Raw genomic sequence first — 44,021 nt, 5'->3', positions numbered from 1 at the left:
GAACACCTGACCGGTCCGGCGCACTCCGCGGAGGGCCGGACCACGGTCCGGCCCCGGACGCGGGGCCGGGGAGGACACGGCCGCGGCACCCCGGCGGGGGCCGCGGCGCACAGGCGGCGCGGTGCCGGTCGGTGCCGCGCCGACGTGGGAGATCACGGCCTCGCTCCGCCCCGGAGCAGGCCGCCATCGTCTAGGGTGACCGGACGTGAGTACACCTAAGTTCCTCGATCTGCCGCCGGGTGTGCGGCGGGTCGACCTCGACCTGTCCTACGGGCCGGTGGCGGCCCTGCGGGCGCTGCCCGTCTCCGGGGGTGCCGAGCTGGCTCCCGCCGTGCTCGTGCACGGCTTCACCGGCAGCAAGGAGGACTTCATCGCGCTCCTCCAGACCCTGGCCCAGGGCGGTCGGGAGGTGGTCGCGGTCGACCTGCCCGGGACCTACGGGTCCCCGGGCCCGGAGACCCTCACCCCGCCGCCCGGGGTGCAGGCCCCCGACTACCGGCTGGCCTCGCTGGGCGAGGTCGTCGCCGAGGTCGTCGAGCAGGTCGGCGGGCGGATGCCCGTCCACCTGGTGGGCCACTCCTTCGGCGGCCTGGTGGTGCGCGAGACCGCGCTGAGCGGCATGGTCGACCTGGCCTCGCTGACGCTGCTGTGCAGCGGCCCCGCCGCCCTCCCCGGCCAGGCGGCGATGCGCGTCCGCACCCTGATCGCCGCGCTGTCCGTGGACCCCTCCCCGGAACGCCTGGAGGAGCTGTGGGAGGAGCGGTTCGACGCCGAGGCGCGCCAGCGCACCCCTGACGAGGGTGTGCGCTCCTTCCTGCACGACCGGCTGGTGCGCAGCAGTGCCCTGGCCCTGCTGCGCTGCGCCGAGGACCTGCTGGGAGCCCGTGACCGGGTGGAGGAGCTGGCCGGGCTGCGGCTGCCCACCCTGGTGATGTACGGCGAGAACGACGACGCGTGGGAGCCCTCCCTCCAGGAGGACATGGCCAAGCGGCTGGACGCCAAGCGGATCGTGGTGCCCGGCGCGGGCCACTCCCCCAACGTGGAGGCCCCCGAGACCACGGCCAGCGCGTTCACCGCGTTCTGGAACGAGGTGGAGTCGGTCGGCCGCCGCTGACCACGCACGACGCGCCCCGGTCCCGTGAGGGGGCCGGGGCGCGTCGGCGTTCGGGCGGGTTCGGACCCCGGGCGGGGTCAGACCCAGGAGTCGAAGTTCTTGCCCTCGGCGACCACGTTGGTGGCCGGGCCGCGGTCGGGCAGGATACGGGTGTCCGGGGGCAGCGACAGCAGCGATTCGCCGATGGAGGCGAGCTGGGTCGTGTAGTCGATGTAGGTGTTGCCGACCATGCCGGGCTCGCCCTTGCGCAGGGTGTCGCCGGAGAAGACGACGCCGAGCTGGCTGATGGAGTAGCCGACGGTGCCGGGAGAGGTGCCGGGCAGGGCCACGACGTCGATCTGGAGGTCGCCGATGGTCATGGAACCACCGCCCTCGACCTCGTAGTCCGGGCGGTGCTCGGCGCCGTGCAGGCGGCGCCACAGGCGCATCTCGCGGGGGTGCAGGGCGACCGGGGCCTCGGTCTCCTCGACGATCTTCACCGCGGACTCGATGTGCGGGGCGTAGGCGTTGGTGCAGGCCACGAGGTAGACATCGCGCTCGCCCACGGCCTCCAGGATGGCCTCGGCGTCGGGACCCGGGTCGATGACGATGACGCCGTCGTCGTCGGCCCGGACGATCCAGGTGTTGCCGATGTACTCGAACTTCTCGTCGTCGAACTCGAAGGTGCCCGCGGCGCGGACCCGGGTGATGCCCTCGGAGTCGGGGCCGGTGACACCGGCCTCCTCGGTGTCGTCGGCGAAGATGTCGCCGGAGGCCCCGGCCTCCTCTTCCTCGGAGTCCTCGTCCTTGGAGTCCTCGTCCTCGGAGTCGGAGTCGGTGTCCTCGTCGGCCTCGGCCTCCGCGTCGTCGGAGCCGGTGTCCCTGTCGGCGTCCTCGGCCGCGTCGGCCTCCTCCGCCTTCGCGTCCTTCTCCGCCTTCTCCTTCTCGGAGGTCTTCTCGGCCTGGGCCGTCTCCTCGGTCTCCCCGACCTCTTCGGCGTCGTCCGCCGTGTCGTCCACCGCGACCTCCGCAGCGGAATCGGTGGCCTCCGGGCCGTCCTGCTTCTTCGACTTCCGCTTCCAGAACACGGCGTCAGACCTCTCACTTAGTCCGATATGGGTGATTGCGCTGCGACCATTGTCGCGCTCGCGCACGGTGGTCCGTACCGTACCGAACCCACAGGGTGAACCGACACCCTCAGCCCCTGATCAGCGGGACCCCCGTGGCCGGGGCCACCAGTTCCTCGAACGCCTCCGGTGCGGTGGTCCGGACGCCCAGCCGGTGCCCGGTGAGGGAACCGTGGTCGTCGCTGGAGCCGGTGACCACCACCCCCAGGTCGGCGGCGACACCGCGCCAGTGGCGGGTCTGCGCGCTGTTGTGCGAGGGGTGGTCGGCCTCGATGCCGCCCAGTCCGGCGGCGGCCATGCGCTCGACCAGTTCCAGGGGCACCGACCCGTTGAGGGCGCCCTCGGCCCGGCCCGGGTGGGCCAGGGAGCACACCCCGCCCGCGGCCCGCACCAGTTCGACGGCGCGCACCGGGTCGATGGCGTAGCGGGAGGCGTAGGCGGGACCGCCGGAGCCGATCCACCGGTCGAAGGCGTCCTGCACGTCGCGGGCGGCCCCGGCCTCCACGATCGCGCGGGCCAGATGGGGGCGGCCGATGGTGTTGGCGTCGGCGTACTCGGCGTGTCCGGTGCCGGCGATCTCCAGCACCCGTTCCCAGGTGACGTCCACCCCGTTCGCCTGGAGCTTGTGGACCATCTCCTCGGCGCGCGAGGCGCGGTCGGAGCGGACCCGGAGCAGCTCCTCGGTGAGGTCGGCGTCTCCCGGGTCGAACAGGTACGACACCAGGTGGACGCTGGAGCCCCGGTAGGCGCAGGACAGCTCCATGCCCGGGACCAGCGTGAAGCCGGGAGGCAGGACCGCGGCCGCCGCCTCGACTCCGCCGACCGTGTCGTGGTCGGTGAGGGCGAGGACGTCCAGGCCCGCGGCGACGGCGTACCCGATGACCTCCTCCGGAGCATCGCCGCCGTCGGAGACGGAACTGTGGGAGTGCAGGTCGATACGTGTCACCGGCTGATCGTACTAAGGCGCCGCCCTGCTCCGGGCACCGCACCGGGTCGCCGGGCACCTGGCCGGCTTGACGGTAACGGGCCCGGTCAGGCGGGAACGGGCCCGGCCAAGCGGGAACGGGCCCGGCCAAGCGGGAACGGGCCCGGTCAGGCAGGGCGGGCCCGGTCAGGCGGGGCGGGGCGCCAGTTCCGCCGCCAGGAACGGGCTGGGCGCGCCGAAGGGCGGTTCCAGGGCGACCCCGCCGTCCTTGATGTCGCGCAGGTCCCGCAGGGCGTTGATCTCGCACATCAGCAGGGCGGTGTCGGCGGCGGCGAACACCACCCACAGCCACTGGGAGAGCGCCTCACCGGTGTAGCCGGCACGTTCGCGGCCCAGGTCGAGGTTCCACAGCGGGATCTCGTGGCCGTCGAAGCGCACCTTGGCGTCGGGTGCCCGGGTGTCGAACCCGTCACCGGCGTCGGGGCCCTCCAGCCCGGCCAGGCGGGCGCCCAGGCCGACCCCGGGGGCCTCCGCGACGATGACGACCTCGCCGACACCGCCCAGCGGGTCGGGACCGGACAGGGCCACGGCGGTCGCGAGCACTCCGCTGCGGTCGTCGCCCGCCTCGGCGAACCCGGTGACCACCCACCCGGTGGGCAGCGGCCACGGGATCCACACCGGGACACGGGCCTGGGGCAGGAGGGCCTCCAGAGCGGCGGCGCCGGGTTGGCGGACCGGTTGCAGTGGTGTGACCGGGCCGTGTGCGTCACACTGCCACGCGCTGGTCCACAACCCCGGGGGCCGGACCGCGCGCCCGCACCGGGGACACGAGGGATCGGTCTTCATGTTGTAGCGGTCTACCCGTGTGACCTGGCCGGAAAACGCCGGTGGGCGAGCCGCGACGCGACCCGCCCACCTGTGGGAGAGGACTCCCCTACCGCTGCTGGCGCTTCTTGTTGGCGGCGATGCGCCCGCGCTCCTTCTGGTCCAGGATGACCTTGCGGATGCGCACGTGGTCGGGGGTGACTTCCACGCACTCGTCCTCGCGGCAGAACTCCAGGGCCTGCTCCAGGGACAGCTTGCGCGGCGGCACCAGGCGCACCAGCTCGTCGCCCGTGGCCGAGCGCATGTTGGTGAGCTTCTTCTCCTTGGTGATGTTGACGTCCATGTCGTCGGCGCGGGCGTTCTCGCCGACGATCATGCCCTCGTACACCTCGGTGCCCGGCTCCACGAACAGCGTGCCGCGCTCCTGGATGTTGAACATCGCGAAGGCGACGGCGGCACCGGAGCGGTCGGCCACCAGGGAGCCGTTGGGGCGGGTGCGCAGCTCACCGAACCACGGCTCGAACTTCTCGAACACGTGGTGGGCGATACCGGTGCCGCGGGTCTCGGTGAGGAACTCGGTGCGGAAGCCGATGAGGCCGCGGGAGGGCACCAGCCAGTCCATGCGCACCCAGCCGGTGCCGTGGTTGACCATGTTCTCCATACGGCCCTTGCGGACGCTGAGCAGCTGGGTGATGGCGCCCATGTACTCCTCGGGGGCGTCCACGGTGAGGCGCTCGACCGGCTCGTGGACCTTGCCGTCGATGACCTTGGTGACCACCTGCGGCTTGCCGACGGTCAGCTCGTAGCCCTCCCGGCGCATCTGCTCGACGAGGATGGCCAGCGCCAGCTCGCCGCGGCCCTGCACCTCCCAGGCGTCGGGGCGCTCGGTGGGCAGCACGCGCAGCGAGACGTTGCCGACCAGCTCCTTCTCCAGGCGGTCCTTGACCAGGCGGGCGGTGACCTTGGCGCCCTTGACCTTGCCGACCAGCGGCGAGGTGTTGGTGCCGATGGTCATGGAGATGGCGGGCTCGTCCACCGTGATGAGCGGCAGCGGGATCGGGTTCTCCAGGTCGGCGAGGGTCTCGCCGATCATGATGTCCTCGATGCCGGCGATGGCGACGATGTCGCCGGGGCCCGCCTTCTCGGCGGGCTTGCGCTCCAGGCCGTCGGTCATGAGCAGCTCGGTGATCTTGACCTGCTGGGTGCTGCCGTCGGTGCGGATCCACGCGACCTGCTGGCCCTTGCGCAGCTCGCCCTGCTGGACGCGGCACAGCGCCAGGCGGCCCAGGAACGGGGAGGCGTCGAGGTTGGTGACGTGGGCCTGGAGCGGCGCGTCCGGGACGTACTCGGGCGCCGGGATGGTGTCCAGGATGGTGGAGAACAGCGGCACCAGGTTGTCGTTCTCCGGAACGGTGCCGTTGGCCGGGCGCTCCAGGGAGGCCTTGCCGTCGCGGGCGCAGGCGTAGACGATCGGGAACTCGATCTGGGACTCGTCGGCCTCCAGGTCCATGAACAGCTCGTAGGTGTCGTCCACGACCTCGGCGATACGGCTGTCGGGCCGGTCCACCTTGTTGATGACGAGGATGACGGGGAGCTTGGCCTTGAGGGCCTTGCGGAGCACGAAGCGGGTCTGCGGGAGCGGGCCCTCGCTGGCGTCCACGAGCAGGACCACGCCGTCGACCATCGACAGGCCGCGCTCGACCTCGCCGCCGAAGTCGGCGTGGCCCGGGGTGTCGATGATGTTGATGACCACGTCCTCGCCCTCGGGCGTGGTGTAGTGGACGGCCGTGTTCTTGGCGAGAATGGTGATGCCCTTCTCGCGCTCCAGGTCGTTGGAGTCCATCACGCGGTCGTCCACGTCCTGGTTCTCGCGGAAGACGCCGGACTGCCAGAGCATGGCGTCCACGAGGGTCGTCTTACCGTGGTCGACGTGGGCCACGATGGCGACGTTGCGAAGGTCGCTACGGCGTGCGGAGCCCTGGACGGGCGTGACGGTGGACATGGAAAAGTCTCGATCTCCTGATACCGGGGTAGAGACCGCAGGATGCCACGGCCCGTTGCCAGTTTATGCGGTCATGGGGGGCTGGTCGGGAAACGCACAGGTCATCCTGACCACGCCCACAGGGTCAACGGCGCCACAGGGGTGAATCATCCCGGTGGGCGCCGAGAGTTCATTCGACTGATGCGGACGGTTCGCCCCGGGGGCCGTCGCGCCGGGGAGCGTCGAACCGGGGGTCGTCGCCCCGGGCGAGCAGGTCCCCGATCGGCCCGAGGAACGGCACGTCCGCCGGGAGCCAGTCGAGTCCGCCCAGGTCGGCGGGGGCGAGCCAGCGCAGGGACAGGTGTTCCAGGGCGCGGGGCTCGCCGTCGACGAGGTCGGCGCGCAGCAGCCGCAGCACGGCGGGCCGGGTGCGCCCCGGGGTCGCCGGGAAGGGGACGTCGGCGCCGACCGCCTCCCGGGCGCGGACCGTGACCCCCAGCTCCTCGCGGCACTCGCGCACCAGGGCGTCGGCCGGGCTCTCACCGGGGTCGACCTTGCCGCCGGGGAACTCCCAGCGGCCGCGCAGGGCGGCGGGTTCGGCGCGCTGAGCGGCCAGAATGCGGCCATCGCGGATGATGGCGGCGCCCACGACGATCAGGGTGTCTCGGCCCAGGGTGTCTCGGTCCACGATCCCTGAGCGTAGCCGCGCAGCCGGTGCGCGAGTGCGGTGTGGCGGCGCCCGGAGGAGGCGTTGCGGACCGCCTGCGCCAGGGCGCGGCGCGAGCCGACCAGCACGACCAGGCGTTTGGCGCGGGTGACGGCGGTGTAGAGCAGGTTGCGCTGGAGCATCATCCACGAGCTGGTGGTGACGGGGATCACCACGGCCGGGTACTCGCTGCCCTGGGAGCGGTGCACGGTGATGGCGTAGGCGTGGGCGAGCTCGTCGAGTTCGGCGAAGTCGTAGGTGATGTCCTCGTCCTCGTCGGTGCGCACGGTCAGCTCCTGGGCGACCGCGTCCAGGCCGGTGACGACGCCGAGGGTGCCGTTGAAGACGCCGTTGGCGCCCTTGTCGTAGTTGTTGCGGATCTGGGTGACCTTGTCGCCGACCCGGAAGATGCGGCCGCCGAAGCGGCGTTCGGGGACACCGTCTCCGGCGGGGGTGAGGGCCTCCTGGAGCGCGGTGTTGAGGTTGCCCGCCCCGGCCGGGCCGCCCTTCATGGGGGTGAGGACCTGCACGTCGCGGCGCGGGTCCAGGCCGAAGGTGCGCGGGATGCGGCGGGCGACCACGTCGACGGCCATGGTCGCGGCGTCCTCGGACTCCTCGCAGGGGAAGAGGAAGAAGTCGCGCAGGCCCTCGAAGAGCAGGGGCTCGCCGCGGTTGATCCGGTGGGCGTTGGTGACCACCCCCGACTGCTGGGCCTGGCGGAACACCCGGGTGAGGCGGACGCTGGGGATCGGCGAGTCCTCGGCGAGCAGGTCGCGCAGCACCTGCCCGGCGCCGACGGAGGGCAGCTGGTCGACGTCGCCGACCAGGACGAGGTGGGCGCCGGGCGGGACGGCCTTGATGAGCTTGTTGGCGAGGATGAGGTCCAGCATGGACGCCTCGTCCACCACGAGCAGGTCGCAGTCCAGGGGGTTGTCGCGGTCGTAGGAGGCGTCGCCGCCCGGGCGCAGCTCCAGCAGGCGGTGGACGGTGGCGGCCTCGTGGCCGGTCAGCTCGGTGAGGCGTTTGGCGGCCCGGCCGGTGGGGGCGGCCAGCACCACCTTGGCGCCCTTGACGGCGGCGAGGGTGACGATGGAGGCGACGGTGAAGGACTTGCCGCAGCCGGGGCCGCCGGTGAGGACGCCGACCTTGCGGGTGAGCGCCTGGATCACGGCGGCGCGCTGCTCCTCGGCGAGTTCGGTGCCGGTGCGCTTGTGCAGCCAGTCCAGGGCGACGTCCCAGTCGACGTCGGCGAAGGCGGGCATGCGGTCGTTCGGGTGGTTGAGGAGGGTGAGCAGGCCGGCGGCGGCGCCGACCTCGGCGCGGTGGAAGGGGACGAGGTGGATCGCCCGGACCGGGGCGCCGTCGGGGCCGGGGACCTCCTCCCGGACCACGCCCTCCTCCTCGATGAGCCGGGCCAGGCACTCGATGACCAGGCCGGAGTCCACGGCCAGGATCTTGACGGCGGCGGAGATGAGCTTCTCCTCCGGGAGGTGGCAGTGGCCGTCGCCGGTGGACTCCGAGAGGGTGAACTGGATGCCGGCCATGACGCGCTGGGGGCTGTCGTGGGGGATGCCGACGGCCTGGGCGATGGTGTCGGCGGTCTTGAAGCCGATGCCCCAGACGTCGGTGGCCAGGCGGTAGGGCTCCTTCTGGACGATCTCGATGGAGGCGTCGCCGTACTTCTTGAAGATGCGGACGGCGAGGGAGGTGCTGACCTGGACGCCCTGGAGGAAGACCATGACCTCCTTGATGGCCTTCTGCTCCTCCCAGGCGTCGGCGATCGACTTCGTCCGTTTCGGCCCCAGTCCGGGAACTTCGATGAGACGCGCGGGCTCCTGCTCGATCACGTCGAGGGCGTCGGTGCCGAAGTGCCCGACGATGCGCTCGGCCATCTTGGGGCCGATGCCCTTGATCAGACCCGAGCCGAGGTAGCGGCGGATGCCCTGGACGGTGGCGGGGAGCACGGTGGTGTAGTCGTCCACGTGGAACTGGCGGCCGTACTGGGGGTGGGAGCCCCAGCGGCCGTGCATGCGCAGGGCCTCGCCGGGCTGGACGCCCAGGAGGGAGCCGACGACGGTTAGGAGGTCGGCGGAGCCGCGGCCGGTGTCGACGCGGGCGACGGTGTAGCCGGTCTCCTCGTTGGCGTAGGTGATGCGCTCCAGGACGCCCTGGACGACGGCGGGGGCTGGGGCGCGGTCGCGCTTCTCGTCGGGCACCGGGCTCCTTTCCGTCGGTTCTCCGTCAGTCTGCCGCGGGATCGGGGAGGTCGTCACCGATCTCGGGAAGGTCGTCGCCCAGCACGGCCAGCACGCGCTCCCGGTCGGCCTTGCGCAGACCGCGGGCGACGAGGACGTAGGAGTCGCGCAGCATCTCCAGGATCTCGTCCTCGGGGACGGTGCCGTCGAGGGTGACGGTGTTCCAGTGGTCCTTGTTCATGTGATAGCCGGGGGTGACGCCGGGGAAGCGGTCGCGCAGCTCCAGGGCGTGCAGGGGGTCGCACTTGAGGTTGACGCTTGGTTTCTCCCCCTCCCACAACAGGGTGAACATTCGGTCGCACACCTTGTGGACGAGGATGCCGGGGCCGAAGGGCTCGGTCTCCACGGCCTCGGGGAACCACAGGGCGGCGTCGATGAAACGGGTGGGTTTCACGGCGGGTGCCTCCTCTTCCTCTCCTCCGAGCCTGCCAGAGAGCGGCGACGTTCGGGGGTGGGGGCCGTTCCCGGTGAATCCGGCACCCGTCTCGGGTCATGCCCCCTGGAGTGGTGCGACTTTCGCGCGGGTGCGCCCTCGCAGGTCATTGCGATGGTCGGCCGGTGTTGGACGGTCTCGCGCCCTGTCGGCGCGGTGACCCGGGTGGAAGCGTGGCCGAAGGCGACGGCGCACCGGTCCGGCCTGCACCGCCGCCGCGTATCCGTGGGAACGGGACCGGAAGAGTCACACCACCCGGCGGGACACCATCCCGTCTCGCGCCCTTGTGGGGTAGAAGCATGAGCACGAGTCCGCGGGGCGTGCTGCGCAGGCGCCCGGTCGACCGCCGCGCGGTGTACGGGCATACGCGGGAGATGTTGAAAGCGGTCCTCGGCCACCGGTTGCCGGAACCACAGGAAGAGATCGAGGTCGGGGGCGAGGGTCCGGCTCTGTGACCGCCTGGGGGTGAAGGTCGCGGTTCCGTGCACCCACCCCCTGTGTCCGGGGCCGGAGGGCGTGTGCGGCCGTCACCCCCGGTGGCGCAGGTCGCGGTTCTTCCTCCGGTGGTGTCCGGGGAGGGAGGGTACGCACGGCTTTCACCCCCTGACCGTCGGGAGGGCATGGGTGTGTGCACGTACGGGCCGCAGATCGGAGCAACGGTCTCTTTTCAGGGGGCAACGTTACGTGGACATGTGTGGCCGGGCGGGGAGCGCTGGTCGCGCACCCGGCTCCGGCGATATACACCCCCGCCACCCACCACGCGCGTCCAACGATGCCGCCCGGTGCTCTGCCCAACGCCGACTGCGGCCGGGGCCGGGCCCACGCCCAGACGGACCGCCGTTTCCAAGCGGCTGAGCTCTTGGAAACCTTCGGCTCTGTCGGCGAAGACCCCCTATGGTCAGGGTCCGCACTGGAGTGGCAGGGCTATGGCCGAGCACCCCGGTCGGGTGAACAACCCCCTGTGGCAAAGGCCGGGGGAGAGTGACGGACTGCCCCCGCCGCTGGGTGTTCACGCGGCCCTGCGGGCGACCACCCGCAGCAGCGCCGACCACTCCCCCGCTGGAATCGCCAGGTGCCCGGCCTCCCGGTTCTGGGTATCGCGCACGGCGGCCCCGCCGGTGGACAGGTCGGCGACCTCAACGCAGTCACGGTCAGTGCTGCTGTAGGACGACTTCCGGAAGTTCGGAGGAAGGTCGCTGTCACCATGCACCGGGGGTTCCTCCAGGATTTTCATGGACTGCCGGCGGTCGTTCCTCTGGTTGGTGCCCCTTCGCCCGTCTTTCCATGCCGTCCTGGCGCACAATGGCCACCCCGAGCGCTCCTGCGAATCCGGGGGTCACCTCTGAGGCTGAGTTGTAGACTGGGCCTCGGATGAATGCGGGAGGCCCCGACCACTGGTCGGGGCCTCTTTCTGTTGCGTCCTATGCCTGGCGGATCGCGGCCAGCACTGCACGCCACTCAGCGGGCTCGGTGAAGGCGAGGTGCCCGGCCTCCCGGTTCTGGGTGTCGCGCACGGCGACTCCGCCGGTGGACAAGTCGGCGACCTCGACGCAGTTCTGCGTGGTCGAGCCGCTGTAGCTGGACTTGCGGAAGTTCAAGGGAAGGGCGCTGTCACCGTGCATCGTCATCCTTACGTCGTCCCCCGCCACCAGCCGCCCACACTCACCCTGTCCTCATGAGGCCACCGGGCCATGGCGCTCTTCCCTCAGGGATACAGTGAGCGCGGGATAATGCTTCTGGCAAGCATGGGCAAGGCCCCGGTCGATGACCGGGGCCTTCGTCTTGCGCGAGGTCATCCGCGCATGGTGGCCTTCAGCAGAGCTGTCCACTCGACGGTTTCGAAGGTCAGGTGACCGGCCTCGGGGTGCTTGGAATCGCGCAGGGCAGCAGCAGACGGGAGGTCGGCGACTTCAACGCAGTCCTGAGTCTGACCGCCGCTGTAGCTGCTCTTGCGGAACGTCATGGGGTGGGATGTTTCAGGCATGGTTGCTTTCTCAGAGGGCTGACAGTCGGGCGCGGATCAGCTCACGTGACTCTTCCACGGACAAGGCGGATGCCTGCACGAAGTCGAACCGGCGCTTGTACTGGCGAACTTGCTCGTCGGACTCCAAGTAGAGCTCTTCGGACACGGCCTCCAAATACACGAGCGGCGGGTCCGGCATCGGGAACTCCATGATGACGAAGTGGCCCGTCATAGCGGCGTGTGGACCGTGCGCAACCGGGAGGACCTGGATGCCGACATTCGGACGGTGGCCGACCTCAACAAGGTACTCCAACTGGTCCCGCAGCTCCGGTGTGATGTGGAGGAGTGCGGCCTCGTCGATGACGGTCCAGAACGCGGGTGGGTTGGCTCGGCTGAAAACGGCTTTGCGGAGCATGCGCGCCTCCACCCGACGGTCCACATCGTCTGTTTCACCCATGGCGCTCGCGAGTGCCATGGCTCGCGCGTAGGACTCGGTCTGCAAGAGGCCGGGGACGGTCATCGACTGGTAGGAGCGGATGGAGGACGCCTCTGCCTCCAAGCCGATGAGCTGGCCGGTGCCCAAAACGTTCTCGTAGGTGGCCCACCAGCCCTTCTGACTGGCCTCCTTGACCAGTCCCGCATAGGCCAGACGCTCCGACGAGCTCGTCACGCCGTAGATGTCGAGGAGCAGGTAGACGTCATCAACGGAGAGCCGCTTCCAGTCGCCGGTCTCCAAGCGGTTGATCTTGGACTCTGACCACCCTCGCGCCTTACCGCTGCGCCGCTTGGCTTCTGCCGCGACGGCTTTTGCGGTGAGCCCGGATTGCTCGCGCTGCTGGAACAGGAGGCGGCTGAGGCGACGCCGACGCAGAGTCGGGCTGACCACGGCGAAGTCCTTCCTCGGAGGTCCCGAATCGTGCCCTGATCCTATGCCGAACTTGCCAGAGTCAGACATTTAACGCACCTCGCATCATTATCTGGACACCAACAGAAAACTTACAGACCAAGACTAAAACTTGGGGCTTGCAAATTTCTATGGCTGCGACGAACATGGAGGAAAGCCAGAAGCAGCCGGGCTTCCCACCCGGCACCCTGACCGGAGGTGTGCGCATGGCGCGATACCGCTACCTGAACTGCTCCGAACTCGTGGCCGCCCGTTGGCTGGCCAGCGAGGCACTGCGATGGCGTCGGCCCCGCCGAGCGGCCCGGGCCCGTATGTACGTCACCCACCCGGGACGCGACCTCGCCCCGCTGACCCTGGTGGTGCGCCAGTGGCTCGACCGGATCACCCCGCACCCGGAGCCGACGCCGATCACCCCGGAGCTCCCGCTCCCTCTTCCGGGCAGGACCGACGGCACTGCCCACCACCGGCCCCGGGTCCCGGAGCCCCGCACCAGCCCGACCGCAACTGCGGCCCAGACCGATGCTCCGGTCTCGGCCCCGGCCTCGGTCCCGGCGCCCTCCCCGTTCGCGGACCTGGCACCGGAACCGGTTGCCGGTCCGGGGTTCGCCGCCGCTCTGGCGTCCCGGCCCCGTATCCAGGCCCTACGCGAAGGAGGCCGCTCCCGCGCCGACACCCGCACCCGGCCGGGGTCCCCCACCGCCAAGCAGAGGGCGGCCGCACGACTGCGGGCCCGCACGGCCGCGTTCCGCACCACCACCCACCTCACCGCCGACCGCGACGGCCTGTGGAAGGACGCCATGGCCGCCGCCCGCATGGCCAAGGGGCACCTGAGGAGGGCCGCCTGATGCGCCGGGTCTGCGACATCCGCGAGTTCTCCTCGGTCCAGACCCTCGGCTTCTGGGCCCACACCCACCAGGTGCCGCTGCGCTACCTCGGACCCACCCTGGAGGGCCGCGCGGTCTACGCCGCCACCCACGGCCACACGACCCGGGTCGCGGTCACCTCCGGACGCGACCCCCACCCGCTGCCCCTGGTGTGGCGCAGCCCCCTGGAGGACCTGTGACCACCGGCTCTGCGGACCCGGACCCGCTGCTGGGAACGCTGGACGACCTCATCCACGGCCGCTGGGTCCTGACCTTGGAGCCGACCCCCGGCGGCGGCACGGAGGTGGTCGCTTACCGGCCCCTGGGCTGGACCGGTCCCGGTGACCCGCACGAGCGCCTGGCCGCTCCTGACCACGCCGCCCTGCGGGACCTGCTGGTCCTCCGCCACACCACCACGGATACGAGCACGGAGCAGACCATGACCGACGAACCCGGCCGCACCGACCCGGCCGAGGACCCGATTCCGGACGACCTCACCGAGGAGGAGAAGAACGCCGTCCGCCGCCAGGGCGAGTTCCTCGCCTGGCAGCGCTCGGTCTTGGGTGATCAGACCACCGGAGACTGACCACCGCCGCCACCAAGCTCCCGCGTGCCCGGAAGACCCCACCAGTCCTCCCGGGCACGCGGGACCCGACCGGCCGCCCCGCACACCAGTACACGCACATCCACAAGGGCTTGACCGGACAAGTGCATCCGTTGGAGCGGCGGCGAAGGGCTGTCGCGGCGAAGGATCCCCGCCATAGGGTCGAGCGGCCGACCGCCGTGTTCCTTCGCCGAGAGGATCAGCCGCCATTTTCACCATGCGACCCGCCACCGTGGATGACGTGTCCGGTGTGGCGGCGATGATCACCGCGCGCTGCGCGTGGATGGAGCAGCAAGGATTGGAGTCCTGGCGCGAGGACGTCGACGACCTCGCCGGGCAGGCCGGACGTGGCTTCATGTGGGTGCTCGAAACCGAGGGCCGCATCGTCGGGTGCACGACGGTGATGACGCAGGCGCTGCCGCAGGACTGGACGCCCGAGGAGGCCGAGGAGCCGAGCCTGTACCTGTTCACGACCGCGACCGATCCCGCGTACCGGGAGCACCGGCCCGGAAGCCTGATCGGCCTGTGGACGGTCGACCGGGCCGCACGGCAGGGCCGCCGGTGGGTGCGGCAGGGCTGCTACTCCCCGGAACTGGTCAAGTACTACAAGACCCAGGGGTTCACCCTGGTCAAGGAGCAGGACCGCAACGCCGGGCGTCTGTACCTCCTCGCGCGCCGCGCCGAGCGCCTCGACCTCGCCCGGCTCGGCCTGACGGACCGCCCCCACAAGCCCGAAACCCACCTCCAGGGCTGAATCGGTTCCCAGGGGCGTGGCTTCACCAGTTGCTCGGCCCCGCCGAGGAGGCCTTTCTCATGCCTCGTCTCCATGGGATACTGAAAACCGCACATGCTGCGGCACTTTCTGCGGCGCTCTGGGAGGCATGACCATGACGCAGACCAGACGCCCTTCGGTACCCATCGACCCCGACACCGACCGGGTCGTGCGGGCCGCCCGCACCCCCGGCACCCAGGAGCACACTGCCCTGACCATGCTGGCGTCCCAGGGCCGCATCCACCTGCCCGGCGGAGAACAGCCGTCCGAGGCGGCCACACTCGCCGCCCTGATCGAGATGGGCCGTCAGGAGCTCCAGGAACAGATCCTGGAGGCCGAGTACCAGGCCATCGCCGCCGAACAGAACGATGAAGACCGGGCGGTACGCGCCGCGATGCGTCGTCGCCGCCGACTGTCGCCCCGGGCCGCCGAGTGACCCCCGTGCGAGGCCGCGTCTACTGGGCCTACCTGGACACCGGGGGTCAGGAGGAACGCAAGCCTTTCCTCGTGGTCTCCAACAACCACCGCAACCGCAATCTCGGCGACTGCCTGGCTGTGCGCCTGACCACCACCCGCAAGGAACCGCGCACCACCATCGTGCCGTTGAACCCAGACGACCCGCTGCACGGGTACGTACTGTGCGACGAGATCACCTTCCTGTACGAAGACGAGCTGCTGGAGGACATCGGGGCTCTGAGCCTCGCGACGATGACCTCGGTCGCCAACGGCCTCAAGGCCGCGCTCGACCTCCGCTGAGGAGCTTGTACTTCCCAACGCCCGGTGTTAGGACAAACGACCAACGGGTGCAGCGAAGAAAATCACCACAGGTTCACCGACAGCCCCGCCGGAGGCCACCCGGGATCACGGCCGTCCCCGCGCGACATCACGTCACGCGGGGACGTTCGTCGAAGTCGAGGTCATCAGCGACGACCCGGGGAAGGCCGGGCAGGTCCTGGCCCGGGTGGAAGAGGACCTCGGCCTGAGTGTCCACCCGATGGTGACGCTGCCCTACCGCGACCTCGTACGGGCCGCGCAGCCGAGCCAGGCTCCCGGCCGCTGACCGGCAGCAGCACAGGGACTACCGGGTCTTTGGACCATCCCCGCAGGTGCAGGGCTCAGCGTTGACGAACCGGGCGAACGCGAGGTGTCGACTTCCCAGGGCCTTACTCCGGTGTCGGCGATCGCAGGAGCGGGTGCGCGGGTCAAAGCTCAACGGGATGGTCCCAGTGTCGGCCGATCTCCGTGGAGGTGACACGGCAGAAGTCGCCGTCTTGGGCCGCTTCCAGCGAGAAGGTGTCCAGTGCGGGCAGGCCGGCGTCCAGCAGGCTTCGGTAGGCGGCGGCCAGGTCGCGGGCGAGGGAGCTCTCCCCGTCTCCGGTGACCGTGCCGTCCGGCCACACATATGCCCACGCCTCGCCGTCGCCCATCCACACGATCCGGCCGTGCCCGCCCTGGAAGGGCCGCACGCCGGTGCCCAGTCGCCGCCCCGGCGTCATGAGCAGAAGCTGGGTCATCATCCCCGATCCGATCAGCTCGACGGAGCCGACGGGAAAACGGCCCATCGGCACCGGGCGTTCGCCGAGGCCGGGAAAACGGAGTCCCCCGGGGCGCTGGGTGCGGTCGCGCATGAAGGCCGCCTCTCGCACGAACGGCCCGGACGCGCTCTTGCCGGAACGGGTCAGCGCGACGATCGGGGTGCTGTGCGCGGCCGGGTGAGGGCTCCACGGAAGCACGAGCCGTCCGCCCTCGGCGACCGCCTCCAGCCACGGGCCCGGGACACGGGTCACCGCGCAGGTGGCGATGACCGCGTCGAAGACCTCCCCCGAAGGGGGATCGGCGGCGGTGCGGACGGTGACGCCGGCGCCGGTGAGCCGTTCCCGGGCCAGGGCGGCGATACGGGGGTCGATCTCCACGGAAGTGACGTGACCGGTGGGACCGACGAGGCTCGCGAGGATGGCCGCGTTCCATCCGGTGCCGGTGCCGATCTCCAGGACCCGCATCCCGGGACCCACTCCGGCCGCGTTGATCATGTCCGCCATGACCTGCGGAGCGGATGAGGATGAGGACGGCTCGTTGCGCGGCCCCGCGCCGCCGTCGTTGGCCTGCGTGGTGACCGCGTCGCCGCCGTAGACCAGGCGCGTCCAGCGTTCCGGGTCGGATGTGCGGTGCAGGGGCGGGCTGAGAGCGTCCGGCCACACCAGGTCGGGGATGAAACGGTGCCGGGGATGGGCGGCGAACGCGGCACGGATCGCGTCGGTGGTGTCGAGGCGATCCACCAGGGCGGCGTGGAGGGTCTCCAGGTCGTCCGTCACTTCTCCCCTGTCCCGTTGCAACCGGAGCAGGTGACGACCTCCTGATGCGTCCAGCCGCCACCGCTGCTGTCACCGTCGTGGTCGATGACGACGGTACCTTCACCGTTGCACATGGAACAGGCGGCCGTGGGGGCTCCTCGCTGCATATCGGAACACCGGGTTTCTACCCCGGTGCAGAGTCACCCGATGAACATGACCGAATACGGCCACACTTCCTGCGGGTGGTTACGCAGGGTCGCGCCCAGCGCTCAATCTCCTGAAACCCGGGCACGGGGCCTGGTGCGGTCTTCGGGTCGTCGACGCGCTCCACGCCGAGCAGCGCCGGGACCTTCAGAGGCTCCGAGAGAGTGCGTGGCCGGAGGGGCGGCGTCGGCCTCATCAGCCCTCGGTGAGTTCGGCCAGGCGCAGGGCGGCCTCCTGGGCGCTCACCAGGGAGCGCAGCTCCGCCTCCTGGTGCTCGTTGGCCGCCCCCGCCTCTGTGATCCGGTCGGCGATCGACTCCAGCTCGCGCGCCGAGACGGCGTCGATGCGCTCCTCCTCGGCCGCACGTACTCGGTTCGCGTACTCCTCCAGCAGGCGGATGCGGGTCTCCAGCCGCCCGCGCTCCTCCGCCAGGGCCACGAGGGCCCGCTGCGCGGCCGCCCTGGAGCGCTCGCCGGTGACCGGCGTGGACTCGATCTCCTCCAGGGACCGGGCGAGGTCGGCCAGCCCGCGGGCCACGGTCCACTCGGTCTCGGCCAGCACCACCTCGTTGCGCACCGTGTCCAGCAGCAGCCCCTCCCGGTGCAGCCCGGACCCCAGCACCGCGTCCACCGCGCGCTGGGTGCGCTCCAGCAGGGCGCGGCCGTGGCCGTCGAGCGTGCTCGGCCTGACGAGGTACTCCTCGTAGGCCGCGACCACAGTGGACGGCGCCCCGTCGACCGCGCGTCGGCGGCGGAGCCTCGCGTAGCCGTACACGAGACCGGCCAGGACGCCCATGACGGCGGTCTCGGGCAGCGGTGACCACGGATTCTCGGCCAGGGTGCCGAGCGGGAAGAAGACACCCACCGGCAGGAGGTACAGGAGCCCGCGCCAGCCGGTCATCGCCCCCTTCTCCGGACCCCCGGCCTCGCCCGCGGCGAGGCGGTGCAGGGCCGAGGTCAGCCGCTCGGCCTCGTCGGGCGGCAGAGCCGGGTCCAGGGTGGGCCGGACGCCCGGCGGTTCCGCGAGGGGCTCCCCCGAGGCCGAGCGCCCCAGGGCGCCGCGGGCCTCCCTCCCCCGGGCCGTCAGCACCAGCAGCCCCCGGGGATCGCGCTCCGCCAGCCCCTGGGCGATGAGCGCGGCCGCGGTCCGCGCGTCGCCAGCGGGTGGGCACCACAGGTCGTCGCGCCCCGGGAACGGCCGGGACTCGCGCAGCACCGCCACCATGTGCGCTTGGAGGGCGACGACGTAGCCGTCGGAGAGTGTCAGTTCCACGGTCCCCCTTCGGCTGTGAGGTCGGACAGCTCCAGGGCGAGTTCCTGGGCGCGCACGAGGGAGGCCAGGGACTCGTCGTGGAGGTCGTGGGCGGCTCCCGACTCGATGACGCGGTCGGCGATCGCGTCGAACTCGCGCGCCGAGGCCGCGTCCGCGCGTTCGGCCTCGAAGGCGCGCACGAGGGCCGCGTACTCCTCCAGGAGTTCGATCCGCCGCTGGAGGCGGCCGCGTTCCTCTGCCAGGGCGGCGCGGGCGCGTTCGGCAGCCGCTCTGGAGCGTTCGCCGGTGACGGGGGTGCGGTCGGCTCGGGCGGCCTCGTCGGAGAGGCGGGCCAGCCCACGGGCGATGGCCCACTCGGTCTCGGCCAGGACGACCCGGTTGCGAACGGTGTCCAGGAGGAGCCCCTCGCGGTGCGGGCCGGAGTCCAGGACGGTGTCCACCGCCCGGCGGGCGCGTTCCAGCAGCGTCCGGTACTTTCCTTCGACCCGGTCCGGGCGGACGTAGTGGTCGGCCAGGGATTCCAGGACACGGCGCGGATCGGGGCGCCCCAGTTCACGTTCTCGGCGGTTCGACAGGACGCCCACCAGGGCCGCCGTGCACAGGACCAGGGGGATCGACCACACCGGCGGCAGCCGCAGGACGATCGCCCCGGCCGCGTAGGCGAGGAGGCCCGCGTAGGACATCCGCAGGGCGGTCGCGGCCCGTCCCACGGGCCGTTCCGGCGGGGTGTCCCGACCGGCCAGGGCCGCCGACAGCGCCCGTCTGCGGTCGTCCGGGAGCTGGGGGTCCAGGATGATCCGGGCCGTGTCGGCGGCGGCCGGGGACAGGAGTCGGTCGCGGACCTCGTGGCCGAGGGGGGTCAGTCCCAGGAGACCCTGGTGGGTCCGTTCCGCGAGCCCGAGTTCGATGAGGGCCGCATCGTCCGGCGCGCCCGGGTACACCGGCGACCACACGTGCGGGGCGTCCGGCAGCGGTGCCGCGCCCCGCAGCGCGTCGGCCATGCCCCGGGTCAGGGAGATCGTGCGACCGTCGGCGAGTGTGACGTCCAAGCGGTTCCTCTGGGGGCGGGGGATGACGTGTTCTTTATATCGGACGGGTGGGCCGCGGTTCCGGTTTCGGCCCGGAGCCGGTGGATAGACTCCCGCTCACGTCCCCCACGATCCTCGGGAGCCCCCATGAAGGCGCGCGGCATCCGCAGACTCCACCCACTGGAACCCGGCGACCCGGAGGAGGTCGGCGGCCACCGGATCGTGGGCCGGGTCGGGTCGGGCGGGATGGGCACCGTCTACGCCGCCGCCTCCCCCGGGGCAGGCGGCTACATGGCGGTCAAGGTGATCCACGCCGAGCAGGCGTCCGACCACCGTTTCCGGGACCGGTTCGCCCTGGAGGCGCGGTTGCTGGCGCGGGTGAACAGCCCCTCGGTGGCGCGGTTCGTGCGGGCCGACGTGCAGGCCGACCTGCCGTGGATGATCACCGAGTACGTGCCCGGCCCCACGCTGCGCCACCACGTGGAGCGGTTCGGCCGGTTGAAGAAGGGGATGCTGCTCGGGGTCGCCGCGGGCACCGCCGAGGCGCTGCGCGCCATCCACGCCGCCGGGGTGGTCCACCGGGACCTCAAGCCGAGCAACGTGGTGCTGTCGGCGAAGGGCCCCAAGCTGGTGGACTTCGGGATCGCGCACCCCGTGGAGGACCCCGACCCCACCAAGTGGATCCGGCTGCGGCGGATGCGCCGCGCCTACCGCGATCTGAAGCTGCCCTCGCCGGAGACCCTGCCCGACGAGCGGGTCGCCGCGTGGGTGGACAAGCTGGGCACCCCCGGGTGGATCAGCCCCGAGCAGTACTCGCGCCAGCCCACGACGCAGCGCTCGGACGTGTTCCTGTGGGGGGCGACGGTGGCGTTCACCGCCCTGGGACACGACCCGTTCGGGCGGGCCGACACCAAGGAGATGGCCCGACGGGTGCTGTTCGAGGAACCCGACCTGGAGTACCTGCCGCAGGGCCTGAGGAAGCTGGTCGAGGCGGCCGTGGCCAAGGACCCCGAGGACCGGCCGGACGCGGGCGAACTGCTGCGCGGGGTGCTGGACCTGGACGGTGCGGCGACGGTGCGCGAGCTGCTGGGGCGGTCCTGGACCGAGGTGGCGGTGCGCCCGCCGGAGCCGCCCCGGCAGGGGCTGCGCCTCTTCGGTCAGAGCAGGCCGTAGTGGGCGCGGGCGTCGCGGCCGAACATGACGGCGATCATGTACACCGCGAAGCCCAGCGGCACGACGGCCTCCCAGGCGCCGGCGAACAGGTTCCAGGCGAGCAGCGCCCCCGCGGCGCCGTGGAAGAGCACCACGCCCCAGAACACGCCGACCGTGCGCCGCCTGATGCGGGCGGCCAGCAGGGTGGACAGCACCCCGTAGACGCCGGTGACGGCGGCCATGACCAGGATCATGGCCCGGACGGCCTCGACGCTCAGCTCCATCTGCACGCCCTGCCGGGCGAGCGCTTCGGCCTGGACGGCCAGCGCCTCCTCCATCTGCTCCTGGGGCAGGATCAGGCCCTGGAGGAAGAGCAGCGCCATGGCGATGCCGCAGGCGCCGCCGATGAACATGAGGATGCGCACGACCGCCACCCGCCGGGGCAGGGGCGCGTCCGGGCGCAGGGCGGCGAAGCTCGCCTCGAAGTCGGGCAGGCCCCCGCGCTCGGGCTCATAGGGGTCCTGGCCAGAGGGAACCACGGCCGTCCTCCAAGGGGTTTCGGGTCACCGGCACACTCATGGTAGGGCCCGGGGGTGGGACGAAGGGGCGGACCCGGTGATACGGACGGGTCGAAAAATCTTCTTAGGTACGACAGATTCTACAAATCGTAACCCTGGGGCCCATGACCCCAGGAGCGATCACATCTAAGGTTGCGTCTCTGGGCCCGCTTCCACCCCGAGCGGAACATCACGACGATCCCCCGATCCCCCTGAAGGAGCATGGAACCCATGTCCAGATTCGTGCGCGCCTCGGCCGCACTGGTGCTGACGGGCGCTTTCACGGTGCCGCTCGCCCCCGCGGCGGGTGCCGCCGTCCCCACGGAGCCCGCGGACGACACCGCGTTCACGCTGTCGCTCCTGCACGCCAACGACCCGGAGTCGCAGTTGCTGGCCGCCTCCGGCCAGGACGACTTCGGTGGTGCCGACCGGTTCACCACCCTCATCAACGAGCTGCGCGAGGCCGAGGAGTCCGGGGCGCAGGCCGGTGCGGACGAGGCCGAAGAGCACGGTGTGGTGACCGTCAACTCCGGCGACATGTACCTGCCCGGCCCGGAGTTCTCCGCCTCCCGCGAGGACGGCGCCCCGTTCTACGACGCGGTGGCCACCCGGTACGCGGGCTACGACGCGATCGCCATGGGCAACCACGAGTTCGACTTCGGCCCGGACGTGTACGCCGAGTTCATCGAGCAGGTGCCGGACGTCCCGGTGGTGGCCGCCAACGTCGACGTCTCCAAGGAGCCGTCGCTGGCCGAGCTGGAGGAGGCGGGCCGGATCGCGCCCAGCACCGTCGTCGAGACGGGCGGGGAGCAGGTCGGCATCGTCGGCGCGCTGTACCCGCCGCTGGCCAGCATCACCAGCCCGCGCGACGTGGTGGTCGAGGACCTGGTCGCCCCGGTCCAGGCCGAGGTCGACCGCCTCGACGCGGCGGGCGTGGACAAGATCATCCTGATCTCGCACCTCCAGGGCATCACCTACGAGGAGCGGATCGCCCAGGAGCTGACCGGGATCGACGCGATCGTCGCGGGCGGCGGCCACGAGGTCATGGCCAACCCGGACGACGCCCTGGTCCCCGGTGACGAGGTCACCGTCCACCCGGGCACCGGGGAGCCGCTCTCCTACCCGCTGAACGCGACGAACCCGGACGGCGAGACCGTGCCGATCGTCACCGCGGGCTCCAACTACAAGTACGTGGGCCTGCTGGTCCTGAACTTCGACGCCGACGGCAACGTGACGTCGGTGTCGGACCGCTCCGGCGCCATCCGGGTCTCGGGCACCGGGGACGACGCGGTCGCCCCGCACGCCGAGGTCGAGGCGCAGGTCACCAAGCCGGTCTCCGACTACGTGGCCGAGCTGGCCGAGACCGTGGTGGCCCAGAGCGAGGTGGACCTCAACGGCGTGCGCGACCCGGGCGTGCGCACCCAGGAGACCAACCTGGGCAACCTGGTGGCCGACGCGCTGCTCGACACCGGTGTCCGCAACGCGGAGCAGTACGGGGTGCCCGTGCCGCAGATCGGCATCCAGAACGGCGGCGGCATCCGCAACTCCTCGGTGATCCCGGCGGGTCCGCTGACCTCCCTGGACACCTACTCGATCGCCCCGTTCGCCAACCAGGTGTCCGTGGTGCCCGACCTCCCGCGCTCCCAGATCAAGGAGCTGCTGGAGCAGGGCGTGTCCGCCGCCCCGGCCGCCAGCGGCGGCTTCATGCAGGTGGCGGGTGTGAACTTCGCCTACGACCCGGAGCGGACCGCCCAGGTCGCGGAGTCGGACGGCACCATCACCACCCCGGGTGAGCGGGTCCGCAGCGTGATCCTGCACGACGGCACGGTCATCGTGGAGGACGGCGAGGTCGTGGACGGCGACCCGATCACGGTGGTGACCAACGACTTCTCCGCCCGCGGCGGCGACCTGTACCCGTTCCGCGACGCGGACTACACCGTGGTGGGCTCCACCTACCAGGGCGCCCTGGAGCGGCTGGTCACCGACACCCTGGACGGCCGGATCACCGAGGCCGCCTACCCCGAGGGCGGTTCCGGCCGCATCGTCGTGGGCGAGGAGGCGACCGTCCCCGACCCGGGCACCGGCCCGACCCCGTCGCCGACCGACGGCCCCACGGACGGGCCGACCGACGGACCGACCGACGGGCCGACCGGCAAGCCCACCGACCCGGCGAGCCAGAGCCCCGATCCGGATGACGACGGTTCGCTGCCCAGGACCGGTACGGCGGTCATGGGCCTGGTCGCGGCCGCCGTGGTCGCGGTGGGCGCGGGAGGCGCGGCCCTGTACCTGAGCCGCAAGCGCAGGACGGCGGGCGACTCCGCACCCGACGCCTGATCGGCTCGCGCCGACGTGAAGGACCCCGCCTCCGGCGGGGTCCTTCGTGTTCTCCGGGTCAGCAGTAGGGCAGGCCCTCGATGGGCCGCCAGGGCTCGGCGACGCGCAGGGCGGTGGCGCTGACGAAGACGTCGCGGTTACCGGTGTCGTCGTCGGTGAGCACCCACCAGGTGGAGAAGGCGTCCTCGCCGTCGGAGTGGGCGGTTCCCTCGGTCTGGCAGAAGAAGTAGTGCCGTCCGGCCCACAGCCAGCCGCTGGTGGCGTAGCGGGTGTCCTGCGACCAGTAGGAGCGGGCGTCGCGCCAGGTCGTGTAGTAGTGGCGGACGGAGAGGGCGCCGCGCTCCGCGGCGGTCTCGCCGGGCGGTGCCGTGGTGGCGGCGGTGGCCGGGGCCGCCAGGGTCAGGGGCAGGGCCAGGGCGACGGCGGTGGCGGCCGCGCGCAGAGTGCCTGCTCGGGTCATCGGAATGCTCCTCGGCTCCCCCGGGCACCGGTGCGCCCGCCCCCCGGGACGGATGATCCTGCTGGAATGGGACGACGGACGGCGTTCACCGCCCATCACCACATTGTCACCCAGAGTGAACAATCTCTCCCGTTGCGACACGGCCCCGGGCCCGGGTCACAGGCAGTCCACCACGTCTCGGGTGAACTCCGTGATCTCGTCGCGCTGTGCCTGGTCGGTGTCGAACTCCGGGAACCAGATGAGGACGAAGTGGCAGGCCTCCTGGACGTCGACCGCGTCACTCTCGCCCTCCTCCAGGTCCTGTTCCAGCAGGACGGCCGCCAGGATCGCCGCGCCCTCGCTGGGGAAGGCGATCACCCGGACCAGCGGGGTGTGGGTCGCCGAGGTGCACCGGAAGGGCGCCGCCTCCTCCTCGCCGTCCGGGGTGCAGATCTCCTCGGTCAGGCTGCTCCGGCTCGGGATGTCGTACTCCTCCCGCAGCTCGGCGACCAGCTCGTCGGCGGTGAGCAGGTCCTCGGGCGGGAGGGTGGGCTCCTCGGTCGGCTCGAACGTGGGCTCGGGGGTGGGGGCCGGCTCCGTGGGCTCGGGCTCGGGCTCGGGGGTGGGCGACTCCGCGGCCGAGGGCTCGGGGCTCGGCTCGACGGCGGCCGATCCGGCGATCACCCGGTTCCCCCACAGCAGTCCGCCGCCCAGGAAGGTGCCGCCCGCCAGGACGGTGATGACCACGAGGACGGCCAACAGGCCGGTGCCGTACGCGCTTCCCCGCGCGGGCGGCCGCGGTCCGCCGGGGGGCGGGCCCCCCGGGGGCGGCGGCCCGACCGGCGGCGGTCCGCCCCGGTACGGAGGAGGCCCTCCCGGGGGCGGCGCCTGCCCGCCCTGGTACGGGGGCTGCGCGGGCGCGCCCTGCTCCGGCGGGGGGTTCCAGTGCGGTCGCCCGGGCTCCGGGTGAGGGTTCACGTGTGCTCTCTCTCCTCGTCATCGGCGTCGAGCGGTCAACGGCGAAGTCCGGGGATCTCGTCACTCCGATGCCCGAATCACCGTGGTACTGCCACCCTTTCCTCCTTGATCATCCCATTGATCCCGCCGAAACGGCCAGCCGGGCCCCGGAAACGGTGACCCCTCGACACACCTCGGACACCGAGCGCACATCACTTCCCCAAGGGACGGGTTTTCACCAAGCAAGAGCAAAGAAAGCACACGAATTGAGTAACTGAACCTTTTGTCCGGTATGCGAATACCGTATTTTCGGCCAACCTTGGGCCATCCGGCGCGCATAATAGGGAAATGCGCGACCCCGGACCTACGATCGACAGCATGACCTGCGTTTTGCTGGCCGAAGACGATGTCTCTATCTCCGAGCCTCTCGCGCGCGCACTCCGACGCGAGGGCTACACGGTGGACGTGACCGTCAACGGCATTGAGACACTCGACCGTGCCCGTGCGGGGGACATCGACCTGATGGTCCTCGACCTGGGCCTGCCCGAAATGGACGGGCTCGAAGTGGCGCGTCGGCTGCGAGCCGAGGGCCACGGAACGCCGATCCTCATCCTCACCGCCCGCGCCGACGAGGTCGACACCGTGGTCGGCCTCGACGCCGGTGCCGACGACTACGTCACCAAGCCCTTCCGGCTGGCCGAACTGCTGGCCCGGGTGCGCGCGCTGCTGCGCCGAGGCGGGGCGGAGGTGCCCGTCGTCCACGGCGTGCGCATCGACAACGACTCCCGCCGGGCCTGGCTGGGCGAGCGCGAGCTCCAGCTCACCACCAAGGAGTTCGACCTGCTGCGCGTACTGGTGCGCGACGCGGGCAAGGTCGTCACCCGTGAGCAGATCATGCGCGAGGTGTGGGACACCAACTGGTGGGGCTCGACCAAGACCCTCGACATGCACATCTCCTGGCTGCGGCGCAAGCTCGGTGACGACGCCAACCAGCCGTCGTACATCACGACCGTCCGAGGCGTGGGCTTCCGCTTCGAGCGGGACTGATCGGACCGTGTGTTCGACGCGCCTCGGCCGTCTCCCGGTCGGACGAACATGAGGTGACATGCGCAGGCGGATGGTTTTCTCCACCCTGGTGGTGACCGTCATCGCCGTCATGCTGCTCGGGCTGCCCCTGGGTGCGCTCACCTACAAGCTGGTGCACGACGAGAGCAGTCGCGCCCTGCTGGGCGAGGCCGAGCTGATCGGCGCCGAGAGCGACACCATGTTGGAGATCCACGACGAGATCAACCTCGCCGAGTTCGACCGGGACCACCCCGCACGGTTCATCCGGATCACGGCGGCCGACGGTTCGAGCACGGTGACGGCCGGGAACCCGGCCCTGAACCCGGACGCACCGGACGCCCCGGCCCTGATGCGGGCCACGGCCACGACCGGGCAGGGCACGGTGGTCGAGGTGTGGATGAGCAGCGAGGTGGTCCAGCAGAGCGTGGTGCGCGCCTGGCTGGGCATCGCCTCGCTGTCCCTGCTGGCCATCGGCGTGGCGGTGGGCCTGTCGATGTTCCAGGCCAGGAGGCTCACGCTGCCGCTGGTCGACCTGGCGGCCACCGCCGAGCGCCTGGGCTCGGGGGTGACCACCCCGTGGGGCCACCGATACGGGATCCCGGAGGCCGACCGGGTCGCCGAGGTGCTGGACCGCAGCGCCGAGCGCATCGCCGGGCTGATCGCGACCGAGCGCCACTTCGCCACCGACGCCTCCCACCAGCTGCGCACCCCGCTCACGGCGCTGACCATGCGCCTGGAGGAGATCATCGCCGAGGCCGACGACCCCGAGGTGGTCCGGGAGGAGGGCGAGGCCGCCCTCGCCCAGACCGAGCGGCTGGTGGAGACCGTCGAGAGCCTGCTGGGCCGGGCCCGCAAGAGCCAGAACCCGGAGGTGGAGGCGGTCCAGGTGGACCCGGTCCTCAACCACCTCCAGGCCGAGTGGGCGCCGGTGTTCCAGCAGGAGAACCGCAAGCTCCTGGTGACCGGATCACCGGGGCTGACCGCGATGACCGTGTCCACCGACCTCGCCCAGATCCTGGCGACCCTGGTGGAGAACGCCTACAAGCACGGGGCGGGCACGGTGACGATCCGCCGCGTCGACACCGGGCAGTCGGTGCGCATCGAGGTCAGCGACGAGGGCGAGGGCGTGCCCGAGCACCTGTCCGGCCGGATCTTCGACCGGGAGGTCAGCGGGGGCGGCGGCACCGGGCTGGGGCTGGCCCTGGCCCGGCACATCGCCGAGTCCGAGGGCGCCCGGGTCGAGCTGGTGCAGGCCCGGCCGACCACCTTCGCGCTGTTCCTGCCGGCCGGGGCGGGCGGCCTGTCCAAGATGACCGGCCCCGTCTGACCGCCCGCCGCACGCGCCCCGGAGATTCAGGCGCCGACCGGGACCGGCACCTTGCCCCGCACCACCAGATCGGTCCACAGCGACCGGACCCGGCCCAGGCTGTACGCCTTGACCACCTCGGCACGGGCCCGCTCGGCCTCGGCCGCGAACCGCCCCTCACGCACCGTCGCGTGGACGGCCTCGGCCATCGCCACCGCGTCGTCGTGGATCCAGTGCGGGTCGTAGATGGTGTCGGCCCCGGGCCAGGGCAGCAGCGCGGGCACGCCGCCGGAGGCGGCGCACTCGGCCGGGGCGAGGTGGAACGACTCGTCGTCGCTGGTGGAGAGCATGAACCCGATCCGGCGCAGCCAGGTGGCCACATCCGGGCCGAACGGGTCGAACACCACCGCCCCGGCCAGGTTCTCGTCACGCTGGATCCGCCGGTAGACGCGCTCGAAGTAGGCGCGCTCCTCCGGGCGGTTCCAGATCCACCAGTAGTCCCAGGGCTGCTTGGTCTTGACCGACATCGTGTAGCGCGGGTCCATGCGGCGCAGCTCCGCCAGCACGTCCAGGCCCCGGTCCAGCCGTTTGCGGGAGGGCGCGATGCCGATCATGCCCAGGGAGTACTCCGCGCCCGGGAGCTTGGGCCGGGCCAACTGCTCGTCGTCGACCCAGTTGGGGACCACCACGACCTTGTCGGCGGGCCAGCCGGTGATCTCCCGGGTGAGGTCGGCGTAGTGCGGGCTGACGCACACCACCGCGTCGACCTTGTCGATGTCGAGCTTGCGCGGCCACTCCGCGTACAGCTCGAACCGGTGCAGGCGGACGATGAGCCGCTGGTCGGGCCGCTTCCACTTGGCGTAGAACAGGGCGTTGGGCCCGCACCACTCGCAGATGACCACGTCGGCCCAGCCGGCCAGTTCCCGGGACCGGTACTGGTCGTGGGTGCCCAGGCCCTCCCACTCGTCCATGCGCACGTCCAGGCCGGGCAGCGAGGACAGGTACTCGGCGAGCCGGGTGAAGAACTTCATGTCGTGCCCGGCCACGACCACCTTGAGCGGGCGCTCGGCGTCCGCTCCGGCGGGGGCGGGCGGCAGCGCCTCGGCGAGGTGGCCGCGCAGGCGCTCGGCGGCGCGCTCCAGCGTGTGGTCCTCGGCGGCCGCCCGGCAGCGGGCGGCGGCGTCGGCGTACACGGAGCGGTCGTGGTAGGCGCGGGCGACCACCTCGGCCACCGAGTCCAGGTCGGCCCCGGCGAACAACGGGTAGTCGGCGCCCAGCATGGCCTCGTGCATGGGGGTGCGGTTGAGGATCACCGGCAGGCCCAGCGCCCCCAGTTCCAGGACCTTGGTGGACAGCTCCAGGCTGGCGTCCATGGACGGGTCGCGCCAGGACAGGCCGAAGTCGCACTCGGCGGAGGCGCGCAGCGCGTCGGCACGCGGCATGCCGCCCCGCCAGTCCACCCCCGGGGTGTTCTCCAGGGCCTTGCGCATGCGCTTGGACCAGTCGGCGGGGTCGGCGTGGATCTTGTCGCCGATCATCACGAGTTCGGCGTCCACACCGCGGCGTTCCAGGGCGGCCGGGAGCCCGGTCATCTCCAGGGTGTTCCAGGCCGGGGCGAACTTGCCGGTGTAGGCCAGGCGGGTGCGGGCGTGCACCTGCCCGTCGGCGCGGGCGTCCTCGGGGACCACGACCACCGGCGGGAACAGCACCGAGCGGCCGCAGGCGGCGGGTACCGACGACTCCAGGAAGGCGCGCAGCTCCTCGGTCTGGCAGAGCAGGAACCGGGAGGCCAGGGCGATCTCGGTGAGCTCGGCGACGGCGGTGGCGGTGAGCCCGTCGACGGCGTGCGGGAAGTCGGTGAGGTAGGTCCACAGCCGTCCGGCCAGGGACTCCTCCTGGGCGGCCAGCCCGGCCAGCCGCTTTCCGCGCACGACCACGAGGTCGAACGGGGTGCGCTCGTGCCGGGAGACCAGCAGGGACACGGCCTGTTCGGGGGTGAGGCCGCGCGGCCCGGCGTCGGGGACCAGTTCGTCCTCGTAGGGGCGCAGCAGGCGGATGCCGGGCGCCCCCGCCAGCGGCGCGATGAGGCGGTCGGTGCGCACGGGGGCCTTCAGCAGCAGGGTGACCTCGCATCCGGCGGCGGCCAGGGCCTGCGCCATCGACTGTGCCCAGATCGCTGAACCGTCGATGATGTTCAGGTCCACGTCCCCGTACAAGAGTGCGCGCGGAGGAGGTGTGCTCACGTTCTTCCCTTCGGATGCTTGCGGATGGCCCGTACCGGGCGGTCGAGTCGGCCGGGGGTCATCCGACGGCGCCGGTCGGGGCGTCCGCCGCGGTGTGGGCGGGTCCCCTGGCGTCCCTGTCGGTCCCGGGGCCGTGGTCGGGGCCCAGGGCCAGGAGGCGGGTGCCGCGGCGGTTCCACTCCGCCGGGTTCCAGCCCCGCCGCACCAGGGCGGTGCGGGCCAGCTCCGGGACCAGGGAGCTGACGAAAACGTACTGCTCACCGGTGGGGCGGTCGAAGAGGCCGCGCTCCCCCGCCGCGGCGGCCGGGGCGGCGACGGTGCCGACGGCGTCGGCGTCGGAGCACTCCACGGCGCACACCAGGTCCACCAGGCGGTCCGGGCCCACCGGGCCGGTCCACAGGTGGGCCCAGGGTGCGGTGGCGCGGTCGGCCAGGACGGCCCACCGGTCGGGGCCCAGCCCGCCCAGGCGCACGGTGCGGTCGTCGCCCCGGGTCAGCTCCTCGGGGGTGTCCGGGGTGCTGAACCGGGCGGTGCGGACGGTGACGCCCTCCGAGCGCAGGCGCTGGACGCCGGGCAGGCGGCCGGCGGTGTCGGGGACGACGACCTCGGCCGGGCGCAGGCGTGAGGCCAGCAGGGAGTCGGCCAGGCCCTCGGCCTCGGACTCCCCCGCCGGGTCGGCCAGGACCGCGACGGCGCGGCCGCGCAGCGGCAGTTCGGGGCCGGGGGTGCCGGGCGGGAAGTCCAGCCCGGAGAGGATCTCGGCGAGCCGGACCGGGGTGGCGTCGGCGAGGAACACCTCGCGGAGCATGGTGCGCTGCTCGGCGGCGGTGGGCGCGGCGGCGCGCAGCCGGGGCACGGCGACGGCCAGCCCCTCGGTCTCACCGGTCTCCTCGGCGACCGGGTCGTGCGGGACGGGGCGGGTGCCGCAGGCCTGGGCGCGGCGGCTCAGCGCCTCGGCGTGCGGACCCCGGGCGGGGACCACGGCGACGCGGGCGGCGCGCAGGGCGTCGGCCAGGCCGGGGGCGTCGGCGTCGACCGCCCCGGCACCCAGCCCGGTGAGGATGTCGGGGACCGGCTCGGCCGGGGTGTCACGGACGAACACGGTCTCGGGGCCCTCTGCGAGCTCGGCGGCGACCGGGTTGAACAGGTGCAGGGGCACGCCGGCGTCCCCCCGGTGGACGCGGTCGAAGCCCAGGGCGCGCAGCCCCGGGGCGGTGGGCGCGTCGTCCAGGAGCAGGGCGGGGATGCCGCGGGCGGCCGCGGACTCCAGCACCCAGTGCAGGGCGCGGGTGCGGTCCGCGGCGGCGGGGTCGCCCACGTGCGCCCACGGCGAACCGGGAGCCGCGGCGGAGGCGGAGACCAGGACGAGGTCGACGTCGACGCCGTCCATGACGATCTGGGCGTCGTGCGGGCGCAGGGGGACCGCGCGGATGTAGGGGTCCAGGGCGCGCTGGACCTGCGGGCCCAGGACGGTGGCGGCGATGAGCAGGTCGGAGGCCCCGCCGACGGCCCCGGCCAGCAGGCGGGCCTCCTGGCGGTCGGCGTCGAAGGAGCGGACCGGCTCGGCGCCGGGGCGCCGCTGCTGCTGGGAGTGGCGGGTGGTCCCGCTGCGCCGCCACAGGCGGTAGAGGTCGCGCGGGAGGCGGACCAGGGAACGGCCGGGCTTCTTGGCCGCGGCGGTGAGCGCGCGGCCCACCTGGAGCGACGTGGAGTCCTCCAGTGTCGCAAGGCGGGCGCGGGCCTCCTGGAGCTGGGCCTCGCGTTCGGCCAGGGCCTGCCTGAGCTGTTCGGTCTGGCTCTGTTCACGCCGTTTCACGGTCTGCCACCTTGTGTTCGGATCGGATCGGCGGAACCGCCGGGGCCCCCGTACGGGCGCACCCCGTCGGGTGGGGTCCGCGGCGGGTCCCGGGGCGGGTCCGGATGCCCTTGGTGAGCCGTGTCGCGGGCTCGCGGGGCGCGGTCGGTGGTGTGTGCTGGTACGACACGGCGTCTCACCTGCCCCTCTGTCGGGGAACGGTACCGCCGAAAAGGGGCGGAACGGTGGATTCACCCGTCTTGTGTCGTGTCGGACCCTGGGCCGGGTGTCCTGCCGGGTGCCGCCGCGGGGCACCGCCGCATCCGGTGTCGTCCGCCGGGAGGCGGGGGCCCGGGGTTCTTCGGGAAGGGAGGGGGCGGGTCATGAGATCACCTGGACCACTGGGTGAGGACGGCGGCGATGCGCTCACCGGCGCGGCCGTCCCACAGGGGCGGGGTCGTGTCGAGGAGCGCCTCGGAGCCGTGGCCGTGCAGGACCTTGGTGACGGCCTGGAGCAGGTCGGCCTCGGTGACGAGGCGATTGGTGCCGTGGGTGATGGTGACGGGCCGCTCGGTGTTGGGGCGCAGCGTCAGGCAGGGGACCCCCAGGACGGTGGTCTCCTCCTGCACACCGCCCGAGTCGGTGACGACCGCCTCGGAGCCGCGGACCAGGGCGACGAAGTCGAGGTAGCCGAGGGGTTCCAGCAGGTGGACGCGTGGGTGGTCGCCCAGACCGGCGCGGTCGAAGGCGGCCTTGCCGCGCGGGTGCACCGGCATGACCACGTCGACGAGGTCGGCGATCTCGTGCAGGCGGGCGACCAGCAGCGCCACGGTGTCGGGGTCGTCGACGTTGGCCGGGCGGTGCAGGGTGGCGGCGACATAGCGTTCGGGCAGGTCCAGGCGGGCGCGCAGGGCGTCGGCGTCGAACCGGTCGAGGTTGGCCAGCAGGGTGTCGATCATGGGGTTCCCGACCAGGTGGACCCGGTCCGGGGAGACGCCCTCGGCGGCCAGGTGGCCGATCGCCTCCGGGGAGGTGGCGAAGCACAGGTCGCTGAGCTGGTCGGTGACCCGGCGGTTGACCTCCTCCGGCATGGTGTTGTCGAAGGAGCGCAGGCCCGCCTCCACGTGCGCCACCGGGATGTGGAGCTTGGCGGCGACCAGGGCCGCGGCGACCGTGGAGTTCACGTCGCCGTACACGACCACGATCCCGGGTTCGCGGGCGACGAACTCCTGCTCCAGGCCGACCATGAGCGCCGCGGTCTGGGCGGCGTGCGAGCCCGAGCCCACGCCCAGGTCGACGTCGGGGGTGGGCAGGCCCAGGTCGCGGAAGAACACCGCGGACATGCGGTCGTCGTAGTGCTGCCCGGTGTGCACCACCGCCTGCTGGGCGCCGCGACCGCGCAGGGCGGAGACGACGGGGGCGGCCTTGACGAAGTTGGGGCGGGCGCCGACGATGTGAACGATCGGGGTGTCCCGGCTGCCCAGGGGGGCGCTCGCTGCCACGGCTCTCTGGTCTCCTTCTGTTCGTCATTCTTCTCGTCGCCGGGCACCACCGGTTCCGGTGGTCCCGTGGCGGTCCGGTGGGGCGTTCCTCGCCGGGACGTCCCGTCCGTGTCGCCGTGGTGTCACCATCCGGCCACATCCGCGTGGTTGGGTGACTGACCGTGCATGACATCCCTGTTTCCGAAGTGACCCGTCCCCGGACCCGCAGGCTGCGGGCGGTGACGTTCACCGCGTCGACGGCCTGGCGCCACCTGCGCTCCGACCCCGCCCGGACGCCGCTGCTCGCGCTGCGGCTGATGCCGGGGCCGGTCCGGCGCGCGGTGCGCGGTGCGGCCGCCCGAGTGGGCGGACCGGTCCGCGCCTATGCCCTGTGGGACGAGGGGCGCCGGGCCGAGGCGCGCGAAGCGGTGCTCGCCGCCGCGTCCGGTGCCGCCCCCCGCAGGGTTGGGCGCCTGATAGCGGCCTGCCTGGCGGCCGGGGACGCCCGGACTGCGCGCGAACTGCTCGAACGCCTTCCTCCGGGGCCGATCCGCGACCGGGCCGTCCACCGGACGGACCTGGCCACGGGACGGGCCGTCGCCGCGTCCCCGTCCCCGTCGCCCGTCCACCACGGGATCACGTTAACCCGCGATGCCCCAACGCGGCCCGAAGACACGGTGAACGCTCGGCGACCGGAAAGTCCCACAGGTGAACGACTCACATCGCCCCCGGAAGGGCCGGTGGACGGGTCGGGGGTGCGGGTGTTGCATCTGGTCACCAACGCACTGCCGCACACCAACGCCGGGTACACCCAACGCACCCACCGCATCGCCGTCGCCCAGCGCGAGGCGGGCATGGACGTCCACGTGGTGAGCCGGGTCGGGCACCCCGTGGACAAGGGGAGCAGGGACGCGCGCTCGCTGGTGCGCGTGGACGGGATCGCCTACCACCGGCTGTTGCCGTGGACCGCCCCGGCCGACCCCGAGCAGGAGCTGGCGGCCGGGCTGAAGCTGGCGTCCTCGCTGGTGGAGAAGGTGCGCCCGGACGTGCTGCACGCCGCCAGCAACCACCGCAACGCCCGGCTGGCACTGGCCCTGGGACGGCGGTTCGGCCTGCCCGTGGTGTACGAGGTGCGGGGTTTCCTGGAGGAGTCGTGGCTGTCGCGCGACCCCTCGCGGAGCGTGGACGACGCCTTCTACCGCCACGAGCGGGAACGGGAGACCGAGTGCATGCTCGCCGCCGACCTGGTGGTGACGCTGGGCGAGGCGATGCGCGCCGACATCGAGGCGCGCGGGGTGCCGCCCGAGCGGCTGCTCGTGGTGCCCAACGCGGTGGACGAGTCGTTCCTGGAGCCGCTGCCCACGGGCTCCGCGGTGCGGGAGGAGTGGGGCATCGGACCCGAGGATTTCGTGGTCGGCACCACCACCAGCTGCTACGGCTACGAAGGGCTGGACACGCTGTTGGAGGCCGTGGGGCGGATGCGCGGGGCCGGCGAGCGGGCGCACGCCCTGATCGTCGGCGACGGCCCCGAACTGGCGGCGCTGCGGGCCCGCGCCGAGGAGCTGGGGCTGGCCGGGGCCGCCCACTTCCCCGGCCGGGTGCCCGCGGACCGGGTGCGCGAACACCACGCCGCGATGGACGTGTTCGCCGTGCCGCGGCGCGACGATCGCGTGTGCCGGGTGGTGACACCGCTCAAACCCGTGGAGGCCATGGCCGGAAGGTTGCCGGTTGTGGCCAGTGATCTTCCGGCCTTGCGAGAGATCGTGGAACCTGGGGTGACCGGGGAGTTAATTCCTCCGGGCGAATCGGCAGGTCTCGCTGATGTCCTGACAAAACTCGCTTACAGTCGGGAAAGGCGAGAGGCCTACGGTCTCGCAGGTCGCAGCCTTATCGGCGCGAACCGCACCTGGACCGGGGCCGTATACCGCTACAACCACGCGTACCGGGCCCTTATCGGGAAAATGTCCGAACCAGGCCAGATCCCGTGATCGCGGACAACAACTATCTACACTCGAACATCCCGTGTGCAGTGACGTTCTTGGCTGTCCCCGATGAAGTTCGCCCGTTCACGAAACGAATGCGAGTGTGACCACGAAGTGGATGCCGCAGCCTCCAACCCAGCCCCTGTAGCCGAGCAGCAGTCCGCGGCGACCGGCGACCTTGTCATCATCGGTCTCGGTTACGTCGGTCTGCCCTTGGCCGCCGAAGCCTGCTCCGCCGGTCTCAAGGTCACCGGACTCGACGTGAACGAGCGCGTCGTCCGCGGCCTCAACAGCGGTGTGTCGCACGTGGACGACCTGTCCGAAGAGGACGTGCGCTCCATGCTGGACCGCGGGTTCACGGCGAGCACCGACCCGTCGGTCCTGGCCACCGCCCGCACCATCGTCATCTGCGTACCCACCCCGCTGTCGCCGGAGGGCGGCCCCGACCTGGGCGCGGTCACCTCCGCGGCCGAGTCGGTCGCCGCGCACCTGAGCCCCGGCACCCTGGTGATCCTGGAGTCGACCACCTACCCGGGCACCACCGAGGAGGTCGTGCGCCCCCTCCTGGAGAAGTCCGGGCTGGTCGCGGGCGCCGACTTCCACCTGGCGTTCTCGCCCGAGCGGATCGACCCGGGCAACCCGACCTTCGGTGTGGCCAACACCCCCAAGGTCGTGGGCGGGCTCACCCCCGAGTGCGGGGAGGCGGCGGCCGAGTTCTACGGCCGGTTCGTGGACACCGTGGTCCGTGCGCGGGGCACGCGCGAGGCCGAGATGGCCAAGCTGCTGGAGAACACCTACCGGCACGTCAACATCGCCCTGGTCAACGAGATGGCCGTCTTCTGCCAGGAGCTGGGCATCGACCTGTGGGACTCGATCGCGGCGGCGGCCACCAAGCCGTTCGGTTTCCAGGCGTTCTACCCCGGCCCGGGGGTGGGCGGGCACTGCATCCCGATCGACCCGAACTACCTGTCGTACAAGGTCAAGACCCTGGGATACCCGTTCCGGTTCGTGGAGCTGGCCCAGGAGATCAACGGCCGGATGCCGTCCTACGTCATCCAGCGCGCCCAGGAGCTGCTCAACGAGTCCGGGCTGGCGCTGTCGCGGTCCAAGGTGCTGCTCCTCGGCGTGACCTACAAGGCCGACATCGCCGACCAGCGCGAGTCGCCGGCCCGCCCGGTGGCGCGCAAGCTGCTCGCCAAGGGCGCCACCCTCACCTACCACGACCCGCACGTGGAGTCCTGGCAGGTGGACGGGGAGGACATCGAGCGGTCCACCGACCTGGACCGGGCGCTGGCCGAGGCCGACCTGACGATCCTGCTGACCGACCACAGCGACTACCGGCCCAAGCTGCTGGAGGAGTACGCGCGGCTGCTGCTGGACACCCGCGGCGTGCTGCGCCGGGCTCCGAAGGACGAGGACCCGACGGTGGTGCCCACGCAGGCCCGCAGGCACGTCGAGCGCGAGGGGATCCAGGTGCTGTAGGGCCTGCTCTTCGGATGTCCTCCCGTGCCGCCGGGGGGTTCGCGATGCGCCGACGGGATCCCGGAGGCCCAGAGCGGACGTCCCTGAGGAGAAGCCTGCGGCCGCAGGCCACCCGTAAGCGGGAGACCCGTGGCCGCAGGCCATCCGTTGAGGGTGGTGGCGGGCGACGGGCGGGTGGTGGCGGGCGGGGATGTGAGCACAGGACCGCTGTGCCTCCTGAAACCCGCTCCCGCCCCCGAAGCGAACACGGCGCCGACGGGGTTCCGAAAGGCCCGGAGCGGACGTCCCTGAGGAGAAGCCTGCGGCCGTGGACCGTCCGTAAGCGGGAGACCCGTGGCCGCAGGCCACCCGTTGAGGGTGGTGGCGGGTGGCGGCGGGCGACGGGCGGGCCGAAGCAAAGCGGAGATTCCAAAGAACACACGAGGGCACGCCGTCCCGGACACCCGATGTCCGACGGCGTGCCCTTGTGTGTTCACCCGCAGTCGCACCAAGGTTCACCGGTTGAACCCCGGGCGTCCACCCCGACGACCTTTGCGTGTTTCCGCAGCTGAATACCGTGTCGCACAGCCGGTACCGCTGCCCAAAAGCGGATCATCTTCTCAGATGCGCCTAACCGGCGACACAGGTAGGTGATGTGATGCACGCGCTTGTGGCCACAGTGGTCCACCACCCGGAGGACGCCCGGATCCTGCACCGGCAGATCCGCGCCCTGCTGGACGCAGGACACACGGTGACCTATGTCGCGCCCTTCCGTGAGTGCGGTGTGACCCCCTGGGGCGAGCTGCGCTCGGTGGACGTTCCGCGCGCCTCCGGGCGTGAACGGCTGTCCGCCCTGCGCGCCGCCCGGGCGGTACTGGCCGAGCACGCGCCCAAGGCCGACCTGCTGCTCTTCCACGACCCCGAGCTGCTGCTGGCCCTGCCGGCCGAGCGCCCGGTGACCGTGTGGGACGTGCACGAGGACACCGCCGCGGCGATCCTCACCAAGCCGTGGGTGCCCCGGCCGGCGCGCCGCCCGCTGGGGATGCTGGTGCGCTCCTTCGAGCGGCGGGCGGAGCGGCGGATGAAGCTGCTGCTCGCCGAGGAGGGGTACCGGGACCGGTTCCGGCGGCCGCACCCGGTGGTCCCCAACACCACCGAGGTGCCCGACGCCCCGACCCGCCTTCCGGGCGACGACCGGGTCGTCTACCTGGGACACGTGTCCCTGGCCCGGGGCGCCCGGGAGATGGTCGAGCTGGGCCGGCTGCTGCGCCCGCACGGGGTCCGGCTGGAGATCATCGGCGGCGCCGACGCGGGTGTGCGGCCGATGCTGCGCGAGGCGCAGCAGGAGGACGCGCTGACCTGGTACGGGTTCGTGCCCAACGACCGGGCACTGCGGATGTGCACGGGGGCGATGGCGGGCATCAGCCTGTTGCACGACACCCCCAACTACCGGCACTCGATGCCGACCAAGGTCGTGGAGTACATGGCGCACGGGCTGCCGGTGATCACCTCGCCGAGCCCGGTGGCGACACGGCTGGTGACCGAGCGGCCCGAGGGGCCCGCGGGCCTGGTGGTGCCGTTCCAGGACCCGGAGGCGGCCGCCGAGGCGGTGCTGCGCCTGCGTGCGGAGGAGGGGCTGCGCGGTCGGCTGGCGCGGACCGGGCACCGCATCGCGCAGACCTCGTACCACTGGCCGGTCCAGGCCCGGGCGTTCGTCAAGCAGTTGGAGGAGTGGGTGGACGAGGCGGGCGGGCCGGCACCGCGGATACCCCGCCAGCGCAGTGACGAGCGCGCTCCGGCGAGTGAGGACGACCACACCTACTTGACCTAGGAAATATCTTCCCAGTCAAGGAGGTTGGGTGCGGGTGTACCGGCCGGCGGGCGTTCCCGCCGGTCACACCCCACGACCGACCGAGGTACGGCCATGACCCAGTTGCTGCTCGACAAGGACGCCCAGGACCTGCTGTTCCGGGCCGCCCGCACCGCCAACTCCTTCACCGACGAGCCGGTCGCCCCGGAGCAGCTCGCCGAGATCTACGAGCTGGTCAAGTACGGCCCCACCGCGATGAACCTACAGTCGCTGCGCGTGACCGCGGTCCGTTCCCCCGAGGCCCGCGAGCGCCTGGTCCCGCACATGTCGGGCAACAACGCGCCCAAGACCGCGGCGGCCCCGCTGACGCTCATCCTGTCCGCGGACACCGACTTCCACGAGAACTTCCCGACGACCTTCCCGGTGGCGCCGGCCGCCCGCGACGACTTCGCGCAGATGCCGGTCGAGGCCCGCGAGGACATGGCCGTCAAGAACGCCTTCCTCCAGATCGCCTACCTGATCGTGGGCGTGCGCGCGGCCGGACTGGCCGCCGGCCCGATGACCGGCTTCGACGCCGAGGGCGTGCGCACGGAGTTCTTCGGCGCGGACTCGCCGCTGCGCCCGGTCGTGGTGATGAACGTCGGGCGCCCCGGGCCGGACGCCTGGTTCGACCGCCTGCCGCGCCTGGAGCGGGACGCCGTCGTCACCGAGGTCTGATCCCGTGCCCCGGCCGGTCCGCCACCCGGCCGGGAAGAGAGCGAAGGGCCCCTCGCGAGGGGCCCTTCATCGTGTTCAGCGCGGCACGGGCTGTTTTGGATATGCGGATTCGATCTGTCCAGATCGAATCCGCATAGATCACCGGCCGTCACATGGGTAGGAGCAGCGATGTCCGAACAGCCCGTGGCCTGGGACTCCGACGAGCCGACGATCCGCAGGCCCGAGCAGACACCGGCGGCGCTGCGCGATGCCCTGACCCGGATCGCCCCTCGCAGGCGGCCGATTTCGACCGCAGGCTTCGAGAGGCCGGCACTCGGGCCCTGACCAGCGAGAGCGTCGGCCCGCTGTGGCTGTTCTGCCGCTCCTGGGCCCGGTTCATCGAGGTCGAACGTCACCCGGCGGTGGCGCGCCGCCAGAACGAACTCCTCGCCCTGGTCGACTCGGGCTCCCCCGATACCGAAGAGGCGATTTCGGAGACCTCCCGCATCCAGGCCTGGGCTGATGCCAGGCTTGACGGGTGAACGACCGGACCCGGTGCTTCGAGCCGCCCGATCTCGCCGCAGGGCTGCCCGCCGGGGCGGTGGCCGAGATCGAGCGGCCGGCCACCGAGCTGACCGCCTTGGGCGCCGACGCCGACCAGGCCGACAGACCGCACGACCGGTCGGGAGGTCTACGTGAGTTCCCGCTCGGCGACGATATGGGGTTCTTCAAGTTCATCGTGGCCCGGCACCTGCGGGAGATCGTGATCGTGCAGGTCGCGCTGTGGCCGATCGTGTGAGGCGGGGCGGGACGCCCGAAGGCGTCCTGCCCCGCCTCACACGGGTCAGATGATCGGGGGGCGGCCGGCGCGGGTCATGCGCCAGGCGGTGGCCCAGCGGATCGGGGTGCGCGGGCCGGGGTCCTCGCGCCAGCCCTCGCGGAAGCCGGCGAACCAGGACCTGAGGGAGGCGCGGTCGCGCTCGCGGAGCACGGTCAGGGCCACCCAGGTGGCCAGGTAGGCGAAGGCCAGCGGCCAGGGCAGGTTGCGGCGGGCCAGCCACACCCGGTTGCGGGCGTTGAGCCGGTAGAAGTTCTCGTGCCGGGTCGGGGCGACCGCCGGGTGGTACATGACCGCGTCGGCGTCGTACTCGATGGTGTACCCGGCGTCCATGATCCGCCAGGCGAGGTCGGTCTCCTCGTGGGCGTAGAAGAAGTCGCCCGGCAGGCCGCCGCCCGCCTCGAACGCGGTGCGGCGGACCGCGCTGGCGCCGCCCAGGAACGTGGTGACCACGCTGGAGCGTCGGGAGTCGCCCACCCGCAGCCGCGGCACGTGGCGGCGCTGGTCGGGGCCGCCGTCCGGGTCGGCGATGCGGAAGGACAGGGCGCCCAGGGTCGGCTCGGCGGCGAACCGCTCGCGCACGTGCCGGGCCAGGTCGGTGGAGCGGTACCAGCCGTCGTCGTCCAGGAAGAGGATCACGTCGCCCTGCGTGGCGCGCACCCCGTGGTTGCGGCCCTCGGGGATGCCCACGTTCTCCGGCAGCCGGACGGTGACCACACCTTCGGGCAGCTCCGGCAGGTCGGCGCCGTTGCCCACGACGACGACCTCGACGTCGGCGCCCTCCTGCTCGAACACGCTGGTGATGGCGCGGCGCAGCTCGGCCGGGCGGTTGCCCATGGTGAGCAGAACGCAGGAGAGGGTGGGCTTGCTGGCACCGGACACCTGGGGACGGCTCCGTTCGGCTCTGGGCCCTCGGGAGACCTCCGTCACGGACCCCTCGGTCCGGGGCGGAATCACGGGTGTGGTCATATTCGGGACCGTATCAGTGGACGACAGGCTTCTTGCAGGTTGACGAAGACCGACATTCGCAGGAACAGGCTAACGAAAGAATAAAAGCCCGGTGTACGGGGCCGCGGACAGGGTAAGGACCACGGCCCCGTATGTGACGCGAACGTCATCGACGCGTTATTCGAGGCGGCGCGAGGCGACCACGCTGACGAAGTGCGCGACGCTCATCAGCGCCGCCACCGCGGCGCAGGCGATGACGAGGACCCGCGTGGCGAGCAGGTCGCCCAGGAACAGGTCCGCCACCGCGGCCACCACGACGATCAGGGACAGCTCGACGGCCTGGATCAGCCGGTGCACCTTGAGCGCGGACGCCAGCCGCCGGGCCAGGCTCAGCCCGGACGAGCGCGGTCGCATCGCCTCGTCGGTCACCTTCTCCGGCAGCCCCGCCTTGGCGCGGGCCACCACCACGTTGTCGGTCTCGGCCTTGATGAGGGCCACCCCGATCGCACCGGCCATGCCCAGGATCACCCAGCCGCCCGGCTCCCACCCGCCCTGGGCGCGCACGCCCAGGCCGATGAGCAGGGCGATCTCGGCCACGTAGTGCCCGATCCGGTCCAGGTAGATCCCGGTGACGCTGGTGCGGCCGGTGTACCGGGCGACCTCGCCGTCGGAGCAGTCCAGCAGCAGGTAGACCTGGATCAGCAGGGCGGCGACCAGCGCCGACCACAGGCCGCCGAAGGCGACCACCACGCCGGCCAGGACGCCGAACGCCATCATCAGGTAGGTGATGGGGTTCGGCGGCACGCCCAGCCGGACGAAGAAGGTGCTGACGTAGGGCGAGATGTCCCTCATGTAGAGACGGCCCGCCCAGTGCTCCTCGTTCGTGCGCTCCTTGATCCCCGCGGGCTGGCCGCCCGCGCGGACCTCAGCGACCGACGGTCTTGACATAGTCGGCGACGCTCCGTCCGATCTCGCCCTCGGACAGGCCGAGGTGCTCAAGAATGGTGAACCTGCCGGGGCGGGTGTCCGGGGCGTGCGCCACGGCCCGCGCGAACGCCTCCTCGTCGAGGCCGACGTCGGAGGGCACCACGGGCAGCCCGTGGCGGACCAGGCAGTCCCGGATCTCGCCCATCCGCGCCTCGGACCAGCCCAGGTGGCGGACCCGCAGGAAGGACGCGTACAGCGCGCCCAGTCCGGCCAGCTCGCCGTGGTTGCCCTTGCCCGGGTGGAGCTGGGTGACGGCGTGCAGGATCTCGTGGCAGGCGCCGCTGGCGGGCCGGCTGGACCCGGCGACCGACATGGCCATCCCGGACAGGACCAGGCCCTCGGCCAGGACCGTGAGGAACGCCTCGGAGTCGATCGAGTCGGGCCGGTGCAGGACCGCCTCGGCGGCGACCCGGGCGAAGGTGACGGCCATGCCGTCGACCGGCTCGCCGTTGATCCGCCCGGCCAGTTCCCAGTCCTCGATGGCCGAGATGTTGCTGACCACGTCGCCGATGCCCGAGCGCACCAGGTGGGGGGGCGCGGCCCGGACGTAGTCCACGTCGATGACGACGGCGATGGGCATGGTGACCCCGATGGAGGGCTTGCCGCCCTCGTGCTCCAGGGAGCTCACCGGGGAGGCGATGCCGTCGTGCGCCAGGTTGGTGGCGACCGCCACCATCGGGATGCCGGCCATGGTGGCGGCGAACTTGGTGACGTCGATGGTCTTGCCACCGCCGATCCCCGCGACCGCCTCGTAGGCGCCGGAGCGGAGCTTCCTGCCCAACTCGTTGGCGGCGTCGACGGTGCCCTCCTCGACCCGGAACACCTCACAGTGCGGCAGGTCGAGGTCGGCGGCGATCTGTTCCCCCTGGCCGGGGCCGACCGCGACGGCGATCCGGCCCTCGTTGGCGATGCGCCGGTCGGCGAGCACCGAGCCGAGCGAGGCGATGGCCCCGCGCCGGACGTCGATGGCCACCGGCGAGGGCAGCATGCGGGCTAGTAGAGGCACGCGATCCCCCGAGCCTTGGCGAGGTCGTCGTGGTCGTCGACCTCGACCCAGTCCACCCGGCCGATGGGGGCGATGGAGACCTTCTCGCCGCGGCGGACGAGCTCCTGGTAGCCGTCCTCGTAGTAGAGCTGGGGGTCCCTCTCCCAGGTGGCCTTGAGCGCGTCGGCGAGGCGGGCGTCCAGGGAGCCCTCCAGGAGGGTGGCGCCGATGTACTCGCCGGCGGCGGTGGCCGGGTCCATGAGCTTGGTGATGGTGGCGAGGTGACCGTTCTCGTCGAGGGTCACCTTCATCTCCTCGTCGGCGAGACTTTTCACGTTGTCCACCGCGAGGAGGAGTTCCGGACCCCTGGCGGCGAGTAGCGTTTCCTCGACGCTCACCGGGTGCACGGTGTCACCGTTGACGAGGAGGACGCCCTCGGAGAAGAACTCGCGCGCGGTCCACAGGGAGTAGGCGTTGTTCCACTCCTCGGCCTTGTCGTTGTAGCTGAGGGTGAGCTTCACGCCGTGGCGCTCCTCCAGCGCCTCCTTGCGGGCCTCGACGGCCTCCGCGCGGTAACCCACGACGACGACCACGTCGGTCAGCCCGGCCGCGGCCAGGTTGCGCAGCGAGATGTCCATGATGGTCGTCTCACCGTCGACGGGCACCAGGGCCTTGGGCAGCGTGTCGGTGTAGGGGCGCAGACGCCGCCCCGCGCCTGCGGCGAGAACCATTCCGAGCATGCGGGCGTGTTCCTCCTTAGCGGGGAGGTTCTACGCCTCCCCGTTCGTTCCGGCGACCGGTGCAGGGTCGCCTTCCAGGCCGTACCCGGGCCGGGGGTGTCCGGGCCCGGCGCCGTCTTCGGGGACGGCGCCGGCCGGGAGCACGTCGGCCACCGGCGTGGCACTCCAGGTGCGCACCGCCTCGGTGACGAACAGTGCCGCCAGGTATCCGGCGAGTATGCCGTAGACCGGGGTGAGCACGTGCAGTGCGCTCCCCGCCGCGATGACGAGCATGCGCCCGTCCCAGCCGAGGGCGGCCGCGCGCATCCGCGGCGACCTGGCCGCGCCGACCGCGGGCCGGGCGGCGTCGTCACGGTGGTGACAGGCGACCGTCATCAAGAGTACGAACACCAGAGGACCGGGTACACCGGACGCGAGCCCCACCGCCATCAGGTACGCGTACTCCATGACGCGCAGAACGGGCGGAACGAGTCGGTCGAACCGTCCGTCGTGGGGGTGACCCGAGGCCGTTCCGGCCAGGAGCAGGGCAGCGACCGGTGCGAACAGGGTAATGCCTGCCGGATGTCCGCGGTCCGCCGCCGACAGGACGAGGACGATCAGGGCCGCCGCAACCGCGGTCGGGAGCGGCGGTATCAGGCCCGGGGCGATGCGCCCCGGCAGGCGGCAGAGGTGACCGTCGTCACGGAGCCCGCGCAGGTCCGGGCCGGTCCCGAGGGCGTCCGCGGAGCCCGGTGTCCCGTTCACCGTCGCCCGCCGTGGGCCGTGCCGGGATCGACGAGCGCGGTGGTGATGGCGATGGCGCAGCCGACGATGAGGGTGACGAAGGAGACCCGCGGGTCCCATAGCGTGGCCGTGACGGCGATCGCCAGGAAGCGGACGGGCTGGGGGAAGACGAGCAGCCGCCGGGCGAGGTCCGCGGCGGGCATTCGCGGCCGGTCCATCGGCCCCGGGAGCGCGGTGGGACGGGACCGTGCGGCGCCCCCCTGGCCCGGCTCCGGC

Annotated in this window: 43 protein-coding genes and 1 pseudogene; 18 read left to right on the top strand and 26 right to left on the bottom strand. The window is 72.0% G+C overall.

What is annotated here, in order from left to right; translation table 11 throughout:
- The first annotated feature begins 205 nt into the window (after nt 1–205).
- Nucleotides 206–1,114 (top strand): alpha/beta fold hydrolase, encoded by a 909-nt coding sequence (locus tag QJS33_RS22135; RefSeq protein WP_306369958.1) that lies wholly within the window; start codon nt 206–208, stop codon nt 1,112–1,114.
- 77 nt (nt 1,115–1,191) lie between these two features.
- Here QJS33_RS22135 and QJS33_RS22130 read toward each other — a convergent pair whose 3' ends face one another.
- The 7 genes from QJS33_RS22130 to QJS33_RS22100 all read right to left on the bottom strand — a co-directional run bounded on the left by QJS33_RS22130 (nt 1,192) and on the right by QJS33_RS22100 (nt 9,306).
- A complete protein-coding gene (locus QJS33_RS22130; protein WP_306369957.1) occupies nt 1,192–2,181 on the bottom strand; it encodes an MBL fold metallo-hydrolase in 990 nt (329 codons plus the stop codon).
- Between the two features lie 109 nt (nt 2,182–2,290).
- On the bottom strand, nt 2,291–3,166 hold the full coding sequence (locus QJS33_RS22125) for a PHP domain-containing protein (RefSeq protein WP_306369956.1): 876 nt from the start codon (nt 3,164–3,166) through the stop codon (nt 2,291–2,293).
- A gap of 165 nt (nt 3,167–3,331) precedes the next feature.
- Nucleotides 3,332–3,991: a DUF6758 family protein gene (locus QJS33_RS22120; RefSeq protein ID WP_306369955.1), complete on the bottom strand. Its 660-nt coding sequence runs from the start codon at nt 3,989–3,991 to the stop codon at nt 3,332–3,334.
- 88 nt (nt 3,992–4,079) lie between these two features.
- A complete protein-coding gene (typA, locus tag QJS33_RS22115) occupies nt 4,080–5,972 on the bottom strand; it encodes a translational GTPase TypA (protein WP_306369954.1) in 1,893 nt (630 codons plus the stop codon).
- Nucleotides 5,973–6,141: 169 nt separating this feature from the next.
- Complete coding sequence (locus QJS33_RS22110; protein ID WP_306369963.1) at nt 6,142–6,624, bottom strand: (deoxy)nucleoside triphosphate pyrophosphohydrolase; 483 nt, start codon at nt 6,622–6,624, stop codon at nt 6,142–6,144.
- On the bottom strand, nt 6,606–8,873 hold the full coding sequence (locus QJS33_RS22105) for an ATP-dependent RecD-like DNA helicase (protein ID WP_306369953.1): 2,268 nt from the start codon (nt 8,871–8,873) through the stop codon (nt 6,606–6,608). Before QJS33_RS22105 ends, QJS33_RS22110 begins: the two co-directional genes overlap by 19 nt.
- A gap of 25 nt (nt 8,874–8,898) precedes the next feature.
- Nucleotides 8,899–9,306 carry an MmcQ/YjbR family DNA-binding protein gene (locus QJS33_RS22100; protein ID WP_306369952.1) on the bottom strand — a complete coding sequence of 136 codons (408 nt, stop codon included), beginning with the start codon at nt 9,304–9,306 and terminating at the stop codon, nt 8,899–8,901.
- A 338-nt stretch (nt 9,307–9,644) separates the two neighbouring features.
- On the opposite strand from QJS33_RS22100, the gene QJS33_RS22095 reads away from it, so the two are divergent.
- Entirely contained in the window at nt 9,645–9,800 is a 156-nt protein-coding gene (locus tag QJS33_RS22095) for a hypothetical protein (protein ID WP_306369951.1), read from the top strand.
- Nucleotides 9,801–10,354: 554 nt separating this feature from the next.
- On the opposite strand, the gene QJS33_RS22090 is transcribed toward QJS33_RS22095, so the two are convergent.
- The 4 genes from QJS33_RS22090 to QJS33_RS22075 all read right to left on the bottom strand — a co-directional run bounded on the left by QJS33_RS22090 (nt 10,355) and on the right by QJS33_RS22075 (nt 12,194).
- Entirely contained in the window at nt 10,355–10,555 is a 201-nt protein-coding gene (locus QJS33_RS22090; protein WP_306369950.1) for a DUF397 domain-containing protein, read from the bottom strand.
- Between the two features lie 211 nt (nt 10,556–10,766).
- On the bottom strand, nt 10,767–10,967 hold the full coding sequence (locus QJS33_RS22085; RefSeq protein ID WP_306369949.1) for a DUF397 domain-containing protein: 201 nt from the start codon (nt 10,965–10,967) through the stop codon (nt 10,767–10,769).
- A gap of 170 nt (nt 10,968–11,137) precedes the next feature.
- Nucleotides 11,138–11,329 (bottom strand): DUF397 domain-containing protein, encoded by a 192-nt coding sequence (locus QJS33_RS22080; RefSeq protein ID WP_306369948.1) that lies wholly within the window; start codon nt 11,327–11,329, stop codon nt 11,138–11,140.
- A 10-nt stretch (nt 11,330–11,339) separates the two neighbouring features.
- Nucleotides 11,340–12,194: a helix-turn-helix transcriptional regulator gene (locus QJS33_RS22075; protein WP_306369947.1), complete on the bottom strand. Its 855-nt coding sequence runs from the start codon at nt 12,192–12,194 to the stop codon at nt 11,340–11,342.
- 224 nt (nt 12,195–12,418) lie between these two features.
- Here QJS33_RS22075 and QJS33_RS22070 point away from each other — a divergent pair, with 224 nt between their 5' ends.
- From QJS33_RS22070 to QJS33_RS22045, 6 genes are all read left to right on the top strand, one after another.
- Complete coding sequence (locus QJS33_RS22070) at nt 12,419–13,057, top strand: hypothetical protein (RefSeq protein ID WP_306369946.1); 639 nt, start codon at nt 12,419–12,421, stop codon at nt 13,055–13,057.
- Nucleotides 13,057–13,275 (top strand): hypothetical protein, encoded by a 219-nt coding sequence (locus tag QJS33_RS22065; protein ID WP_306369945.1) that lies wholly within the window; start codon nt 13,057–13,059, stop codon nt 13,273–13,275. Before QJS33_RS22070 ends, QJS33_RS22065 begins: the two co-directional genes overlap by 1 nt.
- On the top strand, nt 13,272–13,661 hold the full coding sequence (locus QJS33_RS22060; RefSeq protein WP_306369944.1) for a hypothetical protein: 390 nt from the start codon (nt 13,272–13,274) through the stop codon (nt 13,659–13,661). Before QJS33_RS22065 ends, QJS33_RS22060 begins: the two co-directional genes overlap by 4 nt.
- Before the next feature lie 226 nt (nt 13,662–13,887).
- Nucleotides 13,888–14,433 carry a GNAT family N-acetyltransferase gene (locus QJS33_RS22055; RefSeq protein ID WP_306369962.1) on the top strand — a complete coding sequence of 182 codons (546 nt, stop codon included), beginning with the start codon at nt 13,888–13,890 and terminating at the stop codon, nt 14,431–14,433.
- Between the two features lie 133 nt (nt 14,434–14,566).
- On the top strand, nt 14,567–14,887 hold the full coding sequence (locus QJS33_RS22050; protein ID WP_306369943.1) for a hypothetical protein: 321 nt from the start codon (nt 14,567–14,569) through the stop codon (nt 14,885–14,887).
- Nucleotides 14,888–14,892: 5 nt separating this feature from the next.
- Nucleotides 14,893–15,207 (top strand): type II toxin-antitoxin system PemK/MazF family toxin, encoded by a 315-nt coding sequence (locus QJS33_RS22045; RefSeq protein ID WP_306369942.1) that lies wholly within the window; start codon nt 14,893–14,895, stop codon nt 15,205–15,207.
- Between the two features lie 446 nt (nt 15,208–15,653).
- Here the strand turns inward: QJS33_RS22045 and QJS33_RS22040 are convergent, their stop codons facing one another.
- The 3 genes from QJS33_RS22040 to QJS33_RS22030 form a co-directional block, all read right to left on the bottom strand.
- Complete coding sequence (locus QJS33_RS22040; RefSeq protein WP_306369941.1) at nt 15,654–16,763, bottom strand: methyltransferase domain-containing protein; 1,110 nt, start codon at nt 16,761–16,763, stop codon at nt 15,654–15,656.
- 378 nt (nt 16,764–17,141) lie between these two features.
- Nucleotides 17,142–18,218 (bottom strand): hypothetical protein, encoded by a 1,077-nt coding sequence (locus QJS33_RS22035; RefSeq protein ID WP_306369940.1) that lies wholly within the window; start codon nt 18,216–18,218, stop codon nt 17,142–17,144.
- Nucleotides 18,209–19,267 carry a hypothetical protein gene (locus QJS33_RS22030; protein ID WP_306369939.1) on the bottom strand — a complete coding sequence of 353 codons (1,059 nt, stop codon included), beginning with the start codon at nt 19,265–19,267 and terminating at the stop codon, nt 18,209–18,211. Before QJS33_RS22030 ends, QJS33_RS22035 begins: the two co-directional genes overlap by 10 nt.
- Before the next feature lie 126 nt (nt 19,268–19,393).
- Between QJS33_RS22030 and QJS33_RS22025 the strand changes: the two genes are divergently transcribed.
- On the top strand, nt 19,394–20,419 hold the full coding sequence (locus tag QJS33_RS22025; protein WP_306369938.1) for a serine/threonine-protein kinase: 1,026 nt from the start codon (nt 19,394–19,396) through the stop codon (nt 20,417–20,419).
- On the opposite strand, the gene QJS33_RS22020 is transcribed toward QJS33_RS22025, so the two are convergent.
- Nucleotides 20,404–20,937, bottom strand: coding sequence for a hypothetical protein (locus QJS33_RS22020; protein ID WP_306369937.1), 534 nt, complete (start codon nt 20,935–20,937; stop codon nt 20,404–20,406). The two genes, QJS33_RS22025 and QJS33_RS22020, sit on opposite strands and share 16 nt — an antisense overlap.
- Before the next feature lie 249 nt (nt 20,938–21,186).
- Here QJS33_RS22020 and QJS33_RS22015 point away from each other — a divergent pair, with 249 nt between their 5' ends.
- Nucleotides 21,187–23,289, top strand: coding sequence for a 5'-nucleotidase C-terminal domain-containing protein (locus QJS33_RS22015; protein WP_306369936.1), 2,103 nt, complete (start codon nt 21,187–21,189; stop codon nt 23,287–23,289).
- Between the two features lie 58 nt (nt 23,290–23,347).
- Here the strand turns inward: QJS33_RS22015 and QJS33_RS22010 are convergent, their stop codons facing one another.
- The gene (locus tag QJS33_RS22010; protein WP_306369935.1) at nt 23,348–23,749 is read right to left on the bottom strand and encodes a hypothetical protein; all 402 of its coding nucleotides are present in this window, start codon (nt 23,747–23,749) and stop codon (nt 23,348–23,350) included.
- Nucleotides 23,750–23,905: 156 nt separating this feature from the next.
- On the bottom strand, nt 23,906–24,487 hold the full coding sequence (locus QJS33_RS22005; protein ID WP_306369934.1) for a hypothetical protein: 582 nt from the start codon (nt 24,485–24,487) through the stop codon (nt 23,906–23,908).
- 576 nt (nt 24,488–25,063) lie between these two features.
- On the opposite strand from QJS33_RS22005, the gene QJS33_RS22000 reads away from it, so the two are divergent.
- Together QJS33_RS22000 and QJS33_RS21995 are read left to right on the top strand one after the other, a co-directional pair.
- Complete coding sequence (locus QJS33_RS22000; protein WP_017570862.1) at nt 25,064–25,732, top strand: response regulator transcription factor; 669 nt, start codon at nt 25,064–25,066, stop codon at nt 25,730–25,732.
- 58 nt (nt 25,733–25,790) lie between these two features.
- Nucleotides 25,791–27,077, top strand: coding sequence for a HAMP domain-containing sensor histidine kinase (locus tag QJS33_RS21995; protein ID WP_306369933.1), 1,287 nt, complete (start codon nt 25,791–25,793; stop codon nt 27,075–27,077).
- A gap of 26 nt (nt 27,078–27,103) precedes the next feature.
- Here QJS33_RS21995 and QJS33_RS21990 read toward each other — a convergent pair whose 3' ends face one another.
- From QJS33_RS21990 to wecB, 3 genes are all read right to left on the bottom strand, one after another.
- A complete protein-coding gene (locus QJS33_RS21990; protein WP_306369961.1) occupies nt 27,104–29,272 on the bottom strand; it encodes a glycosyltransferase in 2,169 nt (722 codons plus the stop codon).
- Between the two features lie 85 nt (nt 29,273–29,357).
- Nucleotides 29,358–31,115 (bottom strand): hypothetical protein, encoded by a 1,758-nt coding sequence (locus QJS33_RS21985; RefSeq protein ID WP_306369932.1) that lies wholly within the window; start codon nt 31,113–31,115, stop codon nt 29,358–29,360.
- A gap of 368 nt (nt 31,116–31,483) precedes the next feature.
- Nucleotides 31,484–32,596 (bottom strand): non-hydrolyzing UDP-N-acetylglucosamine 2-epimerase, encoded by a 1,113-nt coding sequence (gene wecB, locus QJS33_RS21980; protein ID WP_306369931.1) that lies wholly within the window; start codon nt 32,594–32,596, stop codon nt 31,484–31,486.
- A 296-nt stretch (nt 32,597–32,892) separates the two neighbouring features.
- Between wecB and QJS33_RS21975 the strand changes: the two genes are divergently transcribed.
- The 6 genes from QJS33_RS21975 to QJS33_RS21950 all read left to right on the top strand — a co-directional run bounded on the left by QJS33_RS21975 (nt 32,893) and on the right by QJS33_RS21950 (nt 39,323).
- Nucleotides 32,893–34,563, top strand: a complete 1,671-nt coding sequence (locus tag QJS33_RS21975; RefSeq protein ID WP_306369960.1) for a glycosyltransferase family 4 protein — start codon at nt 32,893–32,895, stop codon at nt 34,561–34,563.
- A 108-nt stretch (nt 34,564–34,671) separates the two neighbouring features.
- Nucleotides 34,672–36,039 carry a nucleotide sugar dehydrogenase gene (locus tag QJS33_RS21970; RefSeq protein WP_306369930.1) on the top strand — a complete coding sequence of 456 codons (1,368 nt, stop codon included), beginning with the start codon at nt 34,672–34,674 and terminating at the stop codon, nt 36,037–36,039.
- 637 nt (nt 36,040–36,676) lie between these two features.
- Complete coding sequence (locus tag QJS33_RS21965; RefSeq protein ID WP_306369929.1) at nt 36,677–37,849, top strand: glycosyltransferase; 1,173 nt, start codon at nt 36,677–36,679, stop codon at nt 37,847–37,849.
- Between the two features lie 93 nt (nt 37,850–37,942).
- Entirely contained in the window at nt 37,943–38,545 is a 603-nt protein-coding gene (locus QJS33_RS21960; RefSeq protein WP_306369928.1) for a malonic semialdehyde reductase, read from the top strand.
- A gap of 168 nt (nt 38,546–38,713) precedes the next feature.
- On the top strand, nt 38,714–38,869 hold the full coding sequence (locus QJS33_RS21955) for a hypothetical protein (protein ID WP_306369927.1): 156 nt from the start codon (nt 38,714–38,716) through the stop codon (nt 38,867–38,869).
- Nucleotides 38,870–39,062: 193 nt separating this feature from the next.
- On the top strand, nt 39,063–39,323 hold the full coding sequence (locus QJS33_RS21950; protein ID WP_306369926.1) for a hypothetical protein: 261 nt from the start codon (nt 39,063–39,065) through the stop codon (nt 39,321–39,323).
- A gap of 45 nt (nt 39,324–39,368) precedes the next feature.
- Here the strand turns inward: QJS33_RS21950 and QJS33_RS21945 are convergent, their stop codons facing one another.
- The 6 genes and pseudogenes from QJS33_RS21945 to QJS33_RS21920 all read right to left on the bottom strand — a co-directional run.
- On the bottom strand, nt 39,369–40,199 hold the full coding sequence (locus QJS33_RS21945) for a glycosyltransferase family 2 protein (RefSeq protein ID WP_372339696.1): 831 nt from the start codon (nt 40,197–40,199) through the stop codon (nt 39,369–39,371).
- A gap of 288 nt (nt 40,200–40,487) precedes the next feature.
- Nucleotides 40,488–41,258, bottom strand: a complete 771-nt coding sequence (locus QJS33_RS21940) for a CDP-alcohol phosphatidyltransferase family protein (RefSeq protein WP_306369925.1) — start codon at nt 41,256–41,258, stop codon at nt 40,488–40,490.
- Entirely contained in the window at nt 41,236–42,285 is a 1,050-nt protein-coding gene (locus QJS33_RS21935) for an iron-containing alcohol dehydrogenase family protein (RefSeq protein ID WP_306369924.1), read from the bottom strand. The genes QJS33_RS21940 and QJS33_RS21935 overlap by 23 nt, the downstream gene beginning before the upstream one ends.
- A 5-nt stretch (nt 42,286–42,290) precedes the next feature.
- Nucleotides 42,291–43,022, bottom strand: coding sequence for a phosphocholine cytidylyltransferase family protein (locus tag QJS33_RS21930; RefSeq protein WP_306369923.1), 732 nt, complete (start codon nt 43,020–43,022; stop codon nt 42,291–42,293).
- A gap of 30 nt (nt 43,023–43,052) precedes the next feature.
- Complete coding sequence (locus tag QJS33_RS21925) at nt 43,053–43,766, bottom strand: DUF5941 domain-containing protein (RefSeq protein WP_306369922.1); 714 nt, start codon at nt 43,764–43,766, stop codon at nt 43,053–43,055.
- Nucleotides 43,763–44,021, bottom strand: a pseudogene (locus QJS33_RS21920) (DUF5941 domain-containing protein); the annotation flags it as partial. The gene QJS33_RS21925 and the pseudogene QJS33_RS21920, both read right to left, overlap by 4 nt.

The sequence above is a fragment of the Nocardiopsis sp. CC223A genome, from assembly GCF_030766825.1.
In the GTDB taxonomy this organism is placed as follows: domain Bacteria; phylum Actinomycetota; class Actinomycetes; order Streptosporangiales; family Streptosporangiaceae; genus Nocardiopsis.
Note: the sequence above shows the minus strand (reverse complement) of the source record. Positions and strands in the feature narration are given on the sequence as shown.

Excerpts from the sequence above, each read along its gene's own strand:
- typA (WP_306369954.1), bottom strand. The coding sequence starts at position 5,972 with ATGTCCACCGTCACGCCCGTCCAGGGCTCCGCACGCCGTAGCGACCTT.
- QJS33_RS21955 (WP_306369927.1), top strand. The coding sequence starts at position 38,714 with ATGTCCGAACAGCCCGTGGCCTGGGACTCCGACGAGCCGACGATCCGC.
- QJS33_RS21960 (WP_306369928.1), top strand. The coding sequence starts at position 37,943 with ATGACCCAGTTGCTGCTCGACAAGGACGCCCAGGACCTGCTGTTCCGG.
- QJS33_RS22080 (WP_306369948.1), bottom strand. The coding sequence starts at position 11,329 with ATGCCTGAAACATCCCACCCCATGACGTTCCGCAAGAGCAGCTACAGC.
- QJS33_RS22025 (WP_306369938.1), top strand. The coding sequence starts at position 19,394 with ATGAAGGCGCGCGGCATCCGCAGACTCCACCCACTGGAACCCGGCGAC.
- QJS33_RS21965 (WP_306369929.1), top strand. The coding sequence starts at position 36,677 with ATGCACGCGCTTGTGGCCACAGTGGTCCACCACCCGGAGGACGCCCGG.
- QJS33_RS22085 (WP_306369949.1), bottom strand. The coding sequence starts at position 10,967 with ATGCACGGTGACAGCGCCCTTCCCTTGAACTTCCGCAAGTCCAGCTAC.
- QJS33_RS21945 (WP_372339696.1), bottom strand. The coding sequence starts at position 40,199 with ATGGGCAACCGCCCGGCCGAGCTGCGCCGCGCCATCACCAGCGTGTTC.
- QJS33_RS21940 (WP_306369925.1), bottom strand. The coding sequence starts at position 41,258 with ATGTCAAGACCGTCGGTCGCTGAGGTCCGCGCGGGCGGCCAGCCCGCG.
- QJS33_RS22065 (WP_306369945.1), top strand. The coding sequence starts at position 13,057 with ATGCGCCGGGTCTGCGACATCCGCGAGTTCTCCTCGGTCCAGACCCTC.
- QJS33_RS22015 (WP_306369936.1), top strand. The coding sequence starts at position 21,187 with ATGTCCAGATTCGTGCGCGCCTCGGCCGCACTGGTGCTGACGGGCGCT.
- QJS33_RS22120 (WP_306369955.1), bottom strand. The coding sequence starts at position 3,991 with ATGAAGACCGATCCCTCGTGTCCCCGGTGCGGGCGCGCGGTCCGGCCC.
- QJS33_RS22050 (WP_306369943.1), top strand. The coding sequence starts at position 14,567 with ATGACGCAGACCAGACGCCCTTCGGTACCCATCGACCCCGACACCGAC.
- QJS33_RS21995 (WP_306369933.1), top strand. The coding sequence starts at position 25,791 with ATGCGCAGGCGGATGGTTTTCTCCACCCTGGTGGTGACCGTCATCGCC.
- QJS33_RS21975 (WP_306369960.1), top strand. The coding sequence starts at position 32,893 with ATGCCGGGGCCGGTCCGGCGCGCGGTGCGCGGTGCGGCCGCCCGAGTG.
- QJS33_RS21935 (WP_306369924.1), bottom strand. The coding sequence starts at position 42,285 with ATGCTGCCCTCGCCGGTGGCCATCGACGTCCGGCGCGGGGCCATCGCC.
- QJS33_RS21930 (WP_306369923.1), bottom strand. The coding sequence starts at position 43,022 with ATGCTCGGAATGGTTCTCGCCGCAGGCGCGGGGCGGCGTCTGCGCCCC.
- QJS33_RS22095 (WP_306369951.1), top strand. The coding sequence starts at position 9,645 with ATGAGCACGAGTCCGCGGGGCGTGCTGCGCAGGCGCCCGGTCGACCGC.
- QJS33_RS22000 (WP_017570862.1), top strand. The coding sequence starts at position 25,064 with ATGACCTGCGTTTTGCTGGCCGAAGACGATGTCTCTATCTCCGAGCCT.
- QJS33_RS22070 (WP_306369946.1), top strand. The coding sequence starts at position 12,419 with ATGGCGCGATACCGCTACCTGAACTGCTCCGAACTCGTGGCCGCCCGT.
- QJS33_RS22010 (WP_306369935.1), bottom strand. The coding sequence starts at position 23,749 with ATGACCCGAGCAGGCACTCTGCGCGCGGCCGCCACCGCCGTCGCCCTG.